Below are 56,765 nucleotides of genomic sequence, written 5' to 3'. Positions count from 1 at the left end.
TATATACACTCGTGACTCTCTATGTAACCTCACGTGTCATCGATGTCATCCATACCCGTCATGAAAAACTGACTGCAATGATCATTACGAAGAAGGGGAAGGAAATCCAGCAAGCGGTCCATCAAAAAATGGTTCGCGGCATTACCAAAATTCCTGCAAAAGGTGGGTTTACGGATGAGGATAAAGAGCTTCTGATCATCGTCGTAACCCGTTATGAATTGTATGATCTGGAACAAGCCATAAAGGAAGTCGATCCACATGCATTCACGAACATCGTCAATACGACAGGGATCTTCGGATTCTTCCGGCAGGATTAATCTTTTGAAAAGGAAAACCCACGGACAAAAGTTCCATGGGTTTTCTTTTTTTTTGAAAGATTAGAAAGGATAAATATTTTGTTTTCGAAGATGGAATGTTTAGATCCAACCCCCAACCACTCGGATCACTTCACCCTCCTGCGGCGGCAACAGCTTCCTCGTCGGACTGTCCAGTGACCTTCGTGGCTGATCAGGGCGTTTACGCTTTTCTTAAAAGTATTTTAGCCAGATAAGGTCTATGGTGTCCGCTGAATGTGGTCGTATAGACCTTGGATGTTTCAATATGAATTTTGGAATACTTCTTGTACTTTAGGTACGATCAGATCCCAATCACCGTCAGGCGTTTTGTTCACTGTAATGAAATCTTGGAACCCGAAGATCGATTCCACGCCTTCGATATCGAGTAGTGCCGAAGCAACTTTATCTTCAGGAGCATCACCTTGCCGGTAAGAAAGTCTCCCGTCAAATAAAGGTTGATTTGCTGAAAATTTAAGTGCATTCGGGTTTGGTGTTGGGTCGATTGTAAATTCAATTGCCATTGTGTCATTGCTCCCTTCATACATTAATTCGATTGTAGCAAAATTGATGGATTTTAAAAAGAAAAGCCATAACGTTTTGATACAACCTCATAAAAACCAAGAGAATGGTAAATGTGCTTGGTGACAGCGTTATTGATCCCTGTTTCAAGCTCGATCGACTTAATCCCGTTTCTTTCAGCCCAATAGATCACATGAAGCAATAATTTGCGGGCGATCCCTTTGTTCCGTTGGTCCTCTTGAACATAAAGCTCATTCAGCCACATGTAATGCCCTCCACGAGCTAAGCTGATTCCGATGTTAAAAAAGGCGACTCCGACAATCTCTTCTTCAATTTCTGCGACTACGATATAAGCAGTGTCTTTGCTTTCAAGTGCAAGGTGGATCCCCGTCAATATTTGATCGTACGTTCCGGATTTTTCGTGACTGGTTCGTTGCTGCGTTAATAGGTTTGCAATACTTTGTCTTGTAGCATGGGAAATTTCTCGATCTACTTCATAAATTTTCATGGTGTAACCCTCCTATGACCCACTTTCCTAATTCAATGTCAACTGCTGAATTCCTGCAAAAAGCTTCATTAAATATAATTTTTACTTTTCTCTTAAAAAAGGAAACCTTTTCGTTTGAACCATCGTCTATATAGAAGGGTACATGAAAAAGTCATGTACGGAAAGTGGGAAATTCGTTCGAACATATATGTGAAAGAATGTTTGTCTGCTCATGGAGAAGTTTTTCTCTTTACAATAAACCGGGATGAAAAAGGGGGGATGGAATGGTTAACCGAGCAGTTCTTTTCTGGAGCGGTGGCAAGGATTGTATGATGGCGCTCGATAGGATACATGAAACAAATCACGCCAATGTCGCTTACCTTTTGACGACTTATGATCAGACGACAAACAGAGTCCCTTTTCATGGGATACATATAGATTTGATAAAAGCTCAAGCAAAATCTCTTCGAATTCCGCTATTGCCGGTTCCCTTACCACATAGACCTTCAAACATAGAATATCAGGATATAATACATAAGGAATTTGCTTCACTAATTGATCAGGGATTCAATTCAGTCGTTTTCGGGGACATTTTTCTCGAAGATCTACGTGCCTATCGAGAATCGCTTTTAAATAATATGCCCCTGGAAGCTTCCTTTCCATTATGGGGGAGATCAACCCGTGAATTGACTGCAAAATTTCTGTCACGTGGTTACAAAGCTGTCATCTGTGGGATAGATATAAAGAAGGTGCATGAAATTTTTCTTGGTAATGATTTTGATGAAGACTTTCTTTTGTATCTTCCAAGTTCCGTCGATCCTTGTGGCGAACATGGGGAATTCCATACATTCACTTACGGTGGTCCACTATTCAATAAGACGATCCATTTTGAAGCAAATCTAAAACCTCACAGTTTGCTTGGAAAGTATAAGTACATTGACTTAGATTAAACTACGTTGAAGGAGGGGACTAATTTGCCGACATTAGTATGTTTTGGAGACAGCCATACTGCTATGGAAGAAAGTTTAGACGGTTTTGAAAAGTTGACGCCTCGGTTGAGGAATAACCTTAAGGATTGGACAATCGTCAATTCTGGCATTTCGGGTGAAACGACAAGGGCAGCACTTGCACGTCTGCAAGATGATGTATTACGGCATTCACCAGACCTTGTGACAATCTTGTTCGGCTCAAACGATGCGAGTGAACATAGGCGGATCAACATGCAAGAATTTAAACGGAATCTGGAAATCATGATCGACCGGATAACAGCAGAAAAGACGATCATCATCAGCCCACCGCCGATCATCGATTCTCATCAAAAGAAACGAAGCAATAAAGAACTTGAAAAGTATGCAGAAGCTGTGAAAAAAATTGCATCTAAACGTGGGTGTCACTTCATTGACCTATGGACTTATTTTACTAAAAATAACTTGTACGAAAAAATGCTTACGCAAGATGGATTACATTTCAATGAAAGAGCGTACTTATTCCTATCTGAACTAATTTTAGATGAAGTCAAGAGCATTTATGTGAAAGCTGTATGAAAGGTTAGAAAGGGCTGACAGGACCAACGCCGATTTTGGTGGTTCTGACAGTCCTTTTTCAAAAGATAAGAAAGTATAAAATTTTTTTCAATAAAGAAATGTCTAGCTCCACCGCCTAACCACTTGGATCACTTCAGACCTCCTGCGGTGTTTGACACATTGATTTAGGTCGAAGTGTTTACTCCCATAGAACCGAACTTTGATTGGTTCGGGCCTTCTCGTTGACCTTAGTGGCTGATCAGGGCGCTTGCGCTTTCTTAATTGGTGATTTTTGAGAAATTCATTAATTTAACAAGCCTTTTATTAGAATGAAAATGACCACAAAAGGCATTCAATGCCCTCTGGGTCATCTAAAATCACGTTTGATTATACTCCACCTCTTGTTTGAAGTTCAGATCTTTCCTTTTGCCGATTTCGATCAGCTTCAGACATGGTCGTCCTGGTTTCATACGCCTCATTTTCTTGAACGCGTTCTGCACCCTGTTCAACCGCACGCTTTGATTGGTTTTTCTTGCTCATAATTTGTAAACCCCCTTCATGATTTAGTATCCCGCAAAAGGAGGTACTATACACTTTCCTTTAAAGCTAATAAATCTTCTAGGAAGTAAGCGATTCCGTCATCTTCATTCGATTTTGTGATTCCATTGGCAATATTTTTAAGTTCAGGAATTGCATTACCCATTGCAATCCCATGCCCTGCGTATTCGATCATCTCCAAATCGTTATCTTCATCCCCGAAAGCGATAACCCTTTCTTGTGGAATGTTCAATGATTCAGCTACTCGTTTCAAACCGACTGCTTTGTTCAAACCAGCTTTTACGACTTCGATGATGTTCCATGGGGCGCCCCATACTCTATGATCGATGACTTCAGCATGTTTAGCCTTGAGCAGCTCCCTCAATTCTTTTACATGGTGGTCATTTGGACGAACCAATATGGAAGTCGGGTTATGTGGCAATACTTGTATCAGATTGCCTATATTGAGGTTTGTTTTGTCGATTAAAAATGAATTGATGATAAATTCATCTTCGTAATGCAAATAGACGTCATCAAGTACTTCAGCAATCACATTTTTCACTTCGAATTCCAAACAGGTTTCAATGATGCTTTGTGCCACATCCATGTCCATCGGTGAATGAAAGCGACCCCAACCAGGATTTTTAGGGTGATGGATGAAGGCGCCATTGAAGTTAATAATAGGAGTAGTTAGATCAAGTTCATGATAGAATTGTTCACTGCCACGGTAAGGCCTTCCGGTTGAGATCACGACATGATGGCCATGTTCCATTGCTCGTTTCAAAACTTTTTTTGTTTGTATGGAAACGGTTTTATCATCTTTCAATAATGTGCCGTCGAGATCAACGGCTATCAAATATGGTTGTGACATCCCTGGTCCTCCTCAAAAATATTGAAGCTGCATCGTTCAGAAGGCGACTTCGCTTTGGTATAGCATGTGTATCATTTTACCTAGGCGATTTGAAAAAGTCCAATAATTGTAAGTTTCCCGAACCCTGTCGAACAAAAAGAAAATATGTTATTATAGTTAGCATGTTTTTATGAAATGGAGGAAGGTTTATGGGAAATGAACATCATACGAGCGAAGTGAAAGAGGCGATCGGCAAGAAAAAGATTGAACGCCTTGAATTTCGTGGGGGAGTCTTTGCAGCAACTATTCCTCTCATCTTTTTCATCGTATGGGCTATAACCTTAAGTGTCCTTGAATTAGTAACAGAAGAAGCGCTTGTTCTTGGTATGGTCCTAGGAATATTGATCGGTTTATTTTTTTGTAAATCCAAATGGGCTGATTATGCACAAACTCTGTTTTCAGGGATGGCTCAACCGATAGGGGTCATCGCGGTCATCGCGTGGTTTTGGGCAGGGATGTTTGCAAAACTGCTTTCTGCAGGAGGTTTGGTAGACGGACTAATCTGGTTCGGGTTCCAAACTGGTCTTGAAGGAGGCTTTTTTGTCGGGCTCACTTTTTTACTGGCAGCACTATTTTCAACTGCAGTCGGTACAGGTTACGGAACTGTTGCCACCTTTGGAATCCTCATGTATCCAGCTGGCCTTGTCCTAGGAGCGGATCCTGTTGTGTTATTAGCAGCAATTTTAAGTGGTGCTGTTTTTGGTGATAACCTGGCGCCTGTATCAGATACCACAATTGTATCGGCGACTACTCAAGAAGCGGATGTTCCAGGGGTCGTTCGCTCCAGGTTCAAGTATTCGATTGTTGCTGCAATTCCGTCATTGATTTTATTCATCATTTTCGGAGGAGGAGGGAGCATTGAGAATACAAATGCGCTTGCTCAGCTTGAGCAGCAGGTAGATCCAGCAGGCTTATGGTTACTGCTGCCATTCATCCTCGTCCTATACTTGGCGTTGAGCGGACATCACTTACTTACTTCCTTGACATGGGGAATTGTTTCATCCATAGCAGTTATTTTCCTGACTGGAACGCCATTAAGTGAAGTCATCTCGATTCATAAAGAAAACGGGACCCCGGTAGTAGAAGGCGCATTGATGAGTGGAATCGGTGGTTACTTCAACATGGCAATCTTGATCTTATTCATTCTATCCGCAGCACATTTACTTGAAGTAGCAGGTACGATGGAAGCGATTCGAAACTTCTTCATGAAACTCATCAATAATGTTGTTCGCAGGGCGGAATTATCCATTTTTGCGATTGTTGCGGCATTAAATGTCTTCATCACGATCAATACAGCAGCTGAGATTGCTGCAGCACCATTTGTTCGTAAGCTTGGTAAAGAATTCAATATCCATCCGTACCGACGAGCTAATTTTCTTGATACCGTGTCTTCATCATTGGGATATATTTTCCCATGGAGTGGCGGTGTATTACTTGCATGGGCGACGATTAAAGGAGCAGCAAAGGATTATGACTTCCTGACGATCGTAGAGCCGACAGATGTATTCCCGTACGTCTTTCAAGGCTGGGGATTGTTGATCGTCATGTTCATAGCAGCATTTACAGGATGGGGTCTCCGATATACAGGTAAAAGCGGGGAAGAAATCCATCCGAAGAATTACCAAAATGAACAATAAGCGTGATAAGAACATTGAAATAGGAAGAACCTGGGTGTTTATTGTCTTATAGAAAGGGTAACTAAGGAATAAGACTACCTGAGGAGGTTTTACTAGAATGAAATTCAAACCGAAAACAGCTATCATGTCAGGGGTTGCAGCAAGTGTAGCAGGAGCGGCTACTTTCTATCTGAAAGATCGTTCAAACCGAATCAAGGTAAAAGAGACCCTGACAGACTTTTCTACGAAAGTGAAAGACCGTACAACTAAGTTCAGGAATTCAAATGTACCTATCGAAAAGGCTGGAGAACCAAAAGATATGGAAGACAGCAAGATGGTTTCTGAAGGGGCCCAAACAAGTGTAGACTATTACAACAAAACTCAACAGTAGACTTATTTTGAAAGGCATCCACCGATTGTGGGTGCTTTTCCTGTGTTCCTTTCCTATTAACCCCAGGTTGCCTCATTTTATTTCCCTATTACCAATCTGGTAAAATAAAGATATCAATCGTTTGAGCAGGTGAACCATGATCAATATCCGTACAGAATACATTCAAGACATCCCCATATTGAATGCTGCAAAAGAAGAAGCTTTTTCAGAACAACTGCCGACACTTATATTTCTTCATGGCTTTACGAGTTCGAAGGAACAGAACCTTTCCTATGCATATCTGCTTGCCAAGAATGGGTTTCGTGTAATATTGCCAGACTTTCCACTGCATGGGGAGCGTGCAGCTCCCTTATCTTCAGAAGAAAGACAATGGAAATTCTGGGATATCGTCATACAGGGGATAAGAGAGCTGAATGGGATCACTGATCATTACGTGAAAAACGGTAAGACAGATCCTGGACGAATCGGAGTAGCAGGTACATCGATGGGAAGCATCACGATGTTCGGAGCACTTACACAGTATGACTGGATCAAAACCGCTGTTTCACTCATGGGGACACCATGCTATGAGGAATTTGCAAACGTGATGGTGCAATCCATCCAGAAGAATAGTGGGAAGCTCCCATTATCCGTGTCAGAACTAGAAGCCAAAATAAGAAGTTTGAAGCCGTATGATTTATCTTTAAACCCTAAATCAATAGGTGATCGATCCTTGTTGATCTGGCATGGTAAAGCCGATAATGTCGTTCCTTACCAACTGACGAAAAGATTTTATGAAGATATTACGGAATCTGGAATGTTTAAAGAAAATCAAATCCATATGGTGACTGACGCTGCCTCTGGCCACAAGGTGACGCGTGATGCCTGTCATCAAGCCGTACAATGGGTGATAGAAAGATTGTAATATAGATCATGAAGAAGACTTTCTCTTGTAGAGGTCTTCTTTTATTTTTCACGTCCATTATTATTCAGGGGTCTGGTAGTGCTCGGAAAAAAATATAAAATCCACCTCCCCCTTTCCTCCTCCGAGTTTGTATTTATAGAGTGAAAGGGGGTGGGAAAATGGCAACAGCAATTCTTAACGACACAAGGTTGACGATCACCTTTGATGCTGGGGTGGACATTGAAGGAAAGCCGGTTTACAAACGGAAGAGTTTCACAAACGTAAAAAGCAGTGCGACACACGACCAGCTTTTCGCCATTGTCGAGGCACTGGCACCGCTACAACAGTTTCCAATCAATGATGTCGAACGTACCAACTCATTTGACCTTAGTGCGTAACTCATCCGACTAATCTAAGAAAGGAGGGATCTTCATGGCCAAACAAATTGAATTGTTGTTTGAAAACGAAGAGGGAAAGACAGTCCGTATATCCCTTGATGAACCAGTGGAACCTGTAGACACTGTAGCATTGGAAACAGCAATGGATCAGATTTTAGCTGAAAATGCATTCGTTTCTTCAGGTGGTGACCTGGTCGCGAAAAAAGGAGCTCGTATTGTAGAGCGAAATGTCACAGATATTCCATTATCATAACTTGTTTCAGGGATCGGCTTATTTGTAAGTCGATCCCTTTTTAAAGGATAAGAATTTTGGTTGCGGTGAATTGATGTCCGGTTCCAACGCCCAACCACTTGGATCACTTCAGTCCTCCTGCGGCGGCAAACAGCCTCCTCGTCGGACTTCCATTGACCTTCGTGGATGACCAGGGCGTTTCCGCTTTTCTTTACTTGATTATAAAAACAATGACCTAAATAGCCTGAAAGGGGTGAGGAGATGGAACAATGGGTTTCAGTGATGAGTGAGTTCGGTTTCCCTGTGGTCGTAACCCTATATTTACTCCACAGGATTGAGGCGAAGCTTGATTCATTGAATCAATCGATCAACAATCTTCCCAACCAATTGAAAGGTTGATGCGGAACATTTTATGTCATCCTGACAATAGGTTATACTATTCATAGAAATCGAAATGGAAGGGGTTCATTATGGCTAACGAAGAGGTAAAAGAAAAGTTGATGGAAGCATTAGAGGATGTGGAAGATCCTGAATTAGGTGTCGATATCGTCAATCTTGGCCTTGTATATGATGTTGAGCTTGATGAAGAAGGCATGGCAAAAGTGACGATGACGCTGACGGCTATGGGCTGTCCATTAGCTGGAACAATCGCTAATGATGTACGCAACGCATTGATCGACTTTCCAGAAATAAAGGACGTAGATGTCAATATCGTCTGGAATCCGCCTTGGACGAAAGACAAAATGTCGCGGTACGCTAAAATCGCCCTTGGTATCCAATAAGACATTTGAGAACACATGAACAATGGATTGATCCATCTAGGATCGATCCATTTTTTTTGACCAGGAGTGTACACCAACAAATGAATTCGTGAAACTGGATCGAGTCTTTGCTAAAATAAAGGTGTAATGATAAAGGTGGTGACTACAATGGTCGTTGAACGGAGAAAACCAATACAGATTGGAGAAGGGGTAAAAAGGGTCATGGCCCATCCTTTGAAATCTAAATCTGAAGAACTGAACATAGAAGAGACATTGGATCGATTTTTAGCAGAACCGATAATAGCAGATCACGATGTACCACCATTCGACCGCTCGCCATATGATGGGTTCGCCTTAAGAGCTGGGGATACAAAGCATGCTTCTGCTGAAACACCAGTTCAACTTGAGGTCATAGAAGAAATTGGCGCTGGTCAAGTCGCTACGTCCCAACTACGGCAAGGACAAGCGATCCGGATCATGACCGGAGCATCAATTCCGGATGGGGCAGATGCAGTGTCCATGTTTGAGGTCGTCAAGGAATATGAAAAAGACATGAAGCAGATGATCGAAGTTGGCAGAAAGTTTACACCTGGCCAAAACATTGCCCGACAAGGTGAAGATACAGAAAGAGGGACTGTCCTCATTAAAGAAGGAACACGGATTACACCAGGTGTTACTGCCTTATTAGCTACATTCGGCTACAAAACGGTCAACGTTTATCAAAAGCCCAAAATCGGCATATACGCAACTGGCACAGAGTTGCTGAATATCGATGAACCGTTGCAACCAGGGAAGATCCGTAATTCCAATGCATACATGATTTCAGCCCAGATCAGGAAAATGGGTGGTGATCCACTGTATTTAGGTAAGTTAGCTGATGATTTTGAGGCATGTTTTAGGGCTATTTCTACAGCGTTGGAGGATGTGGATGCTCTTGTTACTACAGGAGGAGTCTCCGTTGGTGATTATGACTATCTACCAGCTATATATGAAAAACTTGGTGCGACTACCCTTTTCAATAAAATTGCGATGCGCCCCGGAAGTGTAACGACCGTGGCAGAATATGAAGGGAAGTTGTTATTCGGATTATCCGGAAACCCCTCTGCTTGTTTTGTCGGCGGTGAGCTTTTCGTGAGACCGTTTATCAAGCAAGCAGTAAAGAGTATGCCTTATCTTGCAAAAATGAAAGCTGTGTTAGCGAAGGATTTCCCTAAACCGAATCCATTCACCAGATTGGTACGCGGGAAAATCGAATACGCTGCCGAGGGAGTCCGTGTAGCTCCGACAGGTCTGGATAAGTCGAGCTCTGTCACTTCAATTGCCAAAGCCGATATATTCATCGTCCTTCCTGGTGGAACGAGAGGTTTTCGAACTGGTGACGAAGTGGAAGTTCTGTTGTTCAACAATGAAAGTGACCAGAATCCATGGGAAAAGTGATTCATGATATCCCAGTCTTACAAATTGTAGGCTATAAAAACAGTGGGAAAACGACCTTTATCAAAAAAGTTATAAGGCAGTTATCAAATGAAGGGTATCGTGTCGGAGTCATCAAACACCATGGACATGGTGGATCACCAGATATGATTGAGCCTGGGGATACAGATACAGCTCAATTTCAAAATGAAGGCGCCTATATGACAGCAGTTGAAGGAGAGGGCATTCTCAATATAAAGGTGAATGGATGCTATTCCATTCACCTTGATCAAATCGTGATGATGTATAAGCTGATTCCACTGGATGTTATTTTAATAGAAGGATATAAAAAGGCTCATTACCCGAAATTCCTTATGGCCAGGGACAATCAAGATTTGATGGAACTGTTGGATCAATGCGTTAATGTGGTAGGCGTTATAACTGATCGAATGGAAGAGGAATCTGAATTCCTCATCTTCCAGACTAGTCAGGCTGCCGAATTTACGGAATATATCAAGGAAAAGTTTTTTAAACGGAGATGAAACCATGGCTAAACATTTTTACATCACTAAAGAGCCGATTGACATAAATGCAGTAGTTAAAAACGTCACCCACCCACATGCAGGGGCAATCAATACGTTCATCGGAACAGTAAGGGAGATGACGAAAGGGAAGCGGACATTGTTTTTGGAATATGATGCCTATATTCCAATGGCTGAAAAGAAGCTGGAGCAAATCGGTTCGGAAGTCAACAGCAGATGGAAGGAAGCACGTGTTTCAATCGTTCATCGGATCGGTCGGTTGGAGATATCGGATATTGCTGTTGCCATAGCTGTCTCGACCCCTCATCGGGCAGATTCGTATGAGGCTAGTCGTTATGCGATCGAACGGATTAAAGAAATCGTCCCAATCTGGAAAAAAGAACATTGGGAAGATGGCGAAGAGTGGATTGGAGATCAGCTTGAAAAAACGGTATATCCATCTGGAAAACCTGGAAAGGAGCACCTGTATGATTAATGTATTACTTTTTGCAGGGTTGCAGGAGAAGGTTGGGAAGAGTGAAATTTTGGTCGATAAAGACATATTGACAATAGACGAGCTTGTCTCCCATATTCGGGAAATAGAATCCCGTCTTGATTTGACAAATGTAATGGTCGCTGTGAATGAAGAACTCGTAAATGATCCGGACCAAGTTATCCGGGCTGGTGATACGGTTGCATTGTTGCCGCCGGTCAGTGGTGGTTAAGAAGTGGCCTTCCGCTTTTGATCACAATCATAACAACAAAGGCTTTGTTCTGTTTTGACTCCATTGAAAAAGCCATCCATACAGTAAATGGGCTTTTGACAGACGTCGCATTTTCCGATGTACTCTTTCAAGTCGAATCCTCCTTTATAATATAGAGCATCAGAGCCATGATGATCGCTCGGTATTCATTCAATATCTCAGAAGGCGTTCTGAGGCCCTCAAAATCGTTTTTTAAAAAGCTAATAAAGTAAAAAAATTTGTTTTCGAAGATGGAATGTCTAGCTCCAACGCCCAACCACTTGGATCACTTCAGACCTCCTGCGGAGGCAATAGCCTCCGTAAGAGGACCTCCAGTGACCTTCGTGGCTGACTTGGGCGTTTGTGCTTTTTTGGGGTTTTCAGGGTCCCAGGAGGCCGTTCTGAGTCTTTCAAATCGCTTTAACAACCCGCTTTGTTAGACGTAAATTGCTTTACATAAATAAAATCACTAATGGTCCTACGATGAAGCAATAGATAGCAAAGTATTTCAAATTTCCTCTGGCCATGATCCCTATGAGCCATTTCAATGAAATATATGAGGCGATGAATGAGATCAAAAAGGCTACGAGATATGGAATCAATAATTGATCCAGTAGCGGATCATCTTTAAGGTCACTGAAGCTTAAAACCATTGTTCCGATACTGACAGGAATATATAGTAAAAACGAATAACGGAGTGCGGTTTCCTGTTTCATTCCACGTCCCATTGCAGCTACTATCGTGGCTCCTGAACGGCTGATTCCCGGAATCAATGCGACTGCCTGTGCAAGACCGACAATAAGCGCATCTTTAATTGAAAGGTCTTGATCGTATTTACGCCCGCGCAGGTTTCGGATCAGCCATAATGCGATCCCGGTAACAATCAATGATGCTCCGACAACTTTAATGTCTTTCAAATTTTTAGATATGAAATCTTCCGCTAGTATTCCGATGACCGCAGCAGGAATCGTCCCGATGATCAGATAAATGATAAACATGAAATCTGATTTGTATTTACGGTCTCTTGTCATTGTAAAATTCAGACCGTTCGTTGTAAGCCTGACAAGGTCTTCGCGGTAGATCACAAGGACAGCAAGCAGCGAGGCGAAGTTCATGAACACTTCAAAGCTGAACCCTTCAATATGTATGTCCAGAATCTTTTCTGCAAACACCATATGTCCACTTGACGAAATCGGTATTGGTTCTGTAATTCCTTGTACGAAGCCGAAAAATGCATATTTAAGCAATAAGATAAAGTCTTCCATTTGGTTCCTCCACATGTAAATCTTTAGTTTCTGATTCAAATCGCATGTTGTCATTAAACAATAAAACATTGAACTAGTAAAGAGATATTTCGTGACAATTATGTTCAACCTGTCCTTACACATTTTCAGCCCTGTGTGAATATCATGAAAATGTGAGGGGGGAAGGTCGTGTCTTATCGTAAATATATGAAAGCCTTAAACAAGCATAACCAAATGATACAAAAACAGTGTAAGAATCATATAAATCAATATGTCCAGTGCCATATGATGGACGGAGGAATGTATGAGGGATATGTCGAAAAGGTTGATAAACAGAACTTATACTTAATAATAGAAGTAAAGTACAAGAAAAAACCTGGAATTCAACCGCGACAATATATGGGGTTCCCTGAGCCAGGCTTAGGGTTTGAACGGATCACCTTGCCTCTGCAATTCCTTACAGCTATTTCACTTGTTTCCTATTGATGATAGAAAGTCACCTTTAAAAGGTGGCTTTTTTTCATTCCTTATCATTATTCAATTAGCAACAATTAGTAAACAGCCTTTCTTACATAATTGATGAGTATTGATGACAGATAATTTATGAGCGATGGGTTATCCTACGTAATAAAAAGGAGGGATTTTTGATGGGACAGAATCATCAATTCAACCCAGGACAAAAAGCACCAAACAATGGAGTTTATGTTGAAATCGGTGAAACAGGAAGCATGGTGAACGACCCGAAGGAAATCAAATTACATGCAGGTGATCCATTTCCGGTAACAAGCAACCAGAATCGGAAATGGACATATAAACGGAAACCATGATTTTAAAACGCTAGTTGTTGATGCACTGCCTATCTCGACTCAACACTTTCAGCCAGCAATGTGTTAAACTACATTGGGAGGAGATGGGCTATAAATGATAAAAGTACAAAATTTGAAAAAGTCATTTGGGGCACTGGAGGTATTGAAAGACATCAGTGCAGAAATCAAGCAGCAAGAAGTCGTGTGTGTAATCGGGCCTTCCGGTTCCGGCAAATCCACTTTCTTAAGATGTCTGAACTTGCTTGAACCGATCACCGGTGGCAAGGTTTATATAAAAGGTATTGATATTACTGCCAAAACAACGGATATCAACAAACTTCGGACAGATGTAGGTATGGTGTTCCAACAGTTCAATTTGTTCCCTCATAAAACAGTACTGGAAAACATCATTTTATCCCCTATGAAAGTCAGGAAATGGGACCGCAAAAGGGCTGAACAAAAAGCTCATGAACTTCTTGCGAAAGTTGGGTTATCCGAGAAAGCGACTGTATATCCCGACTCGCTTTCAGGAGGTCAAAAACAGCGTGTTGCCATTGCAAGAGCCTTGGCAATGGAACCTGAAATCATGCTCTTTGATGAACCTACTTCTGCACTGGACCCTGAGATGGTCGGTGAAGTTCTGGAAGTCATGAAGCAACTCGCAAAAGAAGGCATGACAATGATTGTCGTCACACATGAGATGGGTTTTGCTAGAGAAGTCGGTGATCGTGTGATTTTTATGGATGAAGGATATATAATCGAAGAAAATGAACCGAAAGAGCTTTTCTCAAACCCACAAAATGTCCGGACAAAATCGTTTTTAAGTAAAATATTATGAAGTATGACGGGACTGGCTACCATCAGTCTCGTTTTAGTTTTTGAGGCGATTTATCTCAACAACTCGTAAATTATCTCGAAAACCAGGGGCATGACCACATTCTATCAAATAAAAAAAGTGACTCAAAAACCTGAGTCACCCATTTCAATCTGCTGTTTCGTCCTTTATCCCCGCATCACCTAATACAAATACGAACAAAGCGAAAACAAGTCCGATTCCAGATGCAAGTCCGAAGCTGTATTCTCCGCCTTGCATTGAGCTTAATACATAGAAAGCCATATTGCTCAGCAATAATGCCCAGATTATTGTCCAAATGTAACGCATATGATCACCTCTAGAATAATATGTAGCAATTTACACTCCAAAAAATATAAGTGCAATTAGGGCTCAGCGTTGGCCAAGGCTCTGCTTTGCCAAGTTCCCTTTTCCAATTCATATTGTAGCACAAATTGCCCCCTATCAAAACGATTTCACGAAACTTCCAAAAAAAGTTCATCATTTGCATCCTCTGGACATAAGGATAACGAAAATTGGGCGAAAAACCTATTCTCTTTTCCTTTTCTCGCATACATTAACTAAGAATGAAGAATAAGGTGTGATTCAATTTGAGTAATAACCTCCACCGATTTATTAAAATGAATGACCAGCACGGAATCATTCATCTACCTGAACGGCCGAATGGTTTTGCAATTGCCATCATCGGCGATACTAATCATTTTGTATCAGATCAAACAAGCTCATGGATCCAACATCCCGAGCGGAGGAAATTCATAGATGAACTGTGCCGGTTTGGCTATACGGTCTATTACTCGAACCTTTATGGGCGCCACTGGGGCAATGAACGCAGTGTTGAACTTCTGCACAGGCTGTATCATGCAATCATCAAACAAGAAATCCTGAATTCTAAAATCCATATTTTCGCTGAGGGAATGGGAGCGTTATCAGCCCTGAAATGGATGCACCGGCATGAGGGACTCATCCGTTCAGTCGCCTTTATGAATCCATGCTTCAGCTTGAAAATTCATGGGGAAACGGTTATGGAGCAAAAGCTTTTCTATAAGCAATTCCATCGTGAAATCAGTAAAGCCTATGAACTGTCCGAAGATGAAGCAACGATATTCTTGGTAAAGGACAAAGGAATGTACGAATATCCTTCCAAGTTACCAGTGAAAATATGGCATAATATGCAAGGGACACCTTACTCTTTTATAAAACATAGCAGAGCATATGAAAAGTTCAGAGAAGAAATCGGCTCACCGATTGCGTTAACACTTCAACTTCCTGGCGGGAAATATGATCTTGTACAAAAAGTAAGAACGTTTTATCAACAACATGAGCTTGAATTATAGGGGGGACCAATGTAACTCATCATTTAAGAAAGTACTATGATGGATGACTTTGGAGACCCCTGCCATACTTTTATGGGCAATGTACATAACAACCCGCTGAATTTCAGTAATGGGTATTCAATCATGAAGGTACCGGGATTTAGTTCATATTTTCATTTTCAAAAATAAGATAGTAATAGACTGAAGAAAAATGGAGGGCCCTGTACTATGAAAAATATCCTGATTACAGGAGCAGCGGGAGAGCTGGGAATACTCCTTTGTAATGAATTCATCAATAGGGAAATGGACGTGTATGGAATTGATCATGCAGAAAGGGATGGACATATCGGCCTTGATTTGATCGGGAGAAATGCTTTTTTCCATTTTTATAATCAATCCATAGAAGAGGTTGATTGGGAGGAATTCGAACATATTGACTCTATATTTCACCTTGCCCAAACCTTTCCTGAAACAAACGAGCTGTCAGAGTTGAAATCAGTGATCCAACAGCATCAACGGAATATGAAAAAGGTTGCACAATTTGCAGCTGAGCAAAATAGTAGGATTATCCTTGTGTCTACGATGGATGTATACGGGAATGAAGATGAACCTACTCAGGCAGATCGATCCCCAAAGCCGGCCAATTTGTATGGAACGTTGATGCTGACAGAGGAAACTTTCCTCTCAGAGGCTGCAGAGCATCATGAGGTCATTTATCATATAATGAGAATCCCTAACGTTTCGGGCTGCAGCAACCCGATCATGGAGGGTTGTTACACAATTGATAAATTAGAAAAAGCAGGAGAAATGGACCATAATAGAGAAATCAGTAATAACTTTACAATTACAAAAGAGAGGTTTATCATGTCCTGTAATCAGTTATTAAAGGGTTCACAATCAGAAAAGATTACCACCTTTTATGGGAAGACTTAGCATTTCTTTGGATTTTAAGTTGAAATCTTTAATGAATTGAATTTAGTACTCTTGTTATATTTCGTTCCCGTTTGTAAATCGATTATACTACTAGTAGTAATAATGTCGTGGTAGTAAAGAGGAGAGGAAATGGAATGACAAAGATAATCCCTTTCCTGATTGCATTTTTCCTTCTTACTCTAACAGGGTGCCAGCAAGCATTGAATACCGGAGAGTTAGAGAGTGTTGGACTTTTGATTGAAGATACCATTACCGATAAAGGTTGGGGTACAAAAGGTTATAAGGGCTTACTTCAAATTAAGGAAGAACTCGGTAAAGAAGTATTCTATCGTGAGGAAGTAAAATCAAAAGCACAAGTACGATCAGCAGTCAGAGAATTTCAAAAAAACGATGTAAATCTTGTCTTCGGTCATGGGAAGCTATACGCCCCAATATTTATGGAAATCAAGGCGGAATTCCCGGATATGCATTTCGTAAGCTTTAATGGTAAGGTTAGCGGGGAGCGAATAACGAGTATCCATTTCGATTCCTATGCAATGGGTTACTTTGCTGGAATGATTTCTGGCGCGATGACTGAAACAGGACATATCGGGATGATAGCAGCATTTCCATGGCAGCCTGAAGCTACTGGTTTCCGTGAAGGTGCCAACATGTATAATGAAGATGTGGAAACCCATATCGACTTCGTTGAAGACTGGGGCGATAAAAATCGGGCTTTCGCTATTTTAAGGGAAATGACTGGACAAGGTGTGGATGTCTTTTATCCTGCAGGGGACGGTTATACAGTATCAGTCATCGAACGAATCAAAGAACAAGGGCATTATGCAATCGGCTTTGTCTCCGATATGGCCGATCTTGGTGAACAAACAGTTCTGACAAGTACGATCCAACATGTTGATCGCCTCTATGTCAGGATTGCCCAAAAGTATAATGAAGGGCAGCTCCAAACCGGAAACATCCATTACGATTTCCAAGAAGAGGTCATCTCTCTTGCCCCATTCAGCGACGAAGTCCCAAAAGAGCTCCAAGACCAAATCAACTCACTAGTCGCAGAATATAAAGAAACCGGAAAGCTCCCACAACCATAATTTTATTGGAGGAATCACAGTATGGATCAAGAAAGAAGCATGAAGTTCATGCAAATCGCAATGACCCACTTACCAGAAGCAAAGCAAATGATGGAGGATAAAGGTGTAGAATTATCAATGGAAGATATTCAACCTATCGTGAACATCCTCATGAATGTTATGAATGATGCCTATGAATTAGGCAGATCAGAAGCTTCCGAAGAAAAGTAAAAGGCTTTTTATGTAGTGTAAGGTATACATAACCATAACTTGTAAGAACCTTCACAATACAATTCTCAGAAGGTTCTTTTTCATGAAATAAAATAGATAATTCCAGTGCCATTCGTGGCTGTTCAAATCGTTTGCGCTTTTCTTGATGTCTAGCTCCAACGCCCAACCACTTCAGACCTCCTGCAGCGGTGACAGCCTCCACGCTCGGTCCTGGCAATAGGGTCTTGCCTGGCTCACTTTTCACGCAGGAGTACTGTTGGATAATAGTAAAAGATAATAACTGGACAATAGATAAATATTGGATTAAAATTAGTACCAAGTCATAATATAAGATACTAAGAAAGTCATACAAAAAGGGGTTATAAGATGAATGCAGGCGTAATCGGAATTGGCAGATATGTCCCGGAACGTGTGATGACCAATGCAGATCTTGAAAAAATGGTCGATACATCAGATGAATGGATTCGTACTAGAACAGGTATTGAAGAAAGAAGAATTGCTGAAAATGATATGGATACATCCCACATGGCAGAAAGGGCCGGGAAAGAAGCGTTAAGAGATGCCGGACTGGACGCTGGTGATATTGATTTGATTTTGGTGGCGACGGTAACCGGTGATTATGGATTCCCGTCTGTTGCCTGCCTGATCCAAGAACGCTTAGGAGCTGTAAATGCGGTTGCCATGGATATCAGTGCTGCATGTGCAGGTTTCATTTATGGTATGATAACGGCAAAGCAATATATCGATACAAATACTTATAAAAACGTGCTTGTCATCGGAGTGGAAAAGCTGTCCAAAATAACGGATTGGGAAGACCGGAATACGGCAGTATTATTTGGGGACGGTGCAGGTGCGGCAGTTATCGCACCAGTAGATGATGATAAAGGGATCTTATCCTTTGATATGGGGTCTGATGGGTCAGGAGCCAAATATCTATACCAAAACGGTGACCATTTATACATGAATGGACGTGAAGTATTTAAATTCGCTGTCAGACAAATGCCAGAATCATCATTGAAGGTCGTCGAAAAAGCTGGCCTGAAAAAAGAAGACGTAGATTTCCTGATCCCGCATCAGGCGAATATCCGAATTATGGAAGCGGCACGTGAGCGTCTGGGTTTACCTCAAGAAAAAATGGCTTCGACAGTAGCGAAATACGGGAACACATCATCTTCTTCAATTCCGATTGCGCTAGTCGAAGCGCTGGAATCTGGAAAGGTAAAAGACGGAGACGTACTTGTACTTGTAGGTTTTGGTGGAGGGCTGACCTGGGGTGCAGTTGCGTTAAAATGGGGAAAATAGTTTTTAAGGAGCTGATTTAGACTATGAGTAAACGAGTTGTTATTACAGGACTCGGTACTGTCTCTCCACTCGGTAATGATACAGAGACAACCTGGACGAATATCATCAATGGAAAGTCAGGAATCGGGGAACTGACAAGAAGGGATAAAGATCAATTTCCTGCAAAAGTTGCCGGTGAAGCGACTGAGTTCGATCCTGCCAAATTCATGGATAAAAAAGATATACGTAAGATGGATCGATTCACTCAGTTCGCAATCGCAGCAACCCAAATGGCTGTAAAAGATGCTGATTTGACAATCACAGAGGAAATCGCGCCAAGAGTAGGTGTTTGGATCGGTTCAGGGATCGGCGGTATGGAAACTTACGAACAGCAATTCCAGATTTTTATGGAAAAGGGACAGCGTCGTGTCAGCCCTTTCTTCGTACCGATGATGATCCCGGATATGGCTTCAGGCCAAGTTTCGATCATGCTAGGTGCAAAAGGGATCAATTCATGTACCGTGACAGCCTGTGCATCAGGAGCGAATTCGATCGGAGATGCCTTTAAGGCGATCCAGCGGGATGATGCAGATATCATGATTACTGGAGGGTCCGAAGCGCCGATCACAAACATGGCATTAGCTGGATTCTCATCAGCAAAAGCATTATCTTTTAACCCGGATCCTTCTTCTGCCAGTCGTCCATTCGATGCCAACCGTGATGGGTTTGTAATGGGTGAAGGTGCTGGAATCCTTGTTCTTGAATCGTTGGAATCAGCCCAAAAACGCGGAGCCAGAATTTATGGTGAGATTGTTGGATATGGGGCTACCGGGGATGCCCACCATATCACTCAACCGGCTCCTGGTGGAGAAGGCGGCGTCCGCGCGATGAATATTGCTTTGCAGGATGCAGGAATGTCACCGAATGAAGTAGATTACTTGAACGCACATGGTACAAGTACTGACTTTAATGATAAATATGAAACAACGGCGATCAAGTCGGTATTCGGTGAACATGCACAAAAGCTTGCGATCAGTTCTACCAAATCGATGACGGGTCATTTGCTGGGTGCCGCAGGTGCTCTGGAAGCGGTCCTTTCCATTAAGTCGATTGAAAACAATATTATGCCACCGACGATCAATTATGAAACGCCAGACCCTGAATGTGATCTGGATTATGTACCGAATGAAGCCAGAAAAGGCGAAGTCAATGCAGTCATGAGTAACTCATTAGGCTTTGGAGGGCATAACGTAGCGCTATTATTCAAACGATTCACTAATTAATTAATTAATTAATACGATTGCACTTCATCGAAACAAAATTTCTATACTTTCTTACCCCTGTAAAAAGGCTGATGAGAATGGATTTTTCTCATCAGCCGTCTTGTCTACGCCTAACCACTTGGATCACTTCAGTCCTCCTGCGGCGGTCGACACATTGAAGTACTACTTAAGATGTTGCCCACGCAGAACCGAACTTTGTTTGCTCGAGCCTCCTCGTCGGGCCTCCTGTGACCTTCGTGGCTGATCAGGGCGTTTGCGCTTTTCTTTATGAAAAAGTTTGTAGTTGAAACTAACTTCTTATTACGTACATTATTATAGAAGAAACTTGGGAAAAATGAATTGTTGTCATAACCTGGCCACATGTCCCATATAGTGAATAAACACGTCTGTACAAGCACTCTTACGGGGGATGAGGGCTTTGATCTTTCGATTATTCTTATTATTGCTCGGGTTCAGCTTTGCTGTATCAGGAGGCGTCAGTTTGATCGCCTTTCTAAACTTGATCACGACAGGCCATGGCTTCGTTAACTATTTTTACTTTATTTTGACACGTGTAGAATCCATACTTTTCATTTTAGGTCTAATCTTGGTTTGGGGAAGTATTTATTTGCCTTCCCAGAATAACCGAGACGATGAGAGGTGACGAAAAGGTACAATTGTCGACTAAAAAAAACCCGATTCTCGAATAATTTTTCGGCCCTCTGACTATACTGATTCTAACAAAACAGTAAATCCTGTAAAGTGAGGGGTATACATGTTGTATTTAAGAGACGTATGGGTCAACTGGTTCGAAGGTGAAGAGAATGGCTATAATGTTTGTGAGTTCCATGAATGGAGAAAAGAGGACTTCATCGAGCTGTTGGATCAAGTACCGATCATCAAGATGGAATCACTTCTTTTAAACTACATAGAAAATGACCTGAGTGAATTACCAGGTGAACTGCTGAGCGAAGTGAAGAACAAAAGCTACATCCGTAAAAACAATCAGAGAGAGCAAATCGAATACTGCATGATTGCGACAGACGGAAACAGATGCCTTGTGATCGATACGATGGGATATAAGATTCCAATCCGTAAAAGCAGGATGATACCACGCCAGGAACAATTGGTTTATGAAATGGCAGAAGAATTGGATCCGAAGCTTTATTCCTTCAATGTAACCAGCGAACAGAAAAAGGAATATCATATCCTTTCACCCGACCCAAAGGACATGAAAGGACTGACACGCCGTGAACGACAGCTGAAACAACTGTTATTCATGGCACTTGATCAGATGTATACGAGCGGGAATACTGCTGAAGCAAGGTATTGGTACACAGAATGGATACCGGAAAAATACAGCGACATACAGATGATGAGTTTTGATGAAGCCTGGAGGGCATTATACCTCGAAGTGTGTCAGGGTTGGACACCTAAGCATCAGTCGATTTGTGAACGGTTGATCAAAGGACAACCTTATTTCGAGAAAATATGGGAATTGGAAAAAGGTACACATGTGAATTGATTGAGGAGCTGACCAAAATTAGCTCCTTTAACCATTTGCATGGCAGAAAATAAATGGAGTTATAGGGTTATGATGTAACGTTCAAAAGCCCGAAAGGATAGCATATCAGAAAGGAGATCGAGGAATCCGAAGTGTCTCATACGGTCAAGCTCTCTAAGGAGGATCGGAATGGAAACTGTGATGGTATGTATGTTTTTACCAGGTGGACATACTGATTGAAGAACCGAGGGATGGGAATCTGATGACTTGCGTCAGGTTCACATATAAGCAAAAGTAACCCGCAAAAAAAGATCGAAGCAATGAGCGAACAATAAGAAAAAAGGATGACCCTGCCGATCATCCTTTTTTCTTACTTCTTTTTCCTTTTACGTTCCAATCCCATTGCCCTTTCAGTTTTTGCGAGCATTTTGTTTGCTACCGATTCAGCTTTCTCTGCACCACGATCAAGGATGTCATCGAGTTCTTCAGATTCCAACAATTCATAATACCGCTCTTGGATCGGTTTAAGTCGGGATATGACTGCATCGGCCACACCTTCTTTAAAGTCGCCATACCCTTTCCCTTCATATTGAGCTTCTAATTCTTCAATCGACTTGCCTGAGCAAAGTGAATAGATGGTGAGAAGGTTGGCGACGCCCGGCTTATTCTCTTTGTCGAACTTGACTTTCGCCTCAGAATCAGTAGTCGCACGCTTGATTTTTTTACGGATGGTTTTCTCATCATCGAGCATTGAAATATATCCATTCGGGTTTTCACCAGACTTGCTCATTTTTTTCGTTGGTTCACCAAGATCCATGATACGAGCCCCGAGTTTCGGGATATGGATTTCAGGAATTGGAAAAATGTCATTATACTGTTTGTTGAATCGCTCAGCCAAATCCCTCGTCAATTCAAGATGTTGCTTCTGATCATCCCCGACAGGTACGATATTGGTCCCGTACAATAGAATGTCCGCTGCCATCAATGGGGGATAGGTGAGAAGTCCAGAAGATACAGCGACACGATTTTGAGATTTATCCTTGAATTGCGTCATCCTTTCAAGCTCGCCGATATAAGAGATACATTGCATGATCCATGCCATCTTGGTGTGGGCGGGTACTTCGGATTGGATGAAAACCGTCGACTTCTCTGGATCAATTCCGATTGCAAGATATAATGCAGCTAATTTCCTGGTATTATCCCTTAACTCCAGTTTATCTTGCGGGACAGTGATCGCGTGCTGGTTCACTACACAGAAATAACAGTTGTTTTCTTCCTGGTACGTTACAAAGTGCTTCAATGCACCGAGGTAATTTCCCAGGGTAGGAAATCCGGTCGGCTGTACACCTGAAAAAATGGTTGCCATAAAAATCACTCCTTAAATGAATAACGAAAATAAAAAACGCGACACAACCGTCCATTATGGGACGATTGCACCGCGTTGCCACCCAGTTTTATTCATAAGAATCTCTCAGTTCTCTGCGTACAAGCAAAAGCTGTTTTTACAGAGTGTCCAGGATAACGCAGGGACTATACGTCAAAGCCTACTCCACAACAGGTGTTTCGGTTTGAATGCTCAGAAGCCCATTCCACTCATGCCCTTATCTGTTCCCACCAGCCACAGACTCTCTTCGAAAGGGGGGATGAAGTGTACTTTTCTTCCTCATCACATAGGTTAATGATCGATTGATTGAATTATCGATAGTATATCCAATTCGTTTTTGAATTGCAACATCAAATATTGAAGGAGATCAACACTGTGGTCAAAAATCCGATCAGACCAGTAATCAGTAAAGGATCTGAATAAGTATATTCAAACGCTTCTGACGGCAGGTGCATATTCTCGACGTCATCCATGATTTCTCCCATCCTGGTACCTTTCTTCATAAGTCTTCTGAAGCTGTGTGTGAAAGCATCGAAGAACCCGCCTCTTGTAACAAACATCAGTCCGCCGACCATGATATAAAGCATTGAAACTAAGAAAACGGAGTTGATGAACGTAACAACTGTAATCTTATCGTAGTAAAAAAATGCGAGTCCAAAACCGATAATCAGTAAAATCGCTAAAAGATATGATGAGCGTTTAATCAATTGCATCCTGTCACCTCATATCGATGATACACGATAAGAGATTATAGAAGCAATATCTTTACATAGTTAAACGAGGTGTAATATGTCAAAATATTAGAAAATGAATGACAATTGAATGAGTCATTCATCCTTTATACCGTTAAATCCTTTTAAATCAATACTTCAGTATATTCTTTATACAATATTTTCAATTTTTAAGCACGAACTACTTACAATTGCCAAAATTTAAAGTAGGCATAAAGTCCTGATTATTGTTATGAAACCGTAATGAACAAAGGTTTTTTGTAAAATATATTAAAAAAGTGCATGCAAAATTTTGTGAAAACTTGTATAATACAAAATGTGAACGGAATTCCTTAAAAAATCTGACATTTCATAAGGAATGCGTTTTCAAAATTTCACCAATATTTAGGGGAGGTCATTAAGACATGAGAAAGTCAAAGTGGTCATTGCTTTTAACACTGACTCTAGTGTTGAGCATGTTCCTAGCTGCATGTAGCGGCGGCGGAGGAAATGATGGGGAGTCTTCCGACGGCAACAGCGGCAATGATGGAAAAGATGGCGGAAATACGGATGTACCTCAAGTATTGAATATACTTGAAAGCGCAGAGATCCCGACAATGGACTCTGTAATGGGAACTGATGCTGTAGCGTTCCAAGTTATGGCTGAGACTATGGAAGGTCTTTACCGTCTTGGAGAAAACATGGAGCCTGTAGAAGGTATGGCAGAAAAGCATGAAGTAAGTGAAGATGAGAAGACTTACACGTTCCACCTTCGTGACGCACAATGGTCAAATGGAACTCCAGTAACAGCTGACGATTTCGTTTATGCTTGGAGAAAAGCTGTAAATCCTGACACTGGATCTCAATACAACTTCATCATGGGCGACCTTAAGAATGCTAACGCTATCATGGCTGGCGATATGAAACCAGAAGAGCTTGGCGTTGAAGCAGTAGATGAAAAAACATTAAAGGTTGAGCTTGAGCAGCCAGTACCATACTTCATCAGCTTGACTACGTTTGCAACATTCTTGCCACAAAACGAAGAGTACGTTGAAGGACAAGGCGATCAGTATGCGCTTGAAGATGAGAACCTTATCTACAACGGGCCTTTCACCCTTACTGATTGGAAACATGAAGAAGGTTGGGTACTTAAGAAAAATCCTGATTACTGGGATGCTGAAACTGTAAAATTAGATGAAATCAACGTTAAAGTCGTTAAGGAAACTTCTACTGGGGTTAACCTTTACGAAACTGGAAAGATCGACCGTGTAGGTCTGTCTTCTGAATACGTTAACAAGTATAAAGAGCATGAAGACTACAAGACATTCGAAGAGCCTGTCATGTTCTACCTGAAGATGAACCAGGAAAACGAAATTTTAGCGAATGTTCACATTCGGAAAGCGATTCAAGCAGCAGTCAACAAGGAAGACCTTGTTAACGTCATCTTGAACAACGGCTCTCTTGCAGCTAACTATTTCGTTCCAAAAGGATTTGTAACTCACCCTGAAACAGGTGAAGACTTCCGTGAAATCAACGGAGATCTTATCAAATCTGATCCAGAAGTTGCAAAAGAACATTGGGAAAAAGGTTTAGAAGAATTAGGTAAAGAAGAAGTCACTTTAGAAATCCTTGGTGGAGATTCTGAAGTAGCTAAGAAAATGGACGAATACCTCAAGAACCAGCTTGAAACGAACCTTCCTGGATTGACAATCAATCTTAAGAGTGTTCCATTCCAACAGCGTTTGGATCTTGATGATAACATGGAATATGAGCTCCAAAATTCTGGTTGGGGACCTGACTATGCTGATGCAATGACTTTCATCGACATGTGGGTAACTGACGGCGGACATAACAAGACTGGATTCTCTAATGAGAAATACGACAAGCTTGTTAAAGACGCTAAGACTACATTGACTTCTGAACCTGCAAAGCGTTTTGAAGCAATGCTGGAAGCAGAAAAGCTCTTGATCGAAGAAGAAGCAGTACTTGCACCTCTTTACCAACGTGCTCGTGCTCAACTTTGGAAGCCTTACGTGAAGAACGTTTACCAAAACTCATTTGGGCCTGACTACAGCTATAAGTGGGCTTACATCGAAAAGTAAGTTCAGCACTAAAGTTTAGTCAGTAGAGGGAGAGTATCAGGAGAGTATATGTCGCCTGAATGACGTATACTCTCTTTTTCCCTGTTATCGGATTGTTTTTTGAAAATAACAAAAGTAATATTGAACTTCTTCAATAGATAAAAAAAGGCATACATGGAGGTGGAAGAGGATGAAAGGGTATATTACAAAACGATTGATCTATATGTTCATCACCCTGTTCCTCATTGCTTCAGCCACTTTCTTCTTAATGAAGATCATGCCGGGTACACCCTTAAGTAACGCGGCGAAATTAACGGCTGAGCAAGAAGCGATTATACTTGAAAAATATGGACTTAATGATCCAATCCCTATTCAATATGTTAAATATATGGCTAATGTCGTTACCGGAGATTTAGGTGTTTCTTTTCAATTTGATGGTAGAGGTGTCACAGGTTTGATCATGGACAGAATCGGTCCATCTGCAACACTTGGTACTCAAGCAATCATTTTTGGGGCTATTTTCGGTATATTACTAGGTATTCTGTCTGCAATACGTTATAACACGATTTGGGACTATCTTGCGACGATCGTAGCGGTAATCGGAATATCAATCCCTAGTTTTGTATTTGCTGCCTTGATGCAATATTATATCGGGGTCAAACTGCAATGGTTCCCAGTCGCATTTTGGGGTGGATGGGAACATACCGTAATGCCTACAGCAGCATTGGCAGTTTTTGTTGTTGCAGTTTCTGCTCGTTTCACACGTACTGAACTGCTGGAAGTTTTGGGACAAGACTACATTACAACTGCAAGAGCAAAGGGTGTAAGTGGGTTTTCTGTGGTCTTTAAACATGGAATTCGAAACGCATTAATTCCTCTGATCACAATTTTAGGGCCTTTGGCCATTGGATTGATGACAGGTACGTTGGTTATTGAGAGGATCTTCTCCGTTCCAGGACTTGGAGAACAATTTGTCCGTTCAATCCAAACCAATGATTATCCTGTAATCATGGGTACTACGTTATTTTATTCATTCTTCTTAATTTTAGTTATTTTGATCGTCGATATCCTGTATGGAATCATAGATCCAAGAATCCGTATAGCAGGAGGGAAAGACTAATGAGCAAACGAGAAAACTACGTAAATGATGAACTTTTCCAACCTGCTCAAATCGACAGTCATAAAAGTGAAAAAATTGCTGGACCAGGTCTGAGCTTTTGGCAGGATGCATGGATTAGACTTAGAAAAAATAAATCAGCTATTGTCGGTTGTATCATCTTATTGGTATTGACAATACTTGCGGTATTTGGACCCTATATGAATGAGTATTCATTCTCAGAACAAAAATTAACGCGTGCAAACCTACCAGCTAAAGTTCCGGTGATTGAGAAACTGGGAATAATGGATGGCACGGATGATATGGGCAACGATATGTACGAAATGAAAGGTCTGGAAGAAGGAACATATTTCTGGTTCGGAACGGATGGACTGGGACGTGACCTTTGGACCCGTGTTTGGCAAGGGACTCGGATCTCATTATATATCGCTTTATTGGCTGCAGCAATCGATATGGTGATCGGTGTAGCTTATGGTGGAATATCAGCATATTACGGTGGCCGTGTTGATAATGTACTTCAACGTATTGTTGAGATACTAGTCGGTATCCCTAACTTGGTCGTTGTTATTTTGATGATACTCGTACTGGACCCAGGGATCATATCGATCACCGTCGCCTTGACGATAACAGGATGGATCGGGATGTCCAGGATCGTACGTGGGCAGATTTTGAAGTTGAAAGGACAAGAATTCGTATTGGCATCAAGAACGCTCGGATCATCAGATAACAAAATCATAACGAAACACTTGATACCGAACGTCATGGGCGTAATCATCATCAATACGATGTTTACCATCCCGGCTGCCATATTCTTCGAGGCATTCTTAAGCTTTATCGGATTAGGGTTACAACCACCAATCGCTTCACTAGGGACTTTGATTGAAGAAGGTTATCGTAACATGCAGATCTTCCCGCATATGATGATTTATCCGTCGATCATCATCAGTCTGATCATGATCGCATTCAATGTGGTAGCCGATGGTTTACGTGATGCGTTAGATCCGAAAATGAGAGAATAGTAGAAGGTGGGTGAAGAGGATGGAACACATTTTAGAAGTTAAGAACTTACACGTATCCTTCGACACTTTTGCAGGGGAAGTACAGGCCGTGCGCGGTGTCGATATAAAACTGAATAAAGGAGAAACCCTGGCGATCGTTGGTGAATCAGGTTCAGGTAAATCCGTTACTTCCAAAAGTATTATGCGATTGATCCCTAACCCGCCTGGTCGAATAACAGAAGGACAAATTCTCTTCCAGGGGAAGGATTTGGCAAAATACTCTGAACGTCAAATGCAACAAGTAAGAGGATCAGAAATATCAATGATTTTCCAGGATCCAATGACTTCATTGAATCCGACAATGACTGTTGGAAAGCAAATCATGGAAGGACTGCGCATCCATCAGAAGATGTCGAAGTCACAAGCTACAGCACGTGCCATTGAACTATTGAAATTGGTTGGGATTCCGAATGCTGAAGCACGATTGAAGCAATATCCTCACCAATTTTCCGGTGGGATGAGACAACGTGTGGTTATCGCGATTGCGCTTGCTTGTAATCCGAAGATTTTGATTGCGGACGAGCCGACAACTGCATTGGATGTGACGATACAGGCTCAAATCCTTGAGCTGATGAAAGATTTGCAAGATAAAACGGGTACGGCCATCATCCTGATCACACATGATTTGGGTGTGGTTGCGAATGCAGCTCAACGGGTAGCTGTCATGTATGGTGGTCAAATTGTTGAAACAGGAACGGTTGATGAAATTTTCTATAAACCGAAACATCCTTATACTTGGGGATTGTTGGCTTCTATGCCGAAACTGGGTGCATCTGATACAGATCTGATCGCGATACCTGGATCTCCACCAGACTTGAGTGATCCACCGAAAGGTTGTCCTTTCGCAGCACGGTGTCCACATGCGATGAAAGTATGTGTCGACCATATGCCGGATCATACTGAAGTTTCCGGATCTCATAAAGCAGCTTGCTGGTTATTGGATGAAAGGGCACCTAAAGTTGAGAAGCCAGTAGAAGCATCTGTTGGAGGTGCAAGATAATGGCAACTAGAGAGAAATTAGTAGAAGTAAAAAACCTTAAGAAATATTTCAACATGGGCAAAGGACAAATGTTGAAAGCGGTAGATGATGTTTCATTCGATATTTATAAAGGTGAAACATTAGGTCTTGTTGGTGAATCCGGTTGCGGGAAATCTACAACTGGAAGAACGATCATCCGCTTATACGGGGCAACAGACGGGTCTGTCACGTTTAACGGTGAGGATGTCCATGGGAAGAAAAATAAAGCGAAGTTGAAAGAGTTCAACCGCAAGATGCAGATGATTTTCCAGGATCCATACGCATCATTGAACCCGCGAATGACCGTTAAAGATATCATTGCAGAGGGCATTGATATCCATGGTCTTGCAAAAACGAAGGAAGAAAGATTGCAACGTGTTCATGAACTTCTTGAAACAGTTGGTTTGAATAAAGAGCATGCAAACCGTTATCCTCACGAATTCAGTGGGGGTCAGCGTCAACGTATCGGGATTGCCCGTGCACTGGCAGTGGATCCTGATTTCATCATTGCTGACGAGCCTATCTCAGCATTGGATGTATCAATTCAGGCTCAGGTAGTCAACCTTCTGCAAAAGCTGCAACGGGAGCGCGGTTTGACATATCTGTTCATTGCGCATGACCTTTCAATGGTTAAGCATATCAGTGACCGCGTTGGGGTTATGTATCTTGGTAACCTTGTTGAGCTTACAGAAAGTGATACGCTCTACAATGAACCATTGCATCCTTATACACAAGCACTCTTATCAGCAATACCTGTTCCAGATCCGGAACTTGAACGTAGCCGTGAACGTATCATCCTTGAAGGTGATGTACCATCTCCTGTATCTCCACCAAGCGGTTGTCGTTTCCGTACAAGATGTCCTCATGCGATGGATGTATGTGCGAAAGTGGCACCGAAGTGGCAGGAAGCAAGAGAAGGTCACTATGTAGCATGTCATCTTTACGATGAAGAGTTGAAAGAAAATTAAGCTAGTGATAGAACGATCTCTGTAAAAGGAGGTCGTTTTTATTTACCTTTGTTTATGGAAACAGCCAATTGTTTTTAATCTAAAAAGTAGTTGTAATTTGTTTAAAAACCCAATACGATGGAAAGAGAAACTTTGCGTAGTAACAGAGGAAATGAGGAAAGAGTATGAATATTGCTTTAGTTGTCGACAGTGCGAGCGATTATTTGGGCCAAGAAGAAATGATTGAAATCATTACACCTATCGAAGTTGTTCCGCTGAATGTCAATTTCATAGGGGAAGACACTTATTTGGATGGCACAACCATTACCCACGAAGAATTCTATGAAAAAATGCGTCATTCGAAAGAGCTCCCTAAAACAAGCCAACCAGCACCGCAGAAATTTTATGATACATTCAAAAATTTACTTGCAAAAGGATATTCTGTCATTTATCTCGGAATTGCGAGTAATTTGAGTGGTACGTTCCAAAGTGCGAATGTAGCAAAGGAAATGTTCAATGAAGATGATCAAGGTAAGCTCTATTTAATTGATACAGAGACGGTTTCTGCCGGAGTCATTCATTTGTTGGAACTCGCTGATCAACTGATTCAGGATGGCCTTACAGTCGAGGAAGTGTATCAAAAAGTTGAAGAACGAAAGAAAGATATTACAGGGATCATCTTACTTGAAACGTTGGAAAATTTGAGAAAAGGCGGCAGGATTTCTACATTACAAGGAAAAGTCGCTAACTTTCTGAATATCAAACCACTTCTTAAAATACAAGAAGGTGCAGTTGAGACACTGGAGAATTTCCGTGGGAAAAAGAGAGGGATCAAAAAATTAGCTGAAATGATCCAAGATTGGAGAGAAGATCACGAAGAATTATGGATTGTACATAGCTATCCTTCTAAACAGGTTGTCATCGAGACGCTTAAAGAGCAGTTCTCCTTGGATAGCTTTAAAAAAATCCGATGTATCAAACTTGGAAGCGTCATTGGGACTTATGCCAGTGAAAATTCGATCGGGATCATAAAGTTTTAATCGCCAAAGGCACTGTATTGGAAAAGAGTTTTTCATGGAAAACATGACGGCTCCTTTCCCTCAGTGCTTTTGATTCTTTTGTTGAACAAAAAGTATTCCCGATTTCCGTGCAATACTGAAGTATAAAGATACCAATAGGAAGGAAATAAGTAGAGCAGCGTATAATACATAATGGGAAATCGTATATATGAACGAGGAGGATACGCGGTGATTTATTATCAGTTTGATCCTGAAACAGATCGTGAAATCCTGAAATTCATACATGAGAGTGGGAAACTCCCAGATTCTTTATCAAATTATTTGGTTAAACCACCTATCGAAATGAAAGAGAATGAAGAAGCATTTGTATTTTCAAATGATGATGTAGAGATAGGTTTTTTATGGTTGACGTACATTGAAGGAGAACAATTAGAAGTTACGTGTCTGTATATTGCAGAACTCTCATATTCTGAAAGGTTCCATAAGAAGTTAATGGACTTTGCGGTAAAAAGGGCGAAGTATTTAGGCTTTCAACGATTAGTCTTAAATATGGATGGTATGTATGAGAGGGATCAGCTGATGGAGCTGAGGGATGAGTTGGGATGCATCCGATTGGAATCGAATGGTCACTTGATCGAATGCATTCTTGATTGAATGTTCAGCTTGTTTGTTGAAGTGGATTAGGCATTTCTTTACCTTCAAGCATAGAGTCTAGCTTTTTTATCAATTCAATCGCCTTATCATATGAAATTTCCCTATAATGATGGAGACCTTCTGGTTCTTCATCAGCCTCATCAGCTAACCTGACAACTTTTTGCAATGGATTCAGTTCCAACTGTCCTCCAGGTAAATATGAATCAGTATGCAGGAGGATAGCTAAGGAAATCGCTTTTGCATGTTCCCGTTCCTCTCCGAGTTCAATGAGCAGTTTATGTGCTCTTTCTGCGCCTTTTATCGCGTGGATATCATTTGCTTTATACTGTTCATAATCCCACTTTCCATCTCTATACCATGTGTAATGGCCGATGTCGTGTAATAGTGCTGCCTTACAAGCAAGAATGGGATCCACACCATATTGTGAGGATAGCTTATAGGCATGAAAACTGGAGGCAATGGCATGCACAACTCCGGATCGTTGTAAGTATTTTTGGGTTTTAGGATGTTTGAATATTTCAAGTAATGATGGTTGATGCATGGGAATTCCTCCTTTTTTAGTATATTGCATTCAAATATAGCATGTCTCAGCCTCGGATTCAAGCGAAAAAATGTTCAATCATTTCCCTTATTTAAGGTATTATCCTTAGTTTGGGAAAATGATGAAATTTATGTCGAAAGTTACTTTTCATGAAATGATTGGTTTCCTATAATAGTATTTGTAAAGAGAAAGAAGGGGGAGGAACAAAACAATGGGGATGCTGAAGGTATTCATGTCAGTCTTTCTTTTGTCGTTTCCATCTTGGGAGATGGCAGACGAAACACAGGACATCGAAGTAGGGTTTCATAAAGGAATTGAAACACATGTAATGAAAAGGGAACTTCCAGAACAACTGCCAAGGTTCGTTTACGATTCAGGTTTGACATTCCAATATCCAGATGCAGTAAGAGGCATTTATGTGACAGGTCATTCTGCTGGAGGAAGCAGATTCGAGAATTTGGTCTCCATGCTGGATGATACTGAATTGAATGCAATGGTAATTGATATTAAGGATGACAATGGGTATATCACATACATACCAGAAGAGGATTCCCCATTACATTCTGCTGGTCAACCGTTTATAAAAGACCCAAGAAAAATGCTGGAAACACTTGAAGAGCATCAAATCTATCCGATTGCACGTGTAGTCGTGTTCAAAGATTCCATTCTTGCAAAACAGAAACCGGAATTGTCGTTTAAAAATGGTGGAGCTGTCTGGAAAAATGGCCGTGGAGAGGCATTTGTTAATCCATTCAGGAAAGAAGTATGGGATTACAATGTCCAGGTAGCCATCGAGGCTGCGAAGTTAGGATTCCAGGAAATCCAGTTCGATTATGTGCGTTTCCCAGAGGGCTTTGAAAAGCGAGATAAGACATTGACGTATAGCCAGGGAGATTTTGCCGACCTTGAAGGTGATGGTGTCCAAAAGCGTGTAACAGCCGTAACAGAATTCGTCGAGTATGCAAAAAAACAGCTTGAACCATATGGCGTAAAAGTTTCAGTAGATATTTTCGGCTACACTGCTACTTTACCTGAAGCTCCGGGAATCGGCCAGAATTTCACCAAAATTTCGAGCCATGTAGATGTCATTTCATCTATGATCTACCCAAGTCACTGGACTTCTTATTTTGGCATCGCAAAGCCTGATTTGGAGCCATATCGCCTCGTTACCGAATATGCGAAGATGGAGAATAAGAAATTGGGTGAACTAGAAAATCCGCCAATTTCAAGACCATGGATACAAGATTTTACTGCATCTTATTTGGGCAAAGGAAATTACAAGAATTATGGTAAAGCTGAAGTGGAAGCGCAGATTCGAGCACTGAATGAAAATGGGATTAATGAGTTCTTATTATGGGATGCAGGCAACACCTACACTCCAAATGTGGACTATACACCATAAGACTAAATACCCAAAAGGAATTTGACATCCTTTTGGGTATTTTCTTTCGAATAATGGTCCAACCATAAGCCGCATACGATTTTCCTCAGGTTCTTCTTTGTACTTTACGCCAACCTGTTTGGGTATCTTTGCTTTTATTCAAGAAAAATTTCGATTTTCCTCTGCCAAATAGTTTTGACGCGGCACCGTGTGTGATGATTCCCATAAAAGCAGTCAGTCCGATGACAAATATACCAAGTAATAAGAGATCGATAAAAAACTGCATCTGCTTAACCTCCTTGTATGTAACATCCACTATTTTCTAATACTACTATTGTAAAAGAAGTTTGAAGGCAATGGAAGAGGGGAAACGTTAACGATAAAAAAACAACCTCTCTCCATACATATCTTATTATAACTTAAATCGTTTTCAGTTGATACAAATGGGCTGCCCGTTGCTTTTTCATAATAAAATCAAATTTCGAGCCAAATGGAGGTTATGTTATAATGGAATTGAAGAATCAAAATGGAAAGGGTAGATCAATGAATTGGTATGAAAAACTGAATGAATATTTTCCTGTAGCAGAAATGAAGTCAAAGAAGCACATGGAGCTTTTATTGAAGGAGAAAGGCGATGTTTATCATAAGGATGAGGGAAAACATCACATTCTTATGTATGCCGAGTTCGAAGATTTTATTTTCATCGACTATATTTTTGTGTCTGGAGCGGCACGGGGACAAGGGATCGGCCACAAAATCTTAGAAAAGCTGAAGAAAAAGGGGAAACCGATCATTTTGGAAGTGGAACCTGTTGACTATGAAGATACAGATACAGAAAAGAGACAGCGTTTTTATAAACGTGAAGGATTTGTCCATGCAAAATCGATCGGGTACCGACGCCGTTCACTCGCTACAAATGAAATTAATGAAATGGAAATTCTTTTCTGGGCTCCTGAAAATGAATCAGAAGAAATGGTTTATGAAAGCATGAAAAAAATGTATGAAAAAATTCATACCTACAAGGATGTAGAGTTATACGGGAAAGCCTATCAGGATGTAGATGAAGTACTCACATTTGAAGAGTGAGTGGATGAAAGGACGGTGAGATACATGAAACGCCGTACAAAGAATAAGAAGAAACGTGAATGGATCAAAGACCTTCTTAAAAATAAGCTGCCTGGCTGGGCACCAAAGCCTACAAAAGGTGCAGCACAGTCAAAGAGATACACAGCTTAGTTTCTATCTACACAAAGGATAATAGGGGGCTTAGTCATGAGTGTGCGACACTTATGACTAAGCCCCTTTCTACTGGTCTATATTGAAGGCATATCTTTTGATTTAGCCTTCTTTAAACGCCTTTTTTCCTTTATCCTGTCAAATTGGTTATATATGACTGGAATGAATATTAAACTGATCATTGTTCCGAACAGAAGACCGAATACGATAACGATTGCCATCGGTTGTTGGATTTCTGTTCCTTCGCCGATTCCTACCATAAGCGGAACCAACCCGAGAATTGTGGTCAATGCGGTCATCATGATCGGTCTAAGACGAGCCTCCCCGGCTTTTACGATCGACCTTGCAGTAGAAAGTCCTCTCTTTTTTAGTTGGTTGATATAGTCTACAAGGACAATTGCGTTGTTCACGATTATACCAGTCAGGATCAAAATGCCGACTAATGATCCTACGCCAAAGGGTTGCCTTGTGATTAACAAACCAAGCAGGATTCCAATTGCAGTAAGAGGTATGGAAAACATGATGATGAATGGATAGGAAAAGGATTCGAATTGACCTGCCATCACCATATATATCAAGACAACAGCAAGAGCTAGTGCGCCGGTCAGCTTAAAGAAAGCATCTTTCATTTGTTGGTTTTGGCCACCGAAAGAAATTTCATAACCGGATGGCAATGATACGTTTTCTTTTAATTGTTTTTTTACATCATCAATGACATTTCCTAAATCTCGATCCAGTATAGAAGCAGTGACACGGATTTCCCGTAAGCGATCAGTCCGATTGATCTGGCTAGGTCCTGTCCCTTGCTTGATTTCAGCAATCGATTTCAAAGTTACCAATTCCCCGGCAGGTGACTCGATTTGTAAATGTTCAAGGTCCTTAACATCTTCAAGCTCTGCTGGATCGACCTGTACCCTGACATCGACCTGATCCCCACTGCGATTGAATACTGTCGCAACCCTTCCTTTTGTTGCATTCTCAACCGCTTGTGACACTTGAGCGCTCGTCAGGCCGAAACTAGACGCTTTCGTACGGTCTACCTCAATCTCAAGTTGTGGATTACCGGTTTCATAATTGGACTCGATTTCCCGGATTCCATCTACTTTACTGATTTCTTCTTTTATATTTTCAGAAATGGTTTCAAGCGTTCCTAGATCCGGTCCAGACACTTCCAGAGACACAGGTGATTCCGAAAAGCCAGCATCACTAGCTTGAACCGAAATATCAGCATCTTTAATTTTATCAACTTTCGTGCGGATTGCTTCCGCTACTTGTACATCCGAACGCCCACGTTCTGAAACAGGCTTCAGTAAAATGCTATACATCGCTGTATTACTATTGGATCCTGCCTGGATGGAGAAGTCGTTCGAGCCTCCGATTGTTACATAGTAGAGATCGATATCTTGAATATCATCTAATCTTTCATTTATGGTTTCGGTAGTCCGATAGGTTGTATCCGTATCACTTCCAGGAGGCAGTTCTACTTCAATGTTCACATAGCTTTGATCTTGTGCGGGTAAAAACTCTGTTCCTATGAAAGGAATCGCCGATAATGAGATCAATAACAGGACAAATGTTCCTATAATTACCCTTTTCGGATATCGAAGGGCTTTTCTCAATAAATAGACATAACGCCTTCGGATGTTCAGAAACTTTCCATTTTGGGGATGCAGCTTGTGCTTCCTTGTCAACAAGTTTGATGATAGTAAAGGAACGATGATCAATGACGTTATCAGAGAAGCAACCAGGGCATAGCTGACACTGAGTGCCAATGGTTTGAAAAGCTGGGCGGCTAATCCATCCACAAAAATGATCGGAAGGAAGACGACAACTGTCGTCAAGGTGGACGCGATGACAGCACCCCCAACTTCTTTTGTCCCGGTGATGGCGGCTTCTTTTAATGGAACGCCTTTTTCACGGAGCCTGTATATACTTTCTAAAATGACGATGGAGTTATCGACGATCATCCCGACACCGAGCGCTAACCCGCCTAATGTCAAAAGGTTCAGTGTTTGCCCGGAAAAATACATGAAAATGAAAGCTGTCATCACGGAAATCGGAATGGAGAATCCAACGATCAACGTACTGCGAATATTCCTTAAGAAAAGATAAAGAATCCCTGCAGCAAGTAAACTACCGATGACCATATTGATGAGAACGGCTTTGATCGACTGCTTGATGAATTTCGCCTGGTTGAAGATCGTTTCAACCTCTACATCTTCAGTCAACGAAAGCTCGTCCAACTTCTTCTCAACACTATTGGCGACTGTGACTGTATTCTCCCCTGATTGCTTAAGGATGGATATCCCGATGCTAGGTTCACCGTTCATATAGCTGATCTGATCAGCATCCGCTATCGTTTCTTCAATTTCAACAAGCTGCTCAAGTGCAACCACTCCGCTTTTGGTCGGAATCGGAAGTTGTTTCAAGTCCGTGATCGAATCGAACTCACCTACAACACGTAACGGGTATTTCAATCCTTTGTCACTGATTTCCCCACTCGGTAATGTCACATTTTCTCCAGCCAGAATCTGTCTGAGCTGGTTGATGGTGATACCGAAATCATTCAAATTTTCGGGGTCGACAGCTAAATTGACGACTTTTTCAGTACCACCTTCAATAGTCACAGAGGCGACCCCATCTATGGAATCCAGTACAGGTTTGATTTCATTTTCAACGAGCTTTTTTGCTGCAACCAGATCTCCTTCAGGAGCCTGTATCCCTAATCGTACGATAGGAAGGTCGTTAGGATTGAAGCGTAAGACCCTTGGTTGCGGAACGTCGTTTGGCAGCTGTTCACGCAAAGCGTCCAACTGCTCGCGCATTTTTAAAGCAGCAAAATCCATGTCTGTACCCCAATTGTAAGACACAATAATAAGTGCCCCGCCTGTCCTTGAAACAGAAGAAACACTTTCTACATTAGGGATCGTCCCCATGATATTTTCAATGGGTTGGGAGAGGAGTTTCTCCACTTCTTCAGGACTCGCCCCTTCATATGTAACCGTAACTGCAGCAACGGGGAAGGTAAGGTCAGGGAAAAGATCGACCGGTGTATTCCGTACACTTACTGCCCCGATGATAAGCATGAATAAAATGACCATTCCCATGGCGATCGGTCGAAACACGGAAAGTTCGGTTATTTTCATCAGGTCCACTCACTTTTTTATACTGATTTTCGAACGGTTTATCAATTGATATTTTCCATCAGTGACTACAACGTCGCCGTCAGCTAAACCTTTACTGACATTGCTCGTACGTTTGCCCTCTGCTGCCAGTTCGATTTCTCGCTTGATCGCACGCTCATCCTGTACAACAAAGACAAATGGTTTGTTCTGTTCATATAGGATTGCTTGATTAGGGATCGTAAGGGCATTTTTTTTAATTTCAGTATCGATCATTGCAGTTGCTATCGTCCCTGATTTGATGTTTTCTTGGGTTTTAGGCAACTCGACCGTAACTGTATACGTATTTGTTTCCGAGTTCGGCTCGGATGATACTGTTCCGATGGTTCCGTTGATCGTATCAGAAACTTCTTCGAAACCTAGTTTTACCGGCATTCCCTCAGTTACTTCTTGAACTTGAAACTTGTTTGCACTGAATACGGCTTTCAAGTCCTGTTTGCTGGAAACAACCGCTAGAGGTGAAGAAGGGATAGCAGGTACTCCGACTTGCGCACTCACCTGGTCGACTGTCCCATCGATCGGTGATGTTACTTTCGTTGCCTGCAATGCCTGTTCTGCTTCTTTCACACCTCTCCTTGCTTGCTCAAGCTGCCCATTGATGAGCGGTAGGGTAGAGGAGGTAAGAGATGTGCTTGAAGATGCCAGTCCTTTTAGTTGTTCAAGTGTTTCTGTGATGGTTGCTGTGGTATCGTTTGTTTCGGCTTGTTCAGGCAATGGAATTTCTTCCAATTGGTTAATCGTTTCATCAATGACGGTATTTAAGCGGGTCTGAGTTGCTCTTTGTTGGTTAATTGCAGTATTAAGCTGATTCCTGGACCGTTCCAGAGCTGATACGGCTGATTGTGCTTGTTCAAGCTGTTGTTGAAGTTGTTGGTCCTCCAGTGTAAAAAGCAGATCTCCTGACTGTACCGTTTCTCCTTCTTTTATATGTATTTCCTTAACTGGAGAAGGAAGGGATGAGGTTACTGGGACTTGCTGGGAAGGTACCGTTTTCCCGACTAGCTCGATCGTTTTTTTGAAGGTGGTCTTCTCTACCGTTTCTGTTGTTACAGGGATAGCATTATCTGAAGCATTATCGCTTGTAATGATATCTTCGGAACATGCTGTTAAAAGGAATATGAAAATACTTAAGAAGGCTAATGACTTTTTCAATAATATTCACTCCATTATCATCTACAAGCAAATTTCTTGGAAGCAATCTATGTTTTATTATAATGTAGGTTTAGAAAAAATAAACAAGGGAACATGGTTTTAGACAAGATGGTCACAGTTTCTGAAGGAAATCTATTTATACCCTATCATACACATCGAAATTGTTGTATAATAAGAAATGTGATTAATAATCTTTTTAAAGTAAGATTTCTTATAAATATGATTTTCAAATCATGAAAGGAGACGATCCTTATGGTTACATTATATACTTCCCCAAGCTGCACATCATGCAGAAAGGCAAGAGCATGGTTAGAAGAGCACGAAATTCCTTTCCAAGAGCGTAATATCTTTTCTGAGCCATTGTCAATCAATGAGCTTAAAGAGATTTTACGGATGACAGAGGAAGGTACTGACGAAATCATCTCCAAACGCTCAAAAACGTTCCAAGAGTTGAATGTTAACCTTGAGACAATGCCGCTGCAAGATTTGTTCGAGCTGATGAGCGAAAATCCTGGATTATTGCGTCGTCCGATTTTGATTGATGAAAAACGTCTTCAAGTAGGATACAACGAAGATGAGATCCGCCGCTTCCTACCACGTAAAGTACGTACATTCCAACTGCTCGAAGCTCAAAAAATGGTCAACTAATAAAGAAAGACTACTGCTGGATGGGCAGCAGTCTTTTTTTGTTTTAGAGAGGATTTATAGGTGTGTGGAGTGGGCATATTTTACTAAGTTGCAAAATGGACACTGAAAGTTGGGAATAGGTCCTTGGAAGTTAGGAAATAAACATCGAAAGTTAAGAATAACATACTGAAAGTTGGGAATATAACACCTGAAGTTAGGAAAGGATTCTTTAACCAGCAACAGACTATTCTTTAATAAAGGGATTCACACTGCCCACGATGTTACCTAATCCCAATGAAAAGAGTTTATGGGAAATGGATGTGCCTCGAATGCAAAACAACTTCAAAAAATGCCCACGTCGATACCCTGCATGATTACTTCCTCTTAATTCAGCCTACTATTACTAACCAACAAATACGGAAATACCTCCATATAGAATCTGTTAAAACTGCTAATTACTAGTTACAAAAGTTAAATATTAAGCACCTTGGTAACAAACGGAATCGCACATACGACCTCACCTCACTCTGGCCTACAAAAAAAGACCCACCTGCCATTACAGGTAAGTCATTAAAGGTTTAATTCATGCTTTCGCGGGTTTTCATCCGTTTTGTCAACCAACCTGTAAATAGTACGCCACCTATGATGAACAAGTATAGCATGTAGGCCATGAATTCGTTGTGGCCAATCCAATTGTGGATGAGTTTTTCTTCAGTGATCATTTTGGCTGCAGTAAAAGCGAGTATCCCAGAACCGATGTAAACAAGTGCCGGAAACCGTTCCATAAAATGAAGAATCAGCTTACTTCCCCAAATGATGATCGGTACCGAAACAAGCAATCCGATTATAACCAATAAAATGTTTCCGTGAGCTGCCCCTGCAATGGCAAGTACATTATCAAGGCCCATGACGATATCTGCCATGACAATTGTTTTGACTGCCTCTCGCAGTGTCGTACCAGCCTTGATATCCGCCTCGCCACTATCTTCAGCCAATAAATTATAGGCGATGTAAACAAGCAGGACTCCACCGATCAGCATAAGGTATGGTATTTTTAATAAATATACGGCAAGAATCGTTAGTATAACCCTTACGGCAATCGCTAAGCCTGTACCTAATAAAATCGCTTTGTTCCGCTGGTGGACGGGTAAATTACGGCTGGCAAGTGCAATGACGATTGCATTATCCCCGCCAAGTACGATATCGATGGCAATGATTGATAAAAGTGCAATGATAAATTCTGATTCAAACAAAAAAGTAAACCCCTTTCTATAATGAAAACACTTGACGTTCGCTGATAATCCACGTACAATCAATCAAAATAGTCATGTTCATGAAACTGAACCATGAAATTATAAGGTAGTTCAGCAATAGCGTCAAGCGAGGCACTATCGGTAATCGGCCTATTTATGGCAAAAAAGTAAAAATGGTCATGCATTTTTATTTCATTCCTCACCTATTTATCATAGAATAGAAGTACAAGAAACTCCAACATTTTATTAGGGATTCAGCAGTACACAAAATGGGAACACTACATGAAAGAAAATTATCATCAGTGTACAGGGGTTCAAAATCTCTTCCAGGTGAGCAATCTGGATCGAAGGGAGAGAAACACCATGGAAATAGAACGTGTAAATGAGTATACCATTAAGTTTTTTATAACTTATGGCGATATAGAGACAAGAGGATTTGATAAGGAAGAGATTTGGCAAAACCGTGAACGAGGGGAAGAGCTGTTCTGGGAGATGATGGATGAAGCACATCAACAGGAACAATTTTCGCTAGAAGGTCCGCTTTGGATTCAAGTCCAAGCGTTGGATAAAGGCCTTGAAATCCTGGTCACGCGAGCTTCTTTATCACAGGACGGTTCGAAATTGGAACTTCCGATTTCGAATGACAAGCAGATCGATCTGCCAGTAGATGATAATATTGAAAAGATGCTTGACCATCAATTCAATTCGGATGCAGAGGACGCTACGGAAGAGGACGATGATGAAGATTTCTTATCCTTCATGATCCGTTTTAACGACATAGAGGACGTCATCTCATTAAGCCATAATATTGATTCAGAGTCATTTGAAGACACCCTTCATCATTATGAAAATAAGTACTATTTGTACGTTACTTTCTATGATACGTTCAGTGAATCTGAACAGGATGATGTGTTGAGCAGATTGCTCGAATATGGTGATGAAACGGATCTTACAGTCCATCGGATTGAAGAATATGGAAAAGTGATTCTCTCAGAGAATGCACTCGAACAGTTGAACGAGTATTTTCCTAAGAAGTAGCTGAGCGCCGATCTTCGTCATGAATTTCGGCGTTTTCCTTTTCTAAACTTTCATATATTGGATGTTCGTTCAGCTTAGTGAATACTAACTGTTGAAACTCAAAAAGTCATTATGTATCCAGAGGGATGAAATCATGTTCAAAAAGACATTGCAGCTTATGATGTTCGTAACGATTCTGATAATAGCCTTCATCATCACGAAGCCATATTTGGAAAATTGGATTCTTGGTGCCAATTGGATTCTTGGTGCATTAAGTATCTTTTTCTCAGTTTCAGCATTATTCATCGGTATTGTCATTTTTTTGGAGAACCGCCATCCATCCCAAACGTTGACCTGGTTCGTCGTCCTCGCTGCATTCCCATTGGTAGGCTTCTTTTTCTATATGATGTTCGGAAGGAATTACCGTAAAAAGAAAATGTTCGACCAAAAAGCCCTTAAAGATGAAGAGGCTTTTTCAAGGTTTGAACAGAATCGCCCGATTAATGATGACCAGATGAAAATGATGGGTGATCATCAACGGCTCTTGTTCCAACTTGCCCAAAGGCTAGGGAAAAGCCCGATTTCTTTCAATACAGATACAAGGGTCCTCACTAATGGAAAAGAAACCTATACGTGTATTCTTGAAGCTCTGCGAAATGCAAAAGAACATATACATATGGAATATTACATCGTCAGGCATGATAATATCGGAAAAAAGATTCAATCGATCCTTATGGATAAAGCCAGAGAAGGGCTCGAAGTCCGTTTTTTATATGATTCAGTAGGTAGCTGGAAGCTTTCGCGTGCTTACATCAATGAGCTCCGCAAGGCTGGTGTACAAGCAGTCCCTTTCTTACCGGTCAAGCTTCCTTTGTTCAATAACAAAATCAACTACCGTAACCACAGGAAAATCGTTGTGATTGATGGAAATGTCGGATTCGTCGGTGGTCTCAACATCGGAGATGAGTATTTGGGCTTGAATCCGACTTATGGATACTGGCGTGATACCCATTTGATGGTAAAGGGGGAAGCGGTGAGAAGTTTGCAGATCATTTTTTTGCAGGATTGGTATTCAATGACCGGGGAAACTTTTTTGGAGCCTAATTATTTATCGCCAGAAATCCCTACCGGCCGGGTATATGGAGGGGTCCAGATGATTGCAGGAGGACCCGACCACCAGTGGGACATCATCAAAAAACTTTTTTTCTCGATGATTATATCGGCCAAGAAATCGATCTGGATTACGTCGCCTTACTTCATCCCTGATGAAGATATTTTGAACGCGTTGAGAGTCGCTGCATTAAGTGGCATCGATGTCCGATTGATGTTTCCGGCCAAGCCTGATAAGAAGCTGCCATTTCATGCATCCAGATCTTATTTTCCAAGTCTTCTTGAGGCAGGTGTGAAGATTTATGAATACCGGAAAGGCTTCTTACACAGCAAGATCATCATTGTTGATAATGAACTTGCCTCAATCGGAACAGCAAATATGGATATGAGGAGTTTTCATCTGAATTTTGAAGTGAACGCTTTCCTTTATCGGACGAAGAGTACATTGAGGCTGGTGGATGACTATATTCAAGATATCGAGGATTCGACACCGATCCTCCCCGAGGCTTTCAACAAACGTGCCTTTTACTATAAAATTATCGAATCGACTTCAAGACTGTTGTCTCCATTGCTTTGATTTTTAAGAATCTTTCTCGCCATGAGAAGGATTCTGTTTTTTTATAGCGAAATTTATTCAGGTACCAAAAATTCACAAATTGAGGTGAGTCAATGCTGTTAGCGACATCCAGCAGCGGGCAGTGCATCAATCTGGCCGAGGACTGGAAAAAGCCCGACTTGGAAAGGATCAGAACCCTGAACACTTTTCAATGTCCTGTATGTAATGGTAACGTTACCCTAAAACTCGGCACTAAACGAATCTGGCATTTCAGTCATCAGAAAGATGCCTTATGCGCGGGAGAAACCGAACCTGAATCAACCTACCATTTGTTAGGGAAAAAGCAGTTATACCACTGGTTATCCATTCAAAATTTCACCCCGGAAATGGAAAGGTATTTTCCTCTTCTAAAGCAACGGCCGGATCTATTCCTCCCCAACCTGTCAACTGCCTTCGAATTTCAATGTTCCACAATCCCGACACAGGTTTTCACTAAAAGAACCCGTTCGTATCGCAAAGCAAATATCGACCCGTTATGGATTCTGGGAGCTAAAAGGCTATCCCGATCGAAGAACTCTCATTTTTATCGGTTGGATGAACTCGCATTCCAATCTCTCCGATTCAGCGATGACTGCGACTTTTCTCCATATCTCATTTATTTTTGCCCGCTCACTTCTTCCTTCACCCTTCTTCATTCCATCATTCCGTACTCCTCAAGGACAGTCCTTGCTGCGACTCATTCGATTCCATTGAAGCATACGCATTTTCCCTTTTACATGAACGAACTTGAATTGCCTCTTTTAAAAAATTATTATAACGATTGGATTGAAAAGATCATAACCACGCGTCTCTATCTGCATGTAAATAAGGATCCTGCAGTGGTGATGATGAAGAAGCACCTGCTGAATAAAGGGGTACAGTTCAATCTATTCCCTATTGAAGCAGGCATTCCTTCTAAACACCTCTTCTGGTTCCACTCTCCTGCCTATGTTTGGCAAACATGTTTCCTCATGGAGATTCTTCAGCCACTCCCAATCGGTACATCCTTTCAGTTCCGAGAGGTTTTCCGGACATTCATTTCCCTCATCAAATCCTATAGAATCAAAACACGTTCCACACTTCCTGATAAGAATAGCCATATATCTTTTGCATTGATGGATTATTTACAGTGTCTATGCAGGTTTGGGATATTGAAAAGAATCGATGTAAATCATTTTTCAAAAGAGAGGGGGCTCCATTTCCCCGAATCGATGACTGAAGTAAGACAAAGAATGAAGGAATATTTTAAAATGTAAATAATGGGGGATTATCTGAAAAAGCTAGGATAGAAAGAAAGGATATTCAGAGGTATCCCTAGAACTTTATACAGGTGTAGGGAATGTTTTTTAAAATGGAGACTATCCCTGATCTGTAATTCTGTTTGAGGAGATAAGGAGGATTTGAAATGGCAGAGCAAGCAGTAAAATCATTACCAAAAAGAGATGAAATACCTGTTGAAGATACTTGGGATTTAGAAGATATTTTCGAAACGGATGAAGTATGGGAGCAAGAGTTCAAACAAGTAAAAGAATTGATTCCGCAAATCGATCGATATCAAGGAAAACTCGGGGAATCCTCAGCAACCCTTTATGAAGCATTGCAGCTTCAAGATGAAATCACAAAGCGCCTTGGAAAGTTGTATACATATGCTCATATGAGAAATGACCAGGATACAACGAATTCCTTCTATCAGGGCTTGAATGACAGGGTAGGAACATTAGCAACTGAAACGAGCAGCCACCTATCCTATATCGTTCCGGAAATCCTATCTTTAGAGGAGAGCGAGATCAAATCATTTGTGAAGGAAAACGATGATCTCAAGTTGTATGAACATTTTTTGGATGAGATTAACAGGAGCAGACCGCATGTTTTATCTCAAAAAGAAGAGGCGCTTCTTGCAGGTGTAAGTGAAGTGACCAACAATGCGAGTAATACGTTCGGTATGCTGAATAACGCAGACCTCAAATTCCCGACTGTAAAGGATGAAAATGGAGAAGACGTTGAACTTACGCATGGGCGTTATATCCGCTTCCTGGAAAGTGATGATCAGGAGGTTCGTAAGAATGCATTTAAAGCGATGTATGGAACTTATGATAAGTTCAAAAATACTTTTGCAAGCACGTTGAGTGGAACCGTCAAGAGAGATAATTTCAATGCCAGGGTCAGGAAGTATGATTCTGCCCGTCAAGCTGCACTGGATGCGAATAACATACCTGAAACGGTCTACGACAATCTTGTAAAGACGGTGAACGACAATCTCCATCTGTTGCATCGATATGTAAAATTGCGTAAAAAGGCACTTGGCCTCGAAGAACTTCATATGTATGACCTTTATACACCAATCGTAAAAGATGTGAAAATGGAGATTCCTTATAATGAAGCAAAGGAAATTGTCCTGAAGAGCCTTACACCGATGGGTGAGGAATATGTCAATATCGTCAGTGAAGGTTATGAGAAGCGGTGGGTTGATGTCCGTGAAAATGTTGGTAAACGAAGTGGAGCCTATTCATCAGGCGCTTATGGAACGATGCCTTATATTCTGATGAACTGGCAGGACAATGTAAACAATTTATTTACCCTTACACACGAAATCGGTCACTCCGTCCATAGTTACTATACACGTGAAACACAGCCTTATCCATATGCGAACTATTCGATTTTCGTTGCTGAAGTGGCATCTACGTGTAATGAAGCTTTGCTTAATGATTATATGCTCAACAATACAGAGGACAAGAAGAAGAAGTTATATTTATTGAACCACCACCTTGAGGGCTTCAGAGGAACCGTTTTCCGCCAGACGATGTTTGCTGAATTCGAACAGATGATCCATGAACATGCAGCAGCAGGAGAAGCTTTGACACCTGACCTGTTTACGAAGTTATACTATGAGCTTAATCAGAAGTATTTTGGTGAAGAAATCATCATTGATGAGGAAATCGGCCTTGAGTGGGCACGTATCCCTCACTTCTATTACAACTATTATGTCTATCAATATGCTACAGGTTTCAGTGCAGCGGCTTCACTTTCTAAACAAATCCTGGAGGAGGGGACACCAGCTGTTAAAAGATACTTGGAGTTCTTGAAAGCAGGAAGTTCAGATTATCCGATTGAGGTCTTGAAGAAAGCGGGCGTGGATATGGCGAGCAGTAAACCGATCGAAGAAGCGCTATCTGTTTTCGAATCCGTATTGAGTGAAATGGAAGAATTACTCTTCGAAACTGAATAAAACAAAATACGGGCTGGCTCAGATGTCAGCCCGTTCAAATTTTAAATCCTTTAAAACGGTTTTTGTTGTTAATTCGAACAATAATGAAGAAGATGGATACAAAAAGCAAAGGGGTTGCAATGTATAGTGGGAAAATATTGAGGAAGCCGAAAACGACCAGGACGAAACTGATTAAGACAGCAATGACGCCGATCAATATCCCAATTTGCATGATAACAATCTCCTTTCGTTAACAGTTTATGAAACCACGAATGAAACATGCTATTTTTACAATTTTCAAAAAGAGACCACTATACAGCCAGAGCAGGTTACCCTGATCAAACGTCTTAAAAAGGGAGAAATCGATTGTGTTCAAGGAAGTCGAAACCGTGAAGGACCAAGCAACCAGAGAAACGAGGTCGATATCTCATTTTTTTCTGAAGAGCGGGAGGGAACAACGCACAAAAGAAAAGCGCAAACGCCCTGGCAAGCCACGCAGGTCAATGGAAGTCCGACGAGGAGGCTGTGGCCGCCACAGGAGGACTGAAGTGATCCAAGTGGTTGGGCGGTTGAGCTAGACATCAAGAAAAGCGAAACGCCCTTCGAAACAAAATTTTTATACTTTCTTACCTATTAAAAAAGGGCCTGACTTATGAGTCAGCCCCACGATGATATCTCCAGAAGGTACCGTGCTTTACAGGCACCCGTTCGACTTTTTGTTGCAATACCAGTTTTTTAAGTTGTTTTTCCACATCACGTTCAGTCAGGTTGTATACTTCAGAAATTTCCTTTGTAGCCACGAACCTATATTTCTCCAGAAAATACTCTAACGGTGGGGGTGGACACTTTTTCGGCAACTCTCCAAGAAGTTCTTCTAAAATATGAACGTAGATTTCATATGAGTACATTCCTGTTATTTTGATCCCTTCATCTGAGGTATCACTGAAGAAGACGAGGGAGGGCAATTGATTGACTTCCATTTCTTGTGTTGTTTTTACATCACATTGGAAGGCTTTGACTGCACTTTCTGAATGGAGGTCTCTTTTGAACTCCTCTACATCCAAACCAGCTTCATCCGCACAATTTATCAATACGTCCAACTTCGTAATGTTCTGCTTTTGCAAGAACAATTCTTCTCTTAACTTTCTCAAGAATCGGACACCGTTCGATTTACCTTGCAGTTCAGCAGCTTTTACTGCGATCGAAGCGATATAAGGCGTTTGGATAGGGTCTTCATACCATACATCACCATCACAAGACATTCCTGATCGGTTAGCGGTGATCTCCCATTTCTTAGCAACATCTTCTTTTGAGCAGATACCCTTACGTTTTTGTAAGGCACTATTCCAGTAATCCAGTGTCCCGCCCATTAAATGCCTCAGGCGGATGTGATTACCGAATTCGATCTGCAGCTTTTTTATGACAGGTTCCAACCCCCAGCATTCAGGACATAAAGGATCAACGAACGAATATATTTCAATGGGTCGGTTCTTATACGAAGTTGGCAGTTCACACTCGCATTGGATCGGAGTATGAGTGTCAGGTAATCCAGTCTTATGATTAGCCAATGGTTATTCTCCTTTCTATAGCTCTTATTCAGGATTGTTAACCATATGATAGGCCGTCATCGTCAAACGGCTATAAATTTGTTCCTTATAGGGGCTTTCCAGGTTGACCTCATCCATAGCCTCTTTCATACATGAAAGCCAGGCTTCGGCTCGGCGTCTTGTAATCGGGAACGGCATATGTCTAGCGCGTAACATAGGATGCCCGTGTTCTTCAGAATATAGTGGTGGCCCCCCTAAAAATTGACTTAGGAATTGTTTTTGCTTACGTATCGTTTCAGTTAAATCATCAGGAAAAATGGGAGCAAGCTCTGGGTGGGCTTGTACACGGGGGTAGAATGCCTCAACAAGCTTTTCAACCATCTCCTGCCCGCCGATCGCCTTAAATGGCGTTAGATTATTTGAATCCATTTTTGTTACCTACCTTATTTTGTACGATAAATAGAAAGTGTAATCACACATCCTACCTTTCAAGAAGTTATAACTTATTTTAGCAATGCCAAGATTGTTTCGGCAAACAATCTGATTTTCAGTTCATTTGAACTTGTATCTTCATAACTAGGCTTTAGGTGGGTAAAATAAAAGAAACTCATATAAAATGAGTTTCCCTTAAGATTATTGTTATATTCTTGTATGTCAGACCCGTTGGTAGTTGGACATCACTTTACTGACATAATTTTTTGTTTCGGTAAATGGGGGAATTCCATCGTATCGATCGACATTCCCTGGTCCTGCATTATAAGCTGCTAGTCCATATTGGATATTTCCATCATAGCGATCCAACATCTGCCTTAAATATCTGGCCCCTCCCATGATGTTCTCTTCAGGATTATACGGATTCCTGACCCCAAGACCTTCTGCGGTTTTAGGCATCAGCTGCATTAACCCCATTGCTCCTGCCGGGCTTGTACTTAAAGCATTGAAATTCGATTCTTGTTTAATGACTGCTTCAATCAATTTGGGATCAAGGTTATACCTTGCTGCCGCTTCATTTATGTATGTATTGTATGGGTTTTTTGAAGACTGGGACGCAGGTTCTACCGCCGGTGATTTCAACATGACTGGTGGATAGGATTCGATTGGTTTCTGCTTGTTTTCAACCGGAATAGCTGAAGCTGACAAAAAGGATTGGATTTCTACTTCAAACAAAGTACTCCAGGCGGAATTAATAGATGAAGTCTTTGATCCAATCTGAAATTGGCTGAGTGATTGAAGCTCGATCAATGAGCGGATCAATTGCGTGTTCAAAATCATCCCTACTTTCGTATACTACCTTCATCATAGCAAATGGAAACCGCATAAACAATGAAATTTTGACATATTTTTCATGTGATTTGTTTCCGTTTAAAAAAGCGTTCGATCTTGTTGGGGGTTTTCCGCTGAGGGATATGAAAGGTATCAAGCAGCTGTTTAAATTCCTTTTCACCTTGTTTCCGTTCACTAACCTCATACTCCAACTCGTAATCTTCAATTCCAAGGTAAGCAGAGTGATCGAAAACAAGCAGACCAGACTTATATGTTTGCTCAGCTCTTGTTGTGACGAGTGATCCTAAGCAGATTAATTGACCAGGATCTATTCCAAAAGTATCTGCAAGGAACCGAATCATATCGCTCGTTGTGATGGGTTCGCCATCAATGAGGCGAACCGCATCTGCATCACTAAGATTTTCATGGGATTCCATCAAACCGTCTTTATGGGGACGTTTCAGTGTAAATGTATAGTGGTCCTCTTTATGCCGTATACGGAGGGCACACCCCTTTTCTTTTAATGCAAATGTTTCTGTATCAAAGTAATAGTTGGTTTGTTTTTTGAAAGACTCATCTGTAAGAGAAAAGGCTGAGGCCAGTTCATTGAATTCGGCTTCAATGACTAGGTTTTTCAATTCGATTTCGATTTCTTGTTTCATATGTGGATTCACCTCATGCGAGCATAGTTGTACGTGTCATTATCTCATATCTGGAATATGGCTACAATTTTAATATACCAATTAAAATATGGTACACTTATAACGGGTCTTCAACCAAGTCAACAAACGAAAAGGCAAATTTCCGACGCACAGAGTAAAACCTGTACCTGCGTCTACAAGTGTATCTCTCGAAGTCAGCTTCCTCGATACAACTCGCAGTTGTTATACATGTTTTTCTCGTTGCTAGTACTGCCGTTGTCACAGGACGTGACGTTTTTACGGAGTGAGCGCTATTGGTTTTACCGGTCCTCATGCAGGTCCTCCAGACCAATAGGACTTTCAGCGTATAGGAAATACTAGTAACAGTAGTGGGTTAGGAAGTAGCGTTTTAGTTGACTGCTTGAACTTTAAAATAGTAAAGGATATAGATTCATTTTTTTTTAGGAGGAATCATTATGACTATAAGATTAGAAGTTACATCAAGTGAAATTTTCGAAGATAAAGTAGAGTTTGCATGCAATAGTGAAAATATAGCGGGTGAGGTTGCATTGGAACCTTCAGAGCAAGTATTGGTGGATTCTGATTCTTTATCTTTCATCTACATATTAGAAACTCCTGATAGCTTCATCTACGTATCTTTCCCAAAAGAACGTTGGACTGGTTTGAAAGCCGTTATCACAGATGAGAAAGATGCGATTTTGAAATTGTCTAACCATGAACCAATCCACTTGAAAGGGATAAAAGGGGAAATGGGTTATCTTATTCAAAACATTTCTGGCAATGCAAATTACGGAAACGAAATGATGTCTAGCGTCGAAGAGATATTCCAACCAATAAACGGATGACATGGAGAGCTTCCGAAAAAAGAGATTCGGTGGTGGTTAGATGGAATGGGATGTATTGTTGAATCCTTATAAACAATCAGTTGAAGAACTGAAAGTCAAATTGAAAGGGGTCCGCGAACAGTATATCATTGAAAATAAACACTCCCCGATCGAGTTTGTCACTGGAAGGGTGAAACCTGTGGCAAGCATTTTAGATAAAATGAAGCGGAAGAACATTTCACTCGATGATATTGAAGCGGAAATACAAGATATCGCCGGTATCAGGATCATGTGCCAGTTTGTGGATGATATAGGTACTGTGATCAACATGCTTAAGAAACGCAAAGATCTGGAAGTCATCGAGGAGAGGGACTATGTCAATCATAAAAAACCAAGCGGATACCGTTCCTTCCACGTCGTCATTTCATACCCGGTCCAAACCGTTGACGGCGAGAAAAAAATTCTAGTAGAAATACAAATTCGTACGCTCGCTATGAATTTCTGGGCGACAATTGAACATTCTTTAAATTATAAATATGCCGGGGCTATCCCGAGGAATATCCAACAACGATTGCAACGGGCTGCCGAAGCAGCGTTCCGATTGGACGAAGAAATGTCGATAATAAAAGGGGAAATACAAGAAGCTCAAAAACTATTCGAGCAAAAGGAACAACGGTGATTTACATAAGAAGGAATTTTGAAGGTAAGGAAGCGATGTTCAATGAATTTTTCGATAATCTCAAAAGGTGACGAGAAATCAGCTAAACTTGAAAAGCGAATTAAGTCTTATCTACAAGACTTTGATCTGGTATGGGATGAGAAGGAGCCGGACATTGTCATTTCCATTGGTGGCGATGGAACACTCCTTCACGCTTTCCATCACTATATCGAACACGTCGACCAAGCGGCATTCGTCGGAGTCCATACAGGGCATCTTGGATTCTATGCCGATTGGACGCCAAGTGAGGTGGAAAAGCTTGTCATCCATATTGCGAAGACACCTTTCCAAATCGTTGAATACCCTCTTCTTGAGGTGACTGTGCGTTATCTTGATGGAGATAATGAAAGCCGGTATTTAGCGATGAATGAGTGTACGGTCAAAAGTGTTGAGGGGTCCCTCGTCATGAATGTGGAAATTAAAGGAGAAGAATTTGAAACATTCAGAGGCGATGGGTTATGTATCTCAACACCTTCGGGAAGTACAGCTTATAATAAAGCTTTAGGAGGGGCGATCATTCATCCTTCCCTTCCATCCATCCAGTTGGCAGAAATGGCTTCAATCAATAATCGTGTGTTCCGGACGGTCGGATCTCCACTCGTATTGCCACAACATCATACGTGTATGTTAAAACCGGTGAATGATGTTGATTTCCATATTACGATCGACCACCTATTTTTACTGCATGAAAAAGTAAAGTCGATCCAATGCCGGGTTGCTGAAAAAAAGGTAAGGTTTGCAAGATTCCGTCCGTTCCCATTCTGGAAGCGTGTCAGGGAATCCTTCGTCAAAGAATGATTTGCAGGGTTGCTGGAGGAGACTTATCATCATGACTCAATTACAATTCACATGGACTGTCGGGAAGGTGTCCAGTGGAAAACTTCTAAGAGAGTATCTACTGGGAGAGAAGTTCATATCAAGACAAGCGCTCACTGACATCAAGTTTGCCGGTGGCGCTCTTTTTGTAAACGGTGAGCACGTGACTGTCCGATATCCTCTTAAGGAAGGGGATCGGGTAACTGTATGTTTCCCTGATGAAGTAGTTAGCGAATCTATGGATCCAGTCCATATCCCGCTTTCCATTTTGTATGAAGATGAGCACTTTTTAGCGGTGGACAAACCTCCCGATATGCCGACCATCCCGTCAAAGTTCCGGAATACAGACTCCCTCGCACAAGCGGTACTTTTCTATTATAGGCAAAAAAGGATACCTTCGACGATCCATGCTGTCAACCGGCTTGATCGGAATACGTCTGGGATCGTTTTGTTCGCTAAACACCGCTACGGTCATTCCTTGTTATCAAGGCTTCAAAAAAGAGGTGAACTCGAACGGACGTATATTGCACTTTGTCACGGTGTACCTGAAAAAACAAAAGGAACGATTGACCTTCCGATCGGAAGAAAAGAGGGGAGTATCATCGAGCGCTGTGTTTGCAAAGACGGTCAACATGCGAAAACACATTTTGCAGTATTGAAATCATTTAAGGAATATGCAATGGTCCGGTTGAAGCTGGATACTGGACGAACCCACCAGATCAGGGTCCATATGTCATCGATCGGTCATCCATTATTAGGAGATGATCTTTATGGAGGAGACGGAATTTTTATAAAGAGACAGGCTCTCCATAGTCAATCCCTGCAATTCGCCCATCCTTTCCTGGAAAAGTTGATAGAAGTAGAGGCTCCGGTACCCCATGATATGGAGAAATTGATGAAATGAAGACGTTTTTTTGTAGGGAAAATCGACCTTGAGATTGAAAAGGCATTAAAAGGAAGCTGCTGGGCTCCTTTTTCTATTCGAACCGTCCTCGTTCTATTTAATTGCACCGTTTCAAGAATCAATTGCACGATTTTGAGGAATAATCGCACGGAAATAAAAATAATTGCACGATTCCGTGAGTTGAATGCGCGGGCACAAATATTATTGCATCATCGTTATGCTTATTGCTTTAAAAATAACCTTATTGCACTAAAATCAAACAAATTGATCACTCGCACAATAAGGCGAACTTCAAAGCCTTAATCATCAAATAACCTGAATTTTTCTTCCAAATATGGCATTCCAGACGGCACGGAAACCGTTTGATCCTCTGGATAGCGATAGGCAGTGAGGAATCCCCCGAAAACACATCCTGTATCGATGTTAATCGTGTTCCCGACCCTTCTTGGTTCTGAAACTGGGGTATGGCCGTAAACGATGATCCTTTTTCCTTTATACCTTTGGGCCCAGTCTCTACGGACAGGCATACCATTATCATGCCGTTCTCCTGTAATATCCCCATACAAGACAAAGGTCCGGACCCGTTTGTGCTTTTGGCCGATAAAATCCTCTTTAATACCTGCGTGTGCAACAACGAGCTTGGTATCATCAAGCTGAAGATAAAGAGGGGCGTCTTCAAACAATTCTTTGAACATGCTTGAAATCTCCACCTTTTCGCTCTGTGGCAATGCCTTGAATTCAGCAACCGTCGTTTCAAGACCATGACGGATCTGTACATCTCTTCCTAGAAAATAACGATACAATTTATCGCAGTGGTTTCCAGGTGAATAGAGCGCAATACCTTGCTTTACCAGTCTATAAACGAGTCGAATCACTTTTATGGATTCAGGGCCGCGATCAGTCAAGTCACCTAGAAAAACAAGCTTACGGTTTTCAGGAGGAAGATGATTCCCATTTTCATCTTTTCTATAGCCCAATTCGTCAATAAGCTGGATTAATTCCCTATAACAACCATGAATATCTCCGATGACATCATACTTCATGCTTTTTCACTCCATCTAATTCGTACTGGTATATTTTAAAATAACAAAAAAAAATGAAAAAAGCACCTTAAAGAAGGTGCTTTCTAGTCAAACATATATTTCCTTGTCCTTGAACGAACATTTAGCACGAGTCCGATTGCAATCATACTAGCTAAGATCGAACTGCCCCCATAACTGATAAATGGAAGGGGAATCCCGGTGATTGGAAGCAAGCCGATGACCATTCCGATATTCTGAAAGACCTGGAACGTGATCATACCGATTACACCTGCACATAAATAGCTTCCAAATGGATCGTTGCTTTCCAATGCAGCGTGGATGATGCGATAAACCAATAGGAAGAACAGGGAGATGACAAAACTTGTGCCCATGAACCCAAACTCCTCACCGATCACAGAAAAGATGAAATCTGTCTGAGCTTCAGGGAAATAGACATTCCCTTCCCCGAATCCTTTTCCGTATAATTGGCCGGACCCGATCGCCAATAAGGACTTAACGAGCTGGAATCCGAATCCTTGCTCGAATTCATAAGGTTGAAGCCATCCGTAAAACCGATTCAACTGATATTCATCATGTAAAATATAATTGATCAGAAATTCAGGGTTATACATATAGATTGCAACTAATCCTCCGATGCCCAGCAATGAAATCAAAAGCAAAAGGAGGATAATCCGCCATCTGATTCCGGAAACTAATAAAAGACTTGCAATAATCGCAAAAAAGACGAGTGTTGTGCCAAGATCAGGCTGCAGCATAACTAAAAATATTGGTGGTATCGAAATCAAGATGATCTTCCCAAGCAATAAAAAGTCTTCTCGTATGGATCGATCTAGATATTTCTCGTTATGAAGTGTAATTGCATTGGCAATTGAAATGATGAGCGCCACTTTCATCAGCTCGGAAGGCTGGAAGGCGATTCCTCCATAGCGATACCAGCTTTGTGCACCGTTGATATAGGGAACGATCGCTTCTTTCGTACCAGCATTCGGATCGACTAATGGAATCAGGATAATTCCAAGTAACAATAAGATCCCAAATCCATAAATGTACCATGAAAGCTTCAGGAACTGATCAAAATCAAGGATCATGACAACCGCAATGGCCCCAAATCCTACCGCATACCAAACTAACTGCTTCAGAACGAAGTTGCCTTCATACTGTCCTACAGCACTATAAATCGCAATGCAGCTGGAACAGATTAAAAGAAATAAGATGAAAAGTAAGTTATAATCAATTTGTGAAAATGGGGTTTCTTTTTCTGGGTTCGTCATAAGCCTTCCCTACCTTGAAAAACTAGTTCAATGAAAATAATAACATCTTTTATGATAACGAACTATAAATAGTTTGAAAATAAGTCTTTAATCGCTTTTTAAATTGACAATCTTGAAACGCTTTTTTACTATTAGTGAGTCATGGAAAATATTTTATAACAAAGCTCTGGTAAAGTTCAGTGTTTCTAAGCGAAATTCACCCCCTTTCCGCGGGCAATCGAAAAGTGGAAGCGACCCGATTAGTTACGTAGGTCACTGGAAAACTGACGAGGAGGCTGTTGCCGCCGCAGGAAGTTTGAAGTGATCCATGTGACTGGTCGCTGAGCTAGACATCACTTCCCTGTATTAACCCACTTCAGCAAGTCTCTTCGCTCACTTGCAGAGGATGTGCTGGCTTCGACGTTCACCACAGGACGTGGTGGTTGTTAGTCGAAGATCCTTAAAACGCTGTGGGGTCTCGCCTGGCTCGCTTTTCCCGCAGGAGTGTCGCGAATTTCGTTTTAGAAAATTTCCTGCAAATTAACAAAGTCTATAAAAAACTATGAACGATTCTTATACTTGATTGAATCACCCTGACTGAGAGGGGAGAAGGATATGGAACAAGAACTGAACAACGAATTCAAGCATGTGTTCGAAGCTTTGAAAAAAGAAGATATCGATCTTTTCA

65 protein-coding genes and 1 other annotated feature (2 of these 66 cut by a window edge) are annotated in these 56,765 nt (G+C 41.3%); of the genes, 45 read left to right on the top strand and 20 right to left on the bottom strand.

What is annotated here, in order from left to right; genetic code table 11:
* On the top strand, window positions 1-317 hold the final stretch of the coding sequence (locus tag L1611_RS05760) for a YitT family protein (RefSeq protein WP_407681707.1). The gene continues 532 nt to the left of window position 1, outside the view; the window shows 317 of its 849 coding nt (coding positions 533-849); the start codon falls outside the window, past its left edge; the stop codon is at window positions 315-317.
* A 278-nt stretch (window positions 318-595) separates the two neighbouring features.
* Here L1611_RS05760 and L1611_RS05755 read toward each other — a convergent pair whose 3' ends face one another.
* Window positions 596-856, bottom strand: coding sequence for a NifU N-terminal domain-containing protein (locus L1611_RS05755; protein ID WP_236312153.1), 261 nt, complete (start codon window positions 854-856; stop codon window positions 596-598).
* Window positions 857-909: 53 nt separating this feature from the next.
* Complete coding sequence (locus L1611_RS05750) at window positions 910-1,362, bottom strand: GNAT family N-acetyltransferase (RefSeq protein ID WP_236312152.1); 453 nt, start codon at window positions 1,360-1,362, stop codon at window positions 910-912.
* 263 nt (window positions 1,363-1,625) lie between these two features.
* Between L1611_RS05750 and L1611_RS05745 the strand changes: the two genes are divergently transcribed.
* Window positions 1,626-2,291: an adenine nucleotide alpha hydrolase gene (locus L1611_RS05745; protein WP_236312151.1), complete on the top strand. Its 666-nt coding sequence runs from the start codon at window positions 1,626-1,628 to the stop codon at window positions 2,289-2,291.
* Between the two features lie 24 nt (window positions 2,292-2,315).
* On the top strand, window positions 2,316-2,885 hold the full coding sequence (locus L1611_RS05740) for an SGNH/GDSL hydrolase family protein (protein ID WP_236312150.1): 570 nt from the start codon (window positions 2,316-2,318) through the stop codon (window positions 2,883-2,885).
* A 366-nt stretch (window positions 2,886-3,251) separates the two neighbouring features.
* On the opposite strand, the gene L1611_RS05735 is transcribed toward L1611_RS05740, so the two are convergent.
* Both L1611_RS05735 and L1611_RS05730 read right to left on the bottom strand, forming a co-directional pair.
* Window positions 3,252-3,404: a competence protein gene (locus L1611_RS05735; protein WP_236312149.1), complete on the bottom strand. Its 153-nt coding sequence runs from the start codon at window positions 3,402-3,404 to the stop codon at window positions 3,252-3,254.
* 46 nt (window positions 3,405-3,450) lie between these two features.
* Entirely contained in the window at window positions 3,451-4,272 is an 822-nt protein-coding gene (locus tag L1611_RS05730; RefSeq protein WP_236312148.1) for a Cof-type HAD-IIB family hydrolase, read from the bottom strand.
* A gap of 188 nt (window positions 4,273-4,460) precedes the next feature.
* Between L1611_RS05730 and L1611_RS05725 the strand changes: the two genes are divergently transcribed.
* From L1611_RS05725 to moaD, 11 genes are all read left to right on the top strand, one after another.
* Window positions 4,461-5,948, top strand: a complete 1,488-nt coding sequence (locus tag L1611_RS05725) for a Na+/H+ antiporter NhaC family protein (RefSeq protein ID WP_236312147.1) — start codon at window positions 4,461-4,463, stop codon at window positions 5,946-5,948.
* 97 nt (window positions 5,949-6,045) lie between these two features.
* Window positions 6,046-6,318 carry a hypothetical protein gene (locus L1611_RS05720; RefSeq protein WP_236312146.1) on the top strand — a complete coding sequence of 91 codons (273 nt, stop codon included), beginning with the start codon at window positions 6,046-6,048 and terminating at the stop codon, window positions 6,316-6,318.
* Window positions 6,319-6,454: 136 nt separating this feature from the next.
* Window positions 6,455-7,222, top strand: a complete 768-nt coding sequence (locus L1611_RS05715; RefSeq protein WP_236312145.1) for an alpha/beta fold hydrolase — start codon at window positions 6,455-6,457, stop codon at window positions 7,220-7,222.
* 158 nt (window positions 7,223-7,380) lie between these two features.
* Complete coding sequence (locus L1611_RS05710; protein ID WP_236312144.1) at window positions 7,381-7,599, top strand: DUF1659 domain-containing protein; 219 nt, start codon at window positions 7,381-7,383, stop codon at window positions 7,597-7,599.
* 34 nt (window positions 7,600-7,633) lie between these two features.
* Window positions 7,634-7,852: a DUF2922 domain-containing protein gene (locus tag L1611_RS05705; RefSeq protein WP_236312143.1), complete on the top strand. Its 219-nt coding sequence runs from the start codon at window positions 7,634-7,636 to the stop codon at window positions 7,850-7,852.
* Window positions 7,853-8,092: 240 nt separating this feature from the next.
* The gene (locus tag L1611_RS05700) at window positions 8,093-8,230 is read left to right on the top strand and encodes a YvrJ family protein (protein ID WP_236312142.1); all 138 of its coding nucleotides are present in this window, start codon (window positions 8,093-8,095) and stop codon (window positions 8,228-8,230) included.
* A 71-nt stretch (window positions 8,231-8,301) separates the two neighbouring features.
* Window positions 8,302-8,613 (top strand): metal-sulfur cluster assembly factor, encoded by a 312-nt coding sequence (locus L1611_RS05695; protein WP_236312141.1) that lies wholly within the window; start codon window positions 8,302-8,304, stop codon window positions 8,611-8,613.
* A 147-nt stretch (window positions 8,614-8,760) separates the two neighbouring features.
* A complete protein-coding gene (locus L1611_RS05690) occupies window positions 8,761-10,029 on the top strand; it encodes a molybdopterin molybdotransferase MoeA (protein WP_236312140.1) in 1,269 nt (422 codons plus the stop codon).
* Window positions 10,017-10,547 (top strand): molybdopterin-guanine dinucleotide biosynthesis protein B, encoded by a 531-nt coding sequence (mobB, locus tag L1611_RS05685; RefSeq protein ID WP_236312139.1) that lies wholly within the window; start codon window positions 10,017-10,019, stop codon window positions 10,545-10,547. The genes L1611_RS05690 and mobB overlap by 13 nt, the downstream gene beginning before the upstream one ends.
* 4 nt (window positions 10,548-10,551) lie before the next feature.
* The gene (locus tag L1611_RS05680) at window positions 10,552-11,022 is read left to right on the top strand and encodes a molybdenum cofactor biosynthesis protein MoaE (protein WP_236312138.1); all 471 of its coding nucleotides are present in this window, start codon (window positions 10,552-10,554) and stop codon (window positions 11,020-11,022) included.
* Window positions 11,015-11,251 (top strand): molybdopterin converting factor subunit 1, encoded by a 237-nt coding sequence (moaD, locus tag L1611_RS05675; RefSeq protein ID WP_225067160.1) that lies wholly within the window; start codon window positions 11,015-11,017, stop codon window positions 11,249-11,251. The genes L1611_RS05680 and moaD overlap by 8 nt, the downstream gene beginning before the upstream one ends.
* Before the next feature lie 470 nt (window positions 11,252-11,721).
* On the opposite strand, the gene L1611_RS05670 is transcribed toward moaD, so the two are convergent.
* On the bottom strand, window positions 11,722-12,534 hold the full coding sequence (locus tag L1611_RS05670) for an undecaprenyl-diphosphate phosphatase (RefSeq protein WP_236312137.1): 813 nt from the start codon (window positions 12,532-12,534) through the stop codon (window positions 11,722-11,724).
* Between the two features lie 168 nt (window positions 12,535-12,702).
* Between L1611_RS05670 and L1611_RS05665 the strand changes: the two genes are divergently transcribed.
* The 3 genes from L1611_RS05665 to L1611_RS05655 all read left to right on the top strand — a co-directional run bounded on the left by L1611_RS05665 (window position 12,703) and on the right by L1611_RS05655 (window position 14,157).
* Entirely contained in the window at window positions 12,703-12,999 is a 297-nt protein-coding gene (locus L1611_RS05665) for a hypothetical protein (RefSeq protein WP_236312136.1), read from the top strand.
* 161 nt (window positions 13,000-13,160) lie between these two features.
* On the top strand, window positions 13,161-13,340 hold the full coding sequence (locus L1611_RS05660; protein ID WP_236312135.1) for a YjzC family protein: 180 nt from the start codon (window positions 13,161-13,163) through the stop codon (window positions 13,338-13,340).
* Between the two features lie 94 nt (window positions 13,341-13,434).
* A complete protein-coding gene (locus L1611_RS05655) occupies window positions 13,435-14,157 on the top strand; it encodes an amino acid ABC transporter ATP-binding protein (protein ID WP_236312134.1) in 723 nt (240 codons plus the stop codon).
* A gap of 144 nt (window positions 14,158-14,301) precedes the next feature.
* On the opposite strand, the gene L1611_RS05650 is transcribed toward L1611_RS05655, so the two are convergent.
* Window positions 14,302-14,481: a YjzD family protein gene (locus L1611_RS05650; RefSeq protein ID WP_236312133.1), complete on the bottom strand. Its 180-nt coding sequence runs from the start codon at window positions 14,479-14,481 to the stop codon at window positions 14,302-14,304.
* A gap of 281 nt (window positions 14,482-14,762) precedes the next feature.
* Here L1611_RS05650 and L1611_RS05645 point away from each other — a divergent pair, with 281 nt between their 5' ends.
* The 8 genes from L1611_RS05645 to L1611_RS05610 all read left to right on the top strand — a co-directional run bounded on the left by L1611_RS05645 (window position 14,763) and on the right by L1611_RS05610 (window position 21,784).
* Window positions 14,763-15,506, top strand: coding sequence for a M35 family metalloendopeptidase (locus L1611_RS05645; protein ID WP_236312132.1), 744 nt, complete (start codon window positions 14,763-14,765; stop codon window positions 15,504-15,506).
* A 207-nt stretch (window positions 15,507-15,713) separates the two neighbouring features.
* The gene (locus L1611_RS05640; protein ID WP_236312131.1) at window positions 15,714-16,418 is read left to right on the top strand and encodes an NAD-dependent epimerase/dehydratase family protein; all 705 of its coding nucleotides are present in this window, start codon (window positions 15,714-15,716) and stop codon (window positions 16,416-16,418) included.
* 134 nt (window positions 16,419-16,552) lie between these two features.
* Window positions 16,553-17,506 carry a BMP family ABC transporter substrate-binding protein gene (locus L1611_RS05635; RefSeq protein ID WP_236312130.1) on the top strand — a complete coding sequence of 318 codons (954 nt, stop codon included), beginning with the start codon at window positions 16,553-16,555 and terminating at the stop codon, window positions 17,504-17,506.
* Window positions 17,507-17,527: 21 nt separating this feature from the next.
* Complete coding sequence (locus tag L1611_RS05630; protein ID WP_236312129.1) at window positions 17,528-17,716, top strand: ComZ family protein; 189 nt, start codon at window positions 17,528-17,530, stop codon at window positions 17,714-17,716.
* Window positions 17,717-18,082: 366 nt separating this feature from the next.
* The gene (locus tag L1611_RS05625) at window positions 18,083-19,018 is read left to right on the top strand and encodes a beta-ketoacyl-ACP synthase III (RefSeq protein ID WP_236312128.1); all 936 of its coding nucleotides are present in this window, start codon (window positions 18,083-18,085) and stop codon (window positions 19,016-19,018) included.
* A gap of 23 nt (window positions 19,019-19,041) precedes the next feature.
* Window positions 19,042-20,280 carry a beta-ketoacyl-ACP synthase II gene (fabF, locus tag L1611_RS05620; protein WP_225067149.1) on the top strand — a complete coding sequence of 413 codons (1,239 nt, stop codon included), beginning with the start codon at window positions 19,042-19,044 and terminating at the stop codon, window positions 20,278-20,280.
* 418 nt (window positions 20,281-20,698) lie between these two features.
* Window positions 20,699-20,923, top strand: coding sequence for a YuzI family membrane protein (locus L1611_RS05615; protein ID WP_265738372.1), 225 nt, complete (start codon window positions 20,699-20,701; stop codon window positions 20,921-20,923).
* A gap of 111 nt (window positions 20,924-21,034) precedes the next feature.
* Window positions 21,035-21,784, top strand: coding sequence for a YjbA family protein (locus L1611_RS05610; RefSeq protein WP_236312127.1), 750 nt, complete (start codon window positions 21,035-21,037; stop codon window positions 21,782-21,784).
* Between the two features lie 349 nt (window positions 21,785-22,133).
* On the opposite strand, the gene trpS is transcribed toward L1611_RS05610, so the two are convergent.
* The gene (trpS, locus tag L1611_RS05605; protein ID WP_236312126.1) at window positions 22,134-23,129 is read right to left on the bottom strand and encodes a tryptophan--tRNA ligase; all 996 of its coding nucleotides are present in this window, start codon (window positions 23,127-23,129) and stop codon (window positions 22,134-22,136) included.
* A gap of 54 nt (window positions 23,130-23,183) precedes the next feature.
* Window positions 23,184-23,439 (bottom strand) — a binding site (T-box leader).
* A 58-nt stretch (window positions 23,440-23,497) separates the two neighbouring features.
* Window positions 23,498-23,860: a DUF3899 domain-containing protein gene (locus L1611_RS05600; RefSeq protein WP_236312125.1), complete on the bottom strand. Its 363-nt coding sequence runs from the start codon at window positions 23,858-23,860 to the stop codon at window positions 23,498-23,500.
* Window positions 23,861-24,282: 422 nt separating this feature from the next.
* Between L1611_RS05600 and L1611_RS05595 the strand changes: the two genes are divergently transcribed.
* The 7 genes from L1611_RS05595 to L1611_RS05565 all read left to right on the top strand — a co-directional run bounded on the left by L1611_RS05595 (window position 24,283) and on the right by L1611_RS05565 (window position 31,751).
* Window positions 24,283-25,959, top strand: a complete 1,677-nt coding sequence (locus L1611_RS05595) for a peptide ABC transporter substrate-binding protein (protein WP_236312124.1) — start codon at window positions 24,283-24,285, stop codon at window positions 25,957-25,959.
* A gap of 169 nt (window positions 25,960-26,128) precedes the next feature.
* Window positions 26,129-27,058: an oligopeptide ABC transporter permease gene (gene opp3b / locus L1611_RS05590; protein ID WP_236312123.1), complete on the top strand. Its 930-nt coding sequence runs from the start codon at window positions 26,129-26,131 to the stop codon at window positions 27,056-27,058.
* The gene (opp3C, locus tag L1611_RS05585; RefSeq protein ID WP_236312122.1) at window positions 27,058-28,074 is read left to right on the top strand and encodes an oligopeptide ABC transporter permease; all 1,017 of its coding nucleotides are present in this window, start codon (window positions 27,058-27,060) and stop codon (window positions 28,072-28,074) included. Before opp3b ends, opp3C begins: the two co-directional genes overlap by 1 nt.
* Before the next feature lie 19 nt (window positions 28,075-28,093).
* Window positions 28,094-29,113, top strand: a complete 1,020-nt coding sequence (locus L1611_RS05580; RefSeq protein ID WP_236312121.1) for an ABC transporter ATP-binding protein — start codon at window positions 28,094-28,096, stop codon at window positions 29,111-29,113.
* The gene (locus L1611_RS05575) at window positions 29,113-30,099 is read left to right on the top strand and encodes an ABC transporter ATP-binding protein (RefSeq protein ID WP_225067141.1); all 987 of its coding nucleotides are present in this window, start codon (window positions 29,113-29,115) and stop codon (window positions 30,097-30,099) included. Before L1611_RS05580 ends, L1611_RS05575 begins: the two co-directional genes overlap by 1 nt.
* A gap of 164 nt (window positions 30,100-30,263) precedes the next feature.
* On the top strand, window positions 30,264-31,118 hold the full coding sequence (locus L1611_RS05570; RefSeq protein WP_236312120.1) for a DegV family protein: 855 nt from the start codon (window positions 30,264-30,266) through the stop codon (window positions 31,116-31,118).
* Window positions 31,119-31,325: 207 nt separating this feature from the next.
* Window positions 31,326-31,751, top strand: coding sequence for a GNAT family N-acetyltransferase (locus L1611_RS05565; RefSeq protein WP_236312119.1), 426 nt, complete (start codon window positions 31,326-31,328; stop codon window positions 31,749-31,751).
* A 4-nt stretch (window positions 31,752-31,755) separates the two neighbouring features.
* Here L1611_RS05565 and L1611_RS05560 read toward each other — a convergent pair whose 3' ends face one another.
* Window positions 31,756-32,292, bottom strand: a complete 537-nt coding sequence (locus tag L1611_RS05560; protein ID WP_236312118.1) for an HD domain-containing protein — start codon at window positions 32,290-32,292, stop codon at window positions 31,756-31,758.
* A gap of 211 nt (window positions 32,293-32,503) precedes the next feature.
* Here L1611_RS05560 and L1611_RS05555 point away from each other — a divergent pair, with 211 nt between their 5' ends.
* The gene (locus L1611_RS05555) at window positions 32,504-33,694 is read left to right on the top strand and encodes a putative glycoside hydrolase (RefSeq protein ID WP_407681706.1); all 1,191 of its coding nucleotides are present in this window, start codon (window positions 32,504-32,506) and stop codon (window positions 33,692-33,694) included.
* Window positions 33,695-33,779: 85 nt separating this feature from the next.
* On the opposite strand, the gene L1611_RS05550 is transcribed toward L1611_RS05555, so the two are convergent.
* Window positions 33,780-33,959, bottom strand: coding sequence for a hypothetical protein (locus L1611_RS05550; protein ID WP_236312117.1), 180 nt, complete (start codon window positions 33,957-33,959; stop codon window positions 33,780-33,782).
* 257 nt (window positions 33,960-34,216) lie between these two features.
* On the opposite strand from L1611_RS05550, the gene L1611_RS05545 reads away from it, so the two are divergent.
* Both L1611_RS05545 and L1611_RS20630 read left to right on the top strand, forming a co-directional pair.
* Window positions 34,217-34,759 (top strand): GNAT family N-acetyltransferase, encoded by a 543-nt coding sequence (locus L1611_RS05545; RefSeq protein WP_236312837.1) that lies wholly within the window; start codon window positions 34,217-34,219, stop codon window positions 34,757-34,759.
* Window positions 34,760-34,783: 24 nt separating this feature from the next.
* A complete protein-coding gene (locus L1611_RS20630) occupies window positions 34,784-34,909 on the top strand; it encodes a hypothetical protein (RefSeq protein ID WP_263632996.1) in 126 nt (41 codons plus the stop codon).
* 77 nt (window positions 34,910-34,986) lie between these two features.
* On the opposite strand, the gene L1611_RS05540 is transcribed toward L1611_RS20630, so the two are convergent.
* Both L1611_RS05540 and L1611_RS05535 read right to left on the bottom strand, forming a co-directional pair.
* A complete protein-coding gene (locus L1611_RS05540) occupies window positions 34,987-38,055 on the bottom strand; it encodes an efflux RND transporter permease subunit (protein WP_236312116.1) in 3,069 nt (1,022 codons plus the stop codon).
* 9 nt (window positions 38,056-38,064) lie between these two features.
* The gene (locus L1611_RS05535; RefSeq protein ID WP_236312115.1) at window positions 38,065-39,243 is read right to left on the bottom strand and encodes an efflux RND transporter periplasmic adaptor subunit; all 1,179 of its coding nucleotides are present in this window, start codon (window positions 39,241-39,243) and stop codon (window positions 38,065-38,067) included.
* A gap of 252 nt (window positions 39,244-39,495) precedes the next feature.
* Here L1611_RS05535 and spxA point away from each other — a divergent pair, with 252 nt between their 5' ends.
* A complete protein-coding gene (gene spxA / locus L1611_RS05530; RefSeq protein WP_221563850.1) occupies window positions 39,496-39,891 on the top strand; it encodes a transcriptional regulator SpxA in 396 nt (131 codons plus the stop codon).
* 557 nt (window positions 39,892-40,448) lie between these two features.
* Here the strand turns inward: spxA and L1611_RS05525 are convergent.
* The gene (locus tag L1611_RS05525; protein WP_236312114.1) at window positions 40,449-41,123 is read right to left on the bottom strand and encodes a TerC family protein; all 675 of its coding nucleotides are present in this window, start codon (window positions 41,121-41,123) and stop codon (window positions 40,449-40,451) included.
* Window positions 41,124-41,486: 363 nt separating this feature from the next.
* Here L1611_RS05525 and mecA point away from each other — a divergent pair, with 363 nt between their 5' ends.
* The 4 genes from mecA to pepF all read left to right on the top strand — a co-directional run bounded on the left by mecA (window position 41,487) and on the right by pepF (window position 47,071).
* Window positions 41,487-42,161 (top strand): adaptor protein MecA, encoded by a 675-nt coding sequence (mecA, locus tag L1611_RS05520; RefSeq protein WP_236312113.1) that lies wholly within the window; start codon window positions 41,487-41,489, stop codon window positions 42,159-42,161.
* 133 nt (window positions 42,162-42,294) lie between these two features.
* Window positions 42,295-43,827, top strand: coding sequence for a cardiolipin synthase (gene cls, locus L1611_RS05515; protein WP_236312112.1), 1,533 nt, complete (start codon window positions 42,295-42,297; stop codon window positions 43,825-43,827).
* A gap of 92 nt (window positions 43,828-43,919) precedes the next feature.
* Entirely contained in the window at window positions 43,920-45,101 is a 1,182-nt protein-coding gene (locus L1611_RS05510) for a competence protein CoiA (RefSeq protein WP_236312111.1), read from the top strand.
* Window positions 45,102-45,250: 149 nt separating this feature from the next.
* Complete coding sequence (gene pepF, locus L1611_RS05505) at window positions 45,251-47,071, top strand: oligoendopeptidase F (protein ID WP_236312110.1); 1,821 nt, start codon at window positions 45,251-45,253, stop codon at window positions 47,069-47,071.
* A gap of 34 nt (window positions 47,072-47,105) precedes the next feature.
* On the opposite strand, the gene L1611_RS05500 is transcribed toward pepF, so the two are convergent.
* The 5 genes from L1611_RS05500 to L1611_RS05480 form a co-directional block, all read right to left on the bottom strand.
* A complete protein-coding gene (locus tag L1611_RS05500; RefSeq protein WP_236312109.1) occupies window positions 47,106-47,282 on the bottom strand; it encodes a hypothetical protein in 177 nt (58 codons plus the stop codon).
* A 418-nt stretch (window positions 47,283-47,700) separates the two neighbouring features.
* Window positions 47,701-48,576 (bottom strand): ClpXP adapter SpxH family protein, encoded by an 876-nt coding sequence (locus L1611_RS05495; protein WP_236312836.1) that lies wholly within the window; start codon window positions 48,574-48,576, stop codon window positions 47,701-47,703.
* Between the two features lie 66 nt (window positions 48,577-48,642).
* Window positions 48,643-49,026, bottom strand: coding sequence for a globin domain-containing protein (locus tag L1611_RS05490; RefSeq protein ID WP_236312108.1), 384 nt, complete (start codon window positions 49,024-49,026; stop codon window positions 48,643-48,645).
* A gap of 225 nt (window positions 49,027-49,251) precedes the next feature.
* Window positions 49,252-49,863, bottom strand: a complete 612-nt coding sequence (locus L1611_RS20780) for a lytic transglycosylase domain-containing protein (protein ID WP_322972519.1) — start codon at window positions 49,861-49,863, stop codon at window positions 49,252-49,254.
* 77 nt (window positions 49,864-49,940) lie between these two features.
* Window positions 49,941-50,522 (bottom strand): CYTH domain-containing protein, encoded by a 582-nt coding sequence (locus L1611_RS05480; RefSeq protein WP_236312107.1) that lies wholly within the window; start codon window positions 50,520-50,522, stop codon window positions 49,941-49,943.
* Between the two features lie 455 nt (window positions 50,523-50,977).
* On the opposite strand from L1611_RS05480, the gene L1611_RS05475 reads away from it, so the two are divergent.
* The 4 genes from L1611_RS05475 to L1611_RS05460 are packed head-to-tail and all read left to right on the top strand — an operon-like array spanning window position 50,978 to window position 53,784.
* The gene (locus L1611_RS05475) at window positions 50,978-51,367 is read left to right on the top strand and encodes a UPF0738 family protein (RefSeq protein ID WP_236312106.1); all 390 of its coding nucleotides are present in this window, start codon (window positions 50,978-50,980) and stop codon (window positions 51,365-51,367) included.
* 40 nt (window positions 51,368-51,407) lie between these two features.
* On the top strand, window positions 51,408-52,025 hold the full coding sequence (gene yjbM, locus L1611_RS05470) for a GTP diphosphokinase (protein WP_236312105.1): 618 nt from the start codon (window positions 51,408-51,410) through the stop codon (window positions 52,023-52,025).
* A 42-nt stretch (window positions 52,026-52,067) separates the two neighbouring features.
* Window positions 52,068-52,862, top strand: a complete 795-nt coding sequence (locus L1611_RS05465) for an NAD kinase (protein ID WP_236312104.1) — start codon at window positions 52,068-52,070, stop codon at window positions 52,860-52,862.
* 31 nt (window positions 52,863-52,893) lie between these two features.
* Complete coding sequence (locus tag L1611_RS05460) at window positions 52,894-53,784, top strand: RluA family pseudouridine synthase (protein ID WP_236312103.1); 891 nt, start codon at window positions 52,894-52,896, stop codon at window positions 53,782-53,784.
* A gap of 299 nt (window positions 53,785-54,083) precedes the next feature.
* On the opposite strand, the gene prpE is transcribed toward L1611_RS05460, so the two are convergent.
* Together prpE and L1611_RS05450 are read right to left on the bottom strand one after the other, a co-directional pair.
* Complete coding sequence (prpE, locus tag L1611_RS05455; protein ID WP_236312102.1) at window positions 54,084-54,827, bottom strand: bis(5'-nucleosyl)-tetraphosphatase PrpE; 744 nt, start codon at window positions 54,825-54,827, stop codon at window positions 54,084-54,086.
* Window positions 54,828-54,910: 83 nt separating this feature from the next.
* Window positions 54,911-56,098 carry an FtsW/RodA/SpoVE family cell cycle protein gene (locus L1611_RS05450; protein ID WP_236312101.1) on the bottom strand — a complete coding sequence of 396 codons (1,188 nt, stop codon included), beginning with the start codon at window positions 56,096-56,098 and terminating at the stop codon, window positions 54,911-54,913.
* Between the two features lie 594 nt (window positions 56,099-56,692).
* Here L1611_RS05450 and mgtE point away from each other — a divergent pair.
* Window positions 56,693-56,765, top strand: partial view of a magnesium transporter gene (gene mgtE / locus L1611_RS05445; RefSeq protein WP_236312100.1) — the beginning only. 1,280 nt of this gene lie beyond the right edge of the window; 73 of the gene's 1,353 nt are visible here — the first part of the coding sequence; its start codon is at window positions 56,693-56,695; the stop codon falls past the right edge of the window.

It is taken from the genome of Pseudalkalibacillus salsuginis (assembly GCF_021646685.1).
GTDB classification, from domain to species: domain Bacteria; phylum Bacillota; class Bacilli; order Bacillales; family Fictibacillaceae; genus Pseudalkalibacillus; species Pseudalkalibacillus salsuginis.
This window is presented reverse-complemented; position numbering and strand designations above follow the sequence as displayed.

Bases quoted from the DNA above. Each gene is read 5' to 3' on its own strand.
- L1611_RS05755 (WP_236312153.1), bottom strand. From the start codon at position 856: ATGGCAATTGAATTTACAATCGACCCAACACCAAACCCGAATGCACTT.
- L1611_RS05750 (WP_236312152.1), bottom strand. From the start codon at position 1,362: ATGAAAATTTATGAAGTAGATCGAGAAATTTCCCATGCTACAAGACAA.
- L1611_RS05745 (WP_236312151.1), top strand. From the start codon at position 1,626: ATGGTTAACCGAGCAGTTCTTTTCTGGAGCGGTGGCAAGGATTGTATG.
- L1611_RS05735 (WP_236312149.1), bottom strand. From the start codon at position 3,404: ATGAGCAAGAAAAACCAATCAAAGCGTGCGGTTGAACAGGGTGCAGAA.
- L1611_RS05730 (WP_236312148.1), bottom strand. From the start codon at position 4,272: ATGTCACAACCATATTTGATAGCCGTTGATCTCGACGGCACATTATTG.
- L1611_RS05725 (WP_236312147.1), top strand. From the start codon at position 4,461: ATGGGAAATGAACATCATACGAGCGAAGTGAAAGAGGCGATCGGCAAG.
- L1611_RS05720 (WP_236312146.1), top strand. From the start codon at position 6,046: ATGAAATTCAAACCGAAAACAGCTATCATGTCAGGGGTTGCAGCAAGT.
- L1611_RS05715 (WP_236312145.1), top strand. From the start codon at position 6,455: ATGATCAATATCCGTACAGAATACATTCAAGACATCCCCATATTGAAT.
- L1611_RS05710 (WP_236312144.1), top strand. From the start codon at position 7,381: ATGGCAACAGCAATTCTTAACGACACAAGGTTGACGATCACCTTTGAT.
- L1611_RS05705 (WP_236312143.1), top strand. From the start codon at position 7,634: ATGGCCAAACAAATTGAATTGTTGTTTGAAAACGAAGAGGGAAAGACA.
- L1611_RS05700 (WP_236312142.1), top strand. From the start codon at position 8,093: ATGGAACAATGGGTTTCAGTGATGAGTGAGTTCGGTTTCCCTGTGGTC.
- L1611_RS05695 (WP_236312141.1), top strand. From the start codon at position 8,302: ATGGCTAACGAAGAGGTAAAAGAAAAGTTGATGGAAGCATTAGAGGAT.
- L1611_RS05690 (WP_236312140.1), top strand. From the start codon at position 8,761: ATGGTCGTTGAACGGAGAAAACCAATACAGATTGGAGAAGGGGTAAAA.
- mobB (WP_236312139.1), top strand. From the start codon at position 10,017: ATGGGAAAAGTGATTCATGATATCCCAGTCTTACAAATTGTAGGCTAT.
- L1611_RS05680 (WP_236312138.1), top strand. From the start codon at position 10,552: ATGGCTAAACATTTTTACATCACTAAAGAGCCGATTGACATAAATGCA.
- moaD (WP_225067160.1), top strand. From the start codon at position 11,015: ATGATTAATGTATTACTTTTTGCAGGGTTGCAGGAGAAGGTTGGGAAG.
- L1611_RS05670 (WP_236312137.1), bottom strand. From the start codon at position 12,534: ATGGAAGACTTTATCTTATTGCTTAAATATGCATTTTTCGGCTTCGTA.
- L1611_RS05660 (WP_236312135.1), top strand. From the start codon at position 13,161: ATGGGACAGAATCATCAATTCAACCCAGGACAAAAAGCACCAAACAAT.
- L1611_RS05655 (WP_236312134.1), top strand. From the start codon at position 13,435: ATGATAAAAGTACAAAATTTGAAAAAGTCATTTGGGGCACTGGAGGTA.
- L1611_RS05650 (WP_236312133.1), bottom strand. From the start codon at position 14,481: ATGCGTTACATTTGGACAATAATCTGGGCATTATTGCTGAGCAATATG.
- L1611_RS05640 (WP_236312131.1), top strand. From the start codon at position 15,714: ATGAAAAATATCCTGATTACAGGAGCAGCGGGAGAGCTGGGAATACTC.
- L1611_RS05635 (WP_236312130.1), top strand. From the start codon at position 16,553: ATGACAAAGATAATCCCTTTCCTGATTGCATTTTTCCTTCTTACTCTA.
- L1611_RS05630 (WP_236312129.1), top strand. From the start codon at position 17,528: ATGGATCAAGAAAGAAGCATGAAGTTCATGCAAATCGCAATGACCCAC.
- L1611_RS05625 (WP_236312128.1), top strand. From the start codon at position 18,083: ATGAATGCAGGCGTAATCGGAATTGGCAGATATGTCCCGGAACGTGTG.
- fabF (WP_225067149.1), top strand. From the start codon at position 19,042: ATGAGTAAACGAGTTGTTATTACAGGACTCGGTACTGTCTCTCCACTC.
- L1611_RS05610 (WP_236312127.1), top strand. From the start codon at position 21,035: ATGTTGTATTTAAGAGACGTATGGGTCAACTGGTTCGAAGGTGAAGAG.
- trpS (WP_236312126.1), bottom strand. From the start codon at position 23,129: ATGGCAACCATTTTTTCAGGTGTACAGCCGACCGGATTTCCTACCCTG.
- L1611_RS05600 (WP_236312125.1), bottom strand. From the start codon at position 23,860: ATGCAATTGATTAAACGCTCATCATATCTTTTAGCGATTTTACTGATT.
- L1611_RS05595 (WP_236312124.1), top strand. From the start codon at position 24,283: ATGAGAAAGTCAAAGTGGTCATTGCTTTTAACACTGACTCTAGTGTTG.
- opp3b (WP_236312123.1), top strand. From the start codon at position 26,129: ATGAAAGGGTATATTACAAAACGATTGATCTATATGTTCATCACCCTG.
- opp3C (WP_236312122.1), top strand. From the start codon at position 27,058: ATGAGCAAACGAGAAAACTACGTAAATGATGAACTTTTCCAACCTGCT.
- L1611_RS05580 (WP_236312121.1), top strand. From the start codon at position 28,094: ATGGAACACATTTTAGAAGTTAAGAACTTACACGTATCCTTCGACACT.
- L1611_RS05575 (WP_225067141.1), top strand. From the start codon at position 29,113: ATGGCAACTAGAGAGAAATTAGTAGAAGTAAAAAACCTTAAGAAATAT.
- L1611_RS05570 (WP_236312120.1), top strand. From the start codon at position 30,264: ATGAATATTGCTTTAGTTGTCGACAGTGCGAGCGATTATTTGGGCCAA.
- L1611_RS05560 (WP_236312118.1), bottom strand. From the start codon at position 32,292: ATGCATCAACCATCATTACTTGAAATATTCAAACATCCTAAAACCCAA.
- L1611_RS05555 (WP_407681706.1), top strand. From the start codon at position 32,504: ATGGGGATGCTGAAGGTATTCATGTCAGTCTTTCTTTTGTCGTTTCCA.
- L1611_RS05550 (WP_236312117.1), bottom strand. From the start codon at position 33,959: ATGCAGTTTTTTATCGATCTCTTATTACTTGGTATATTTGTCATCGGA.
- L1611_RS05545 (WP_236312837.1), top strand. From the start codon at position 34,217: ATGAATTGGTATGAAAAACTGAATGAATATTTTCCTGTAGCAGAAATG.
- L1611_RS20630 (WP_263632996.1), top strand. From the start codon at position 34,784: ATGAAACGCCGTACAAAGAATAAGAAGAAACGTGAATGGATCAAAGAC.
- L1611_RS05540 (WP_236312116.1), bottom strand. From the start codon at position 38,055: ATGAAAATAACCGAACTTTCCGTGTTTCGACCGATCGCCATGGGAATG.
- spxA (WP_221563850.1), top strand. From the start codon at position 39,496: ATGGTTACATTATATACTTCCCCAAGCTGCACATCATGCAGAAAGGCA.
- mecA (WP_236312113.1), top strand. From the start codon at position 41,487: ATGGAAATAGAACGTGTAAATGAGTATACCATTAAGTTTTTTATAACT.
- cls (WP_236312112.1), top strand. From the start codon at position 42,295: ATGTTCAAAAAGACATTGCAGCTTATGATGTTCGTAACGATTCTGATA.
- L1611_RS05510 (WP_236312111.1), top strand. From the start codon at position 43,920: ATGCTGTTAGCGACATCCAGCAGCGGGCAGTGCATCAATCTGGCCGAG.
- pepF (WP_236312110.1), top strand. From the start codon at position 45,251: ATGGCAGAGCAAGCAGTAAAATCATTACCAAAAAGAGATGAAATACCT.
- L1611_RS05500 (WP_236312109.1), bottom strand. From the start codon at position 47,282: ATGCAAATTGGGATATTGATCGGCGTCATTGCTGTCTTAATCAGTTTC.
- L1611_RS05490 (WP_236312108.1), bottom strand. From the start codon at position 49,026: ATGGATTCAAATAATCTAACGCCATTTAAGGCGATCGGCGGGCAGGAG.
- L1611_RS05480 (WP_236312107.1), bottom strand. From the start codon at position 50,522: ATGAAACAAGAAATCGAAATCGAATTGAAAAACCTAGTCATTGAAGCC.
- L1611_RS05475 (WP_236312106.1), top strand. From the start codon at position 50,978: ATGACTATAAGATTAGAAGTTACATCAAGTGAAATTTTCGAAGATAAA.
- yjbM (WP_236312105.1), top strand. From the start codon at position 51,408: ATGGAATGGGATGTATTGTTGAATCCTTATAAACAATCAGTTGAAGAA.
- L1611_RS05465 (WP_236312104.1), top strand. From the start codon at position 52,068: ATGAATTTTTCGATAATCTCAAAAGGTGACGAGAAATCAGCTAAACTT.
- L1611_RS05460 (WP_236312103.1), top strand. From the start codon at position 52,894: ATGACTCAATTACAATTCACATGGACTGTCGGGAAGGTGTCCAGTGGA.
- prpE (WP_236312102.1), bottom strand. From the start codon at position 54,827: ATGAAGTATGATGTCATCGGAGATATTCATGGTTGTTATAGGGAATTA.
- L1611_RS05450 (WP_236312101.1), bottom strand. From the start codon at position 56,098: ATGACGAACCCAGAAAAAGAAACCCCATTTTCACAAATTGATTATAAC.